Source organism: Pseudomonas sp. SWRI99, from assembly GCF_014270125.1.
Lineage (GTDB): Bacteria > Pseudomonadota > Gammaproteobacteria > Pseudomonadales > Pseudomonadaceae > Aquipseudomonas > Aquipseudomonas hamedanensis.
Genome location: NZ_JABWQR010000012.1, coordinates 1 through 57,671 on the forward strand (window position 1 = coordinate 1; position 57,671 = coordinate 57,671).

The following is a 57,671-nucleotide window of genomic DNA, read 5'->3' on the forward strand; positions in this document are numbered from 1 at the left end:
CAACGCAGAACCTTACTGACCAACCGCCACACTCGCCGGCGCCCGCGGCGGCGTGACAATGCTGCCCAGATCAATATGTTTCCACTCGGGCCTGGCGCCCAGCCGCGCATTGAACCGGTAGTTGAAGGTGAATTCATCCGCCGTCGGCACGCTCAGCGATTTGCCATACACCGCCTCGATATTCGCCAGGTCGTAGCCCATCAACTGCAGCAGCGTCGGGAAAATGTTGTAGTGGCTGGAACGGTTCTTGTTCGCCGCCAGATGCGCCGACCAGTCCGGCGCCTGTAACCCGCGGCCCTGAATCACCACCAGCGGCACCAGCCCTTCCTCCTCCACCGGATCACCTCCGCAATGGGTGTTGAGGCCAGGGTTGCCGCGCTCATGCAAATCCTGGCCATGGTCGGAGGTGTAGATCAGCAGCGCATTGTCCAGCGTGCCCTCGGCAAACACCCGGGCGAAGAACTCGCCGACATTCCACAGCAGCGTGTTTTTGTAGGCGTTGCGATACAGCACCCAGTCGTCCGGCTGACCGTTGAAACCGGTGCGTTCGCCGGTGTCGGCGACTTCGCTGAACTGCCCGCGTGGCAGCGTCGGCCGATAGGCCATGAAGGCGTCCGGGTATTTGTCATGCACCGGAAAATGCGCACCGACCTTGTTGATCACCACCAGCTCGGGACGGTCGTCCTTGAGCAACGCGATCAGCTTGGCAGCAGCCGCCATGTCGCGGTCGCGCACGCGGGTCTGGTCGAATTGCACGAACTCGTCGATGTCGTTTTTCTCGCTCTGGGTCATCAGGTTCTGCAGGTTGCCCCCGGTGCGCTGGGCGTCGATGTACACCGTGCGCAAACCGGCCTTTTTCGCGTACTGCCAGATCGACGGCAGCGTGCTGTTGATGCGCATGTAGTCGGCACGGGTACCGCCGTAGCGCAAGGTGACATTGGTGTCGGCGCTGCAATTGGCAATGGACGCCGCGTATCCATAGTTGAAGATTTCGACGCCGGCCGGCGCTTGCTTGAGGTTGCTGTGCACGCCGAACGGCGCGTTGATGTCCAGGTAATTGCCAGAGACGCTTTCGTCGATGATCAGCACGATGTCGTGGCCGACGGCTGGCGCGGTCCGCGCGAGCGTCACCGGTTCCCGGGGGCCGACCGTGTTGTGCAGCGCCTCGTAGGCGAACAGGTTCAGATAGGCCAGCGGCGTGTACATGACCGGCAGCCCGCGCGCGCCTTCGCCCGCGCGTAGAAACAGCAACCCGCTGAGCGCCAACACAGCGACAACGGGCGCCGCGACCCGCAATACGTTGGGTAGGGCCAGCGCTCGCCGCGGCTTGAGCCCGATGCCAAACAGCAACAGCAAGCCATTGAGTACGGCATGCAAGATCGCGCCCCGGTACTGGTACGCCGCTTCCTGGATAAAACCACCGGAATAGACCAGCGAGACAAAATCGCTGTACCTCAGGTAATCCGCGGTGACCCGGGTATAAACATCAAAGAAAACCGCCGAAGCAAACAGCGTTAATGCGAATGCATGTCGAACGAGCGCCTGTCGTATATAGGCAGTCAGGTAGAGCGCGACGATAAGCGCCAAAAACATCGCGCCAAAAAAAAGTACATTAAAACTCCACCCGATAGCATTTAACCGATCCATGTAATAGTCGGAATAAAGCAACAGATAGATAACTAAAAGCAGTTCCTTGGCATATCTGAACATGTCGATACCGGCGGTGCGAAAAGGCGGGAAGTCAAAGGTTTGTCAGTCAGAAGCTGACACTAGCACCCGGCCATTAAATCGCAAGAATTGACTGATAGCCGGATAAACCGTCAAAAAAACCATGACTCAAAAATGACACACCAGCCGCGCTGAAAGCCTTCAATTACGCGGCTTTCGACCGTTTGTCGCTTAGATGAAATCTGAACAAATCTGCAAAAAAACAACAAACTCAATCGCAGCAATGACTTGATAGCCAATCGCCAAAAAACGCTTAAGTGTTATACCGGTGCAACATGTCATTTTGCTGACATGCTTTTCAAACCCTGCGCTATACCCCTTTAACAATCTCATTCCGTAGTTAACTTTTCTGGCTTTATTGAGGTGCGCAGATGGACGTGAGCGTATTTGGCACAGGCTATGTCGGACTTATACAAGCCGCCGCACTTGCCGATGTCGGCCATCGGGTTTTATGCATTGATATTGATCCGAACAAAATCAAACAACTGCAACAAGCGGTGCCGCCTATCAGTGAGCCGGGGCTGTCGGCAACGCTTGAAGAAAACATCAAGGCCGGACGTCTGTTGTTCAGTACCCAGGCCAGCGATGCAGTCGCCCACGCCGAGCTGATTTTCATCGCCGTCGGTACCCCGGCGGACGAAGATGGATCTGCCGACCTCAGCCATGTGCTCAACGTGGCCCGGCAGATTGCCGGCCTGATGGAGGCCGATCGCACGCTGATCATCAAATCCACCGTGCCGGTGGGTACTGCCGACCAAGTCCTGGCCGCAGCCAACAGCGAATTGCTGCAACGCGGCAAAACCGGACTGCAGGTGCGCGTCGTCTCGAACCCGGAATTTCTCAAGGAAGGCAGCGCCCTTGCCGACTGCATGCGCCCGGACCGGATCATAATCGGTACCCGTGACGATGAAGCTCGCGAGCAGATGAGCGAGCTGTACGCGCCGTTCTGCCGCAACCGCGAAAAACTGATGTTCATGGACAACCGCAGCGCCGAGCTGACCAAGTACGCCGCCAACGCGATGCTCGCCACCCGCATCAGCTTCATGAACGAGCTGGCCAACCTCACCGAACTGCTGGGCGCCGACATCGAAGCGGTGCGCAAAGGCATCGGCTCCGACCCGCGCATCGGCTATCACTTCATCTATCCGGGCTGCGGCTTCGGTGGCTCGTGCTTTCCCAAGGATCTGCGCGCGCTGCTGCACACCGCCGAACACAACGGCATGCCGCTGAAACTGCTGCGCAGCGTCACCGACGTCAATGACAGTCAGCGGCACATTCTCTTCAGCAAGCTGCAAGCGCAGTTCCCGCAAGGCCTGGCCGGCAAATCTATCGCGGTCTGGGGCCTGGCCTTCAAACCCAACACCGATGACATGCGCGAAGCCCCCAGTCGGTATCTGATGGATGCGTTGTGGGCCGAAGGTGCCAGCGTGCAGGCCTACGATCCGGAAGCGATGTCCGAATGCCGGCGCCTCTATGGCTATCGCAACGACTTGCATCTGTGCGCGACCCGCGATGACACCCTCGAAGACGCCGACGCGCTGGTGATCTGCACCGAATGGAAAAATTTTCGCGTGGTGGATTTCGCACTGCTCGCCGAGAAGCTCCGTTCCAAGGTGATCATCGACGGTCGCAACCTCTACAACCCGGAACAAGTGGCGGCCGCCGGTCTGCACTACAGCGGCATCGGCCTGCGTCACATCGCTCCAGAAGGAGTGCGGCCATGAAGATTCTGGTGACCGGTGCAGCCGGTTTCATTGGCGCCCATTGCGTCCTGCGTTTGCTGCGCGACGGGCATTCGGTGGTCGGCCTGGATAATTTCAACCACTACTACGACCCGCAGCTCAAGCATGACCGCGTGCAATGGGTGCGCGAACAGGTGGGTGACTTTCAGCTCGCCACGGTTGATCTGGCCCACGCTACAGCCATCGACGCACTGTTTGCCCGCGAACAACCACAAGTGGTGATCCATCTGGCCGCGCAGGCCGGGGTGCGTTATTCGCTGGACAATCCACGGGCGTATCTGGACAGCAACCTCAACGGTTTTCTGAACATCCTTGAGAGCTGCCGGCATCACCCGGTCGAACACCTGATCTACGCCTCGTCGAGTTCGGTGTACGGCGCCAACCAACACACGCCCTATTCGGTAAAGGATGGCGTCAACCATCCGCTGTCGCTGTACGCCGCGACCAAGAAAGCCAATGAGCTGATGGCGCACAGCTACAGCTATCTTTTCGGCATTCCCTGCACCGGCCTGCGCTTCTTCACCGTGTATGGGCCATGGGGCCGGCCCGACATGTCGCCAATCCAGTTCGCCCGGGCGATCAGCGAAGGCGAGCCGCTGAAGCTGTTCAATTACGGCGAGCATCAGCGCGATTTCACCTACATCGACGACATCATCGAAAGCATCGCGCGCCTCATCGATCAGCCACCGCAAGCCAATCCGCAATGGGATCGCGAGCAGCCCGACCCGGCCAGCAGCATGGCGCCGTGGCGGCTGTTCAACATTGGCGGGCAGCAGCCAGTCGCGCTGAAAACCTACCTCGCGCTGATGGAAAAACATCTCGCTCAGAAAGCTATTGTCGAGCTGCTGCCACTGCAACCGGGCGACGTGCTCAACACTTGCGCCGAGGCCAGCGACCTGGCCCAGGCCACCGGATTCCAGCCCCGGATTGAACTGGATGAAGGGCTGGGTCGTTTCATCGCCTGGTTCCGCGACTACTACCCCACTGCCCGCGCGCCGCTTGCGGCTGAATGAATGCGGAGGACGCCATGACTGGACATGAGAAAGGTGTACCGATCCAAGAGATGCGCCGCGACAAGCGAGTCGACCCAGAACATCGCATGCGCCTCGACGCAGCGATTCATCGCCAGGGTCGCGGCTGGTTAAGCGGCCGCGATGGCGGCCGCCCATGGCAACTGTCGCGGACCAATCGGGTGGTGGCCTGCCTCGGCGCGCTGGTGATTCTGCTGCTGTCCTCGCCGCTACTGCTGGGCCTGGCATTGATCATCAAGCACACCAGCCCGGGGCCGGTGCTGTTTGTGCAGAAACGCACCGGCTATCGCGGCCGCAAGTTCGGCATGTTCAAGTTCCGCACCATGGTCTGCAACGCCGAAGAACTCAAGGAATCGCTGCGCCACCTGAATAAACACGGGGCGGACGCCATCGATTTCAAGATCGACAAGGACCCGCGCATCACCGGCATCGGCCATTTCTTAAGGCGCACCAGCCTCGATGAGCTGCCCAACCTGATCAACGTGGTGACCGGTGACATGCGTCTGGTCGGCCCTCGCCCGACCTCGTTCAACGCCTACCGCTACAAGGACAATCATCTCGCGCGTCTGGCGATCTACCCCGGCATGACCGGCCTGTGGCAGATCTCCGGGCGCAGCAACATCGACTTCGACCAGCGCGTTGAGTTGGACCTCAGCTACATCGCCGAGCAGAGCCTTCTGCTTGATCTGAAGATTCTGTTGAAAACCCCCTTCAAAGTATTCAGCGGCCACGGAGCAAGCTAATGGACGGTTCAACCAATAACAGCCTGAGCATCGCCAGCCCCAGCGAATCGAACCTGACCTCGACCGTGCTGGACCTCGATCTGCGGATCCTGTTCCTGACCGCAGCCAATCCCGGCGCGGGCACCACCACCAGCGCCCTGGCCCTGGCCAGTCAACTGGCACAAATGAGCAGCGGCCAGGTGCTGCTGGTCGACGCCAGCCAGTCGGCCAACAACCTCACCCAGCAGATGAACCTTGGCAAGGAGCGCGGCCTGCGCGACCTGTTGTTCAACCCGGACAACCCGCCGCTGTTGCAGGACTGCGTGGTGCAGGTGTCGAGCCTGCCCTTCCACGTGCTGCCCAACGGCCGGCCGATCCGCACTCTGGAGCACCTGACGGCCGAACGCCTGAGCCCGTTGCTCGACCAATTGGGTAGCCGTTACCGCTTCGTGGTGATCGATGGCGACGCGGTGTACTCCGCCGCCGACACGCTGGTCATCAGCACTCAGGTCGACGGCGTGGTGTTTGTCGTGCGCGCCGAAGATACCCGTTGGGAAGTCGCCCAGGCCGCCGTGCAACGCCTGACTCAGGCCGGCGCAAAAGTGGTCGGCAGCGTGTTCAACCGGCGCAAGTACTACATGCCCAAATGGCTTTACAAAAACCTGTAAGCAAACGCAAAGGATGACGCCATGAACGCCAGAATGCTTGTCCTGCTGTTGCTGCCGCTTGCAGGCTGCTCCAGCACTTCCGAGACCCGCAACATGCCGGTGAATATCCTCACCGCCGCACCGGCCAACGCCCAGGCGACTGACATGCCGAAGGTCGAACAGACCCTGCGCCCGAAAGACGTGCTGGATGTGATTTTCCATATCAGCACCAGCGGCTCGGACGCTTACCGCGTGCAGTCGGGCGACCAGATCGGCCTGAATTTCACCGCCGCCAGCCAGCTCAACGGCACGCAACTGGTGCTGCCCGACGGCACCATCGAACTGCCGGGTGCCAACACCTCAGTGAAAATCGCCGGCCTGACCAGCGAAGAGGCCCGCCAGGAAATCCAGCGCGCCTATCAGCGCAAGCAGCTGTTCCAGCCCAATCGCAATCAGCTCTCGGTGCAGATCCTCAGCCCGCTGAGCAACGAGCAGAACCTCAAAAGCGCGTTGAACCACCCGGCCACCGGCATGAGCCGCGAAATCACTGTGGGAACCGACGGCTACGCGAGTTTTCCGGAAGTCGGCGCCGTGCCGCTGCAAGGCATGACCGTCAATCAACTGGAAACCTTCCTCAATCAGCGATACGCGCAACTGCCGGGACGGATGACCGTGGACGTGCTGCTCAAGTCCACCGCCGGCAACGAGATCTACGTGCTCGGTGAAGTCGCTCAACCAGGCTCGTACCCGATCCGCCGGCCAGTGTCGGTGCTTGAGGCGCTCACGCTGGCGCGCGGCACCAACGTCAAGGCGCGCCTCGATTCGGTGGTGATCATGCGGCGCAACGGCAATCAGGTGCAGGCAATGAACTACGACGTCGAAAAAGCCTTGTCCGGCGAGGCGCCACAGATCGCCTATCTGCAGCCGGACGACATGCTCTACGTACCAAAAACCAAACTCGCCAGCGCCGGCGAACTCGCCCGGCAACTGGCCGATGTGGTGCTGTTCCAGGGCGTCGGTTTCAGCTTCGGCTACCGCGTCGACAACAAAGGCAGTGACAACTGACTCTCAGGTGAACGACATGAACCCAAAAGAAAATTACCTGCACGAGTTCTTCAGGATTTTCTTCGCCAACAAGCAAACGGTGAAGCGCATCTTCCTGACCTTTGCAGTGATCGCCCTGCTCCTGCCGTTGCTGCTCAAACAGAGCTTCGATATCACTGCGCAGGTGATCGTGCAGTCGAAAAAGCTCTCTCAGGGCGATGCGACGACCTCGCTGACCCAGGACAACGCCACGTTCATTCCGCCATCGCTGGCGGACATGGAAACCGAAAGCAATATCCTCCGTTCGCCGGCGCTGATTCGCCAGACCGTCAGCGAACTGCGTGACAACGGTCAGTACAACCCGCCACCGGGCTTACTCAGCAAGCTGGCCGGCGAACCGTTCAAGCGTTACGTCAGCACGCCACTGCGCGAATATGTGATCAATCCGCTGCGTGATGCACTGGGCATGGAAACCGATCCGGTGCGCGACACGGCACTGGACGGCTTGACCCAGGACGCCATCGACAATCTGAAGATCGAAACCCTGCCAGGTTCCAATGTCATCTCGATCGTCTACAGCTTCCCCGATCCTGTTCAAGGCACGGCGTTCGTCGCCGCATTGCTGCAAAACTATCTGGTCGATCGTCAGGCGTTGCAATCGATCGAGCTGCCGCACTCGTTCTACGAGACCAAGAAGCATCAATACCAGGTGCGACTCGATGGTCTGGAAGGCGCGCGGCTGAGCCTGTTGGAAAGGGTCGGTTCGTCCGATCCGAAAGAGGAAATCACCTTTCGCCTCAATGCGATCAACACCGAAGAGCAGGCACTCAATCTGTATCGTGATCGCTTGCTGCAAAGCCAGCGCTGGCTCGATTACCTGAAATCCAGCCTGGCCGCCGCCAACACCAACAAACTCAATGACTACACCTTTCCGTTTACCTTCACGACTACGGTGGACAACATCGCGTTCGAGGACCGCGAGATCCGCCAGATGGGCGAGCAACTGACCACGCAGGTCAGCCGCTACATGAACGACCTGGCGGTATTTCAGCCCGGCAGCGAACCGATGTTGCTGGCCCGCGAGCAAATCGCGCGCACACGCCAGCAGTTCCTCAAGGTGGTCAATAACCGCATCCAGGAACGCACGATCGACCTGTCGGTGGTCAGCCAGGTCATCGAGCAGAAAACCGCGCGCATTGCCGAGTTCAAGAATCGCATCCATCAATTGCAGCAAACCCAGAGCAAGCTGCGCCAGATGGACACCGAAATCGGCGCGTTGCACGCAGCGTTTTCGACCTATGCACAACGCTTCGCTGAAAGCAGCACGACGCGCGCGCTGGATAATGACTTGTCCAATGCTCGTGTACTGAGTCCACCGTTTGAACCGACCGCCGCGGCTTTTCCCAAACCGCTGCTGATCATTCCGTTCGGGCTGTTCACTGGACTGTTGCTGGCAATTGCCTTCGTTTATGTGCGTGAGTTCTTCGATCACCGCTTCAAGCATCCGGCGCAAATCAGCCATGAACTGGGCCTGCCGGTACTGTTGGTGCTCAACGAAGAAACGCCGCAGATTGGCAATCCGCATAAACACTGGACCATGCCACGCCTGGTTCACTGGGTGCGCAATTGAACGCCGCGTCCACCCCGTGCGCCGCGCTGCCGATCATTCATTTGCTCAGCAGCGGCGGCTTCTACGGGGCCGAGCGGATGTTGCTGGATCATTGCCTGGCGACGTCGGGGCAGCACCAAGTGCTGTTTCTCGACGCCCCGGCAGAATTGATCGAGCGCTTTCGCAACGCCGGGGTGGACGCTCGCGGCTGTGCCGGGCTTGGTCGACTGCTGCGGCATTTGCATCGGCGCCGTGGTGATCGGCCGTTGCTCAACACACACAACTTCAAAGGGCTGTTGTTTGGCTGGATCGGCGCAACGCTGTTGCGCCTGCCGCTGGTAATCACCCAGCACGGTTTCACTCCGCGCAGTCGCAAGCAGAAGTTTTACACCTGGTTGAGCCTGCAACTGTGCCGCACGGCGTCAGTCAAGCGAGTGGTCTGCGTGGCGCAGAGCATTGCCACGCTGCACCTTGAGGCCAGCGTGCGGGCGGAGAAGTTGCAGGTCATTCCCAACGGTTTGCCAACAGCGCCGGCCCTCCAGCCGGCGGCAGACCGGCAACGCTGGCTGGCCGGTTACGTCGGTCGGTTGAGCAGCGAAAAAGGCCCGGATCTGTTTCTCGATGCGCTGATTGCCCTGTGTCACCAGCACCCGCAACTGGACGCGGTGATGCTCGGTGACGGCCCGGAACGTGAGGCGTTGCAGGCGCGCATCGACGCTGCCGGCTTACAGGAGCGGATTCGCTTGCCCGGCTATCAGACCGCGATGCAAGGCTGGTGGCAGCAACTTGATGCGCTGGTGATCAGCTCGCGCACCGAGGGCACACCGATGATTTTGCTCGAAGCGATGCAGGCCGGCGTGCCGGTGGTGGCGTTCGCGGTCGGCGGCATTCCCGACGTCTTGCAGGACCGCCACAACGGCCTGCTCGCGGCGCCGAACGACACCACCGCCCTCGCCCGCCAGCTCGACACCTTGCTGGCCGAACCGAAGCTGGCTGCGCAGTTGCGCGACAACGCCAGACGCACACAACAGGAGCGCTACGACCTCAAGGCTTTGGCCGAACGCTGGTCGCAGCTGTACATCCACACGGCACGGGAGGCACGCGCATGATTTTCCCGCTCTCGATCGTCAGTCTGCTGGCACTGGTCTGTCTGGCTTTGCTGGTCAGTCCTTATCCGTTCCTGGCCCCGGGGGCGGTGCTGGGGCTGCTGGGTTTCACGGTGCTGTATCGCAAACCGTCGTGGGGCCTGTTGGGCATCGCCGCGCTGGTGCCGTTTGAAGGTTTCTTCAAGGACACTGCGTTTTCCGGGAGCAAATTGATCGGTGTTTCGCTGGCCCTGATTCTGGCGTTGCAACTGGCACTGCATCAGCTTCCATCGCAGCGTCTGCGCAGCAACCTGTGGCGCTACCTGATCGGCTTCATGGCCCTGTACCTGCTGAGCCTGCTCGCCAGCGACAACCTGGGCATGTCGCAAACGCATCTGCGTGAGCTGAGCGTGGGCCTGATTTTGTTCGTGATCACCTTGCTGGTCGGTCGTGAATTGAATCTGGATCTGTTCGCCCGACTGGTCACTCTCAGCGTCAGCGCGACCTGCGCGATGGCGATGTTTTCCAGCCGATTCCAGGACAAGGGCCGCGCCGCCGGCCTGCTCGAAGACCCCAACGCCTTTGCCCTGCTGATCGCCTTCGCCGTGCCGCTGGGCCTGCTGCTGGTGATTCGCAGCCCGAACCTGCTGCACCGTTTGTTTTGGGCGGCCTGCTGCCTGTTGTTGCTCGGCGGCATGACCAAAACCGAGTCGCGCTCGGGGCTGGTGGTACTGGCCTTGAGTCTGGCCATCGGTGTCTGGCATTACCGTCAGCAGCTCACCCACATCCGCCCCCGGCATTTCGGCTTCGCCATGCTCGGTGCGGCGATCATCCTTCCCCTGGCGATCTACGCAATGCCGGCCGGTTATCTGGCCCGCATTCAGTCGCTGAGTATCTTGAGCGCCGGCGCCAAGGCCCAGGACGAATCCCTCGGCCGTCGCGCCTCGTACATTGTCGTCGGCAGCCAGATCATCCGCGAGCATCCGCTGCTCGGCTCCGGCCCCGGCACCTTCCCTTTGCACTACGCAACCACCGGTTATGCCAAGGCGTTTTCGGCCAATCGCAAGATCGGCGATCTGTATCGTCGGGCGCATAACACCTATCTGGAGATTTTCAGCGAGCTGGGTATTCCCGCCGGGCTGCTGTTTGTTGGCCTGCTTGGACAGGGTTTCTTCAACCTGATCCGCGCACGAAGCGCGTGGTTGCAGCGGCGCGAATGGCAGCAGGCGGATTTGATTACCCATCTGGGAATGAGTTTTCTCTCATTGACGCTGTTCCTGATGTTCCTCAGCGCGCCGAACCTGAAGTACCTGTGGATCATGCTTGCGCTGACCTGGGTGCTGCGCCTGAAAGCCGAGCAGGCAGCGCTGACGGAGGCCAGGGCATGAGCCAGATCAGCATTGTCATTCCGATGTACAACGAGGCGCGGCACATCGGCCGCACCCTGCTGGCCGCTCGCAAAGCCGCGAACGCCGCCGACATGGACTGCGAATTGATTGTCGTCGACAACGGGTCCACGGACGACGGACCACAGATCGCCCGCGCATTCGGCGCTCGGGTGCTGGTGCTGCCCGGCCTGCTGATCGGCGCTTTGCGCAATCGCGGCGCAGCGATTGCCAGCCACGAATGGCTGGCCTTCATCGATGCCGATATCGAAATGCCCGAGGACTGGCTGCTCGCTTTGTTCGCGCTTGAGAGGGAGGCTCAGGGCGATGTGTTCGGCCTCGACCTGCACACCCCGGCCGCCGCCCCGTGGTACGCCAGCGCCTGGCAGCGACGCAACCTGCGGCCATCGCGCAACGTCAGCCGTAGCGTGCAATGGCTGCCCAGCGCCAACCTGTTGATGCGCAGGCGCTGGTTCGACGAGGTCGGTGGTTTCAACGAAACCCTGCGCACCGGTGAGGACAAGGAATACACCCTGCGTCTGCACAAACACGGCGCGCGCCTGCTGTCGGTCAACCGAAGCATCGCCCTGCACTGGGGTTATGAAATGACTTGGCGCGAATGGGTCGGCAAGGAACTGTGGCGTCAGGGCAGTCACCTGCAATTGCTGCGCACCCACGGCATGAGCCTGCGTCTGCTGCGTTTTCCGCTGCTGTCAGTGCTGGTGTGGTTGCTCGATGCGCTGGCCATCCTTGCGTTGCTCACGGGCTACGCCCATCAGGCATTGATGCTGCTGATGCTGGGCCTGCTGCCGAGTCTGTTGCTCAGCGTGCGGCAAAGCATTCGCCAGCATAACGTCAGCCTGACGCTGCAACTGTGGGGCCTGCACTGGGTGCGTCTGCACCTGGCCAGCGCGGCATTGATGCTCGGTCTGTGTCATTGGAACGCCAGGAGGCCTGCCCGTGGCTGAACTCATTTTTTGCCTGTGCCTGTTGCTGCCGATGTATGCCTACATCGGCTATCCGCTGCTGCTGACCTTGCTGGCGCCGCTGTTCCCGGCCTGGCGACATGACCCGGCGCCGCCGCTGAATGTCAGCATCGTCATCGCCGCGCACAACGAGGCGCGGCACATCGAGCACAAGTTGCGCACGCTGCTTGCCCAGGATTATCAAGCGGCCGCACTGCAAATCATTCTTGCCAGTGACGGTTCGACCGATGACACCGTGGCCTGCGCGCACAAGATCGTTGACCCGCGCATTACCGTGCTCGACCTGCCGCGCCAGGGCAAAGCCGCCACGCTGAATGCCGGCGTCGCTGTGAGCACCGGGGACATTCTGGTCTTCACCGATGCCGACAACCAATGGTCGCGCGACACCCTCGGCCACTTGCTCGCGCCGTTGAGCGATCCGCAGGTCGGGGCCTGCGCCGGGCACATGGTGATCCCGGTCACCGGTGGCGGCCTGAGCATCGGCGACAGCCTCTATCGGCATTACGAAGGCTGGTTGCGCCGGGTCGAGAATCGCACCGGCTGCATGGTCTCCGCCGATGGCGCCCTGCTCGCCTTGCGCCGTGAGTTGTTCCAGAACGTGCCGGCCGAGGTCAACGACGATTTCTTTATCAGTACCTGCGCGCCGGTGGCGCACAAACGCATCGTCTACGTGCCCCAGGCCCAGGTGATCGACCAGGGCGTCGACGAAGCGGACAAGCAGTGGCGCCGCCGCCAGCGGGTCACGGTCGGTGGCCTGCAGAGCCTGGCGCAACGCAGTGAACTGCTCAATCCATTCAAGCACGGCCTGTATTCGATCGCGTTGATCAGCCACAAGCTGATCCGTCGACTGGCGCCGGTACTCCTGCTGCCGCTGCTGTTGAGCAATTTCTGGCTGTGGAACGAGCACGGTTTTTTTCGCTTGAGCCTTATCGGGCAATTGACCGGTTACTCGATTGCCATCGCCGGCCTGCTGGATTCGCAACATCGTTTGCCCAAACCGTTTCGCCTCGCGGCATTCCTGCTGGTGACACTGGCCGGCATGAGCGCGGGCCTGTGGCAGTTCCTTCGCGGGCAGCGGTACGCACAATGGAATCCCGACCAGAATCGTTGAGAGGACGCATGCCATGGCGATCAAACAGCTGATAAAACGCACCAGCGGTTGGCTCTATCTCAACTCATCCGTGGGGCGCAACCAGTTGCACGGCGCAGGCGTGATCCTGATGCTGCACCGCGTGCTGGCCAATGACCGCGCCGCCAACCTGCCGCACCGCAATGAGCTGTGCGTCGGCCCGCAGGCGTTCGAACACCTGCTGATGTGGCTGCGCAAGCATTTCGATTGCGTGCCACTGATGGAACTGCTCCAGCCCAACGCCCTGCGCACCGAACGCCCGCAAGTGGCGCTGACCTTTGATGACGGCTGGCGGGACAACGCGGTGCACGCCTATCCGCTGCTGCAAAAACACCAAGTGCCGGCGAGCGTTTTTCTCTCTACAGATTTTATTGGCAGCCGGCAGCGGTTCTGGTGGGAAAGCGTTGGCGAAACGCTGTGGGGCAGTCATGGCGACAAGGCCCGGATGCACCTGATCGAATACCTGCGTATCACGGGTCACCCGCTGCCGGTGCTGCTCGACGATATCGACGTCGACCGGCGCAGCCTGGCGTTGCTGCATTATCTGCAAGGGTTAAAAAGCCTCGATCCGCAGGAACTTGAACGTCTGACCGATGAGTGTCCGCCGGAATCCTTGCCGCAAGCGCTGGACTGGCATCAGGTACGCGCCATGGAAGCCTCCGGTCTGGTGCGTTTCGGCCCACACGGCGCCAGTCATTCGATCCTCACCGGACTGGACGACCTGCGTCTGCACGAAGAAATCAGCCGTAGCCGCGATGCCTTGCACAACGGCTGCAATCGTCCCTTGCCGGTGTATTGCTACCCCAACGGTGATAACGATCAGCGGGTGCGCGAGCAGGTCGCCAACCACGATTATCCGTTTGCCCTTGGCACGACCACCGGACTTTATCGCGGCGCCGGCGACCCTCTGAACCTGCCGCGCTTCGGCGTCAGCCAACGCACCGCGCGCAATCCGGAGCTGCTGTCGTTACGGATCTTTCGCGGGGCACGGCCATGAGTCGCGGCAGCTACCTCAGGCATCTGGCGCTGAGCATGGGCACCAAACTGGCGATGATCGCCTTGCGCCTGCTGCGCAATGTGTTGCTGGCGCGGATTCTCGGCCCGAGCGAACGCGGGTTGTTCGCCCTGCTCAGCACCCTGCCGGATCTGATCAGTGCGGCCACCAGCGGCGGCTTGAACTCGGCGGTCGGTTATCAAGCGGCCAATCAGCGGCCGATGGGTTTGTTGCTCGCTCAGGTGTTGGTGTTTGGCTGTCTGCTGGCCGGGCTGCTGACATTGCTGGTGGTCGCGCTGGCGCGAGAATTTGGCAGTGAACTCGATGTCACGATGCAGCTCGGTCTGCTGGCGTGGCTGTTGCTGCTGGCAGTACCGCTGACGGTTCTCAAAAGCGGCCTGCTGACCTTGCACAACGCGTCGGGCGGCGTGGTCGCGTTCAATGTCTTGCGTCTGATCGAATCGCTGGCGCCGCTGCTGCTGTTTGTTGCTCTGTTCTGGATGTGGAAAGAGGCGGCACTCGAAGCCGCACTGATCAGTTGGCTGGCCGGTATCAGCCTGGTGGTGCTGGTGGGCTGGATGTGGCTCAAACGCGCACAACCGCTGCAACTGCAATGGGACCGTGCGAGCCAGAACGAGCTGCTGCGATTCAGTGCGCGCAGCCATCCGGACCTGCTGTTTCAACAGGTCATTCTGCGCTCCGACTATTTGTTTATCGGCGCCCTGCTGGGCAGCACCGCGCTCGGCCATTACGCCATGGCCAGCGCCGCCGCCGAACTGTTGCTGATCGTTCCGGAAGCGGTCACCACACCGCTGATGAAGCGCCTGCTGCAACAGGACAAAGGCATGGACAAGGTCACTCCGCTGGCGCTGCGCCTGACCGCCACAGTGATGCTCGGCGCCTGCGTCACCATGGCGCTGATCGGCGAATGGCTGATTGTCACTCTGTTCGGCGTCGCCTACCAACCGGCTTATCCGGCGCTGCTGGCATTGCTGCCGGGGCTGCTGGGCCTGTGCTACGCAAGCATTCTGCGCCTGGACCTGATCGGCAAGAATCGCCCGGCGACCGTCTCGCTGATGATGGGCGTGGGCGCGTTGCTCAATCTGGGGCTGAACCTGCTGCTCATCCCGAGCCACGGCATCGTCGGCGCAGCGGCGGCGTCTTCGATTGCTTATCTGGCAGTGACCCTGGCGATGCTGGTGCTTTATTGCAGACTGAGCGGCGTGCCGTTCTGGCACACGCTGTTCATCCTGCCCGGTGACATCGCTCCGATGTGGCTGATGCTGCACCGCAGGAAAGCCGCATGAAGCGCCTGGCCTTGCTGCTCGGACTGGGCATGACGCTGCACGCCTTCGCGGCGCCCATGCAGTGGGGCGAGATCCGCGACGGCAGCCTGTATCTGCGAGCCGATCGCCCGGATACAGTCACCGTGCGCTGGGTTCCGGCGTGGCAGGCTGACGCCAATGAAGAGCATATCTATCTGCTCGACGGTCAGGGCCGTTTGCAGGGCGAACGGTCGATCAAAGCCAGTGAAACCCGCGGTTCGCAGCGCTGGCCCTTGGTGCCGGGGGCTGCCAGCTATCGCCTGGAGATTCCCGGCTACAGTTTCCGCAGTTACCGCGTCGAGCATGACGATAAGACCGTGGCGCTGTTCAGTCCGGCCAAAGTGCATTTCAGTGTCGAAACCCGCAATGGCGATGAGCTGTTTTTCAAGGTGGCACCGGGCGAACACGCGGTGCTGAACGGCAAATACCATGGCGGCGTCAACGCACTGCAAGCACAGCGCGTGGACGATGGACAACAGCTGTCGCTGGCCCTCAAGCCCCACCGTGCCTATTGGCAATTCGATCAAGTGGCCTTGCCGGTCAGCGACCGCGAACAGACGTGGCGGTTGCGCCTGCAGGGCAGCGGCAGAGCGGCATTCTGGCTCGACGGCACGGCCAATCTGTTTGCGCAGAATCAGCAGCATTTGCAGCCGTTGCGCGAAGACCCGGGCCAGACCCGACTGGCCCTGCACGATAAAGTCCTCGGTCGCACGCCGGATCTGGGCATTGCCTTGCCCAATCTCATGCCGCCCGCGACCAGTCATGCTGCATTGGATGCCTTGAAACCCAGTGCGGCGAGTTATTACAGCTACGTTGACGTCACTTCGAAAAATGCCCGTTTCGAAGACCCGGTTCGCAAGCTCTATCAGACTCGCTTCGGCATCCGCCAGGACATCACCCTGCTCGCCGGCACCGGGCGTCGGGCCGATTTGCGCGCCGATGTGCAAAGCAGCAACGGCCTTGAAGCCTGGCTCGCCAGCACTCGGGCATTGGGCGGCCAAGGCACGCATTACATCGGCTTTGCCGACGAGCCGAACCTCAACTATTCCAGCTTCGAAGACTATCGAACGATTTTTCTCAGCATGGCCCGCCAGGTGCGCAGCGATCCGGCCAATGCCAGGGCCGGCGTGCGCATCGCCATGCCCGCCAGCTCACGCTTGGTCAACGGGCCGTTCACCCGCAACGCGGCGGGCAAACGCGGGATCGACTGGGCCCGGCAACTGCTCAACGAATCCGCCGATCAGGTCGACGCATTGGCCTGGCACGAATGGATGGTGCGCGACTTGCTCGCGACCCGGGTCTACCGCGACAGCGTGCGCCGTGCCGCCGAGCTGGTCGGTCTCGACAGTCAGGGTCAACCGCGCAAGGCCTTGCTGCTGGACCAGACCAACCTGTCCAGCGGCTCCAGCCTTAGCCCCTACGATCAGGAAACCCATTACGCCGCGCTGTGGTGGGCCTCGGTCGTCATCAATGCTTCTCAGGACGGCTTGTTGACCATGCTCAATTGGTTTCAGGCAGCCGATGAGCCGCCGTATGCCAAGGGCATGGTGCGGATTCTGGACAACGGCCGCGTCGAGCTGAAACCGGTGGGCCTTGCCCAGCAATTCATCGCTCGGCACTGGCTGCCGCACGTGCTGCAACTGGATAACGACGCTTTCGAAGTGGATGTGCTGGCGATGGCCAGCGGCGAGCAGCGCACGTTGCTCGGGGTGAACAAAGGCACACGCCTGCAACGCGTTGATCTGAGCGGCGCCCAGTGCCCTCTTAACCAAGGCGCCCTGCGTTTCTTCGGCGCCGACAATCGCAGCCGCGACGTACCGTTTGCCTGCGAAAACGGCCGCGTGCGTTTCCAATTGCCAGGGCAAACCCTGTTTGCCCTGGACTGGAGCGCTTCATGAACCGGCCTGCGCTGTTCTGCCCCGCGAACCGGTTGCTGTGCGTGGCACCCTCATCAGGAGAAAGAACCATGGAAGTTTTGCAAAAACTGCGCGGACATATCCGTCGAAAAGGTCTGCGAGCGACCTTGGCGAAGATCCGCAGAATGTACCTTTTTGCCCATCAGGAACTGCTGTGGATGCAGCGCGATCTGGTCAGCCCGGTGCCGCCGCACAGCCTCAAACCCTACCCGCCACTGCGTGTGATGAAGATCACTGCAGACAACGCCAGCGCCTTTACTCGTTACTTCGGCGACCGCGTCGGCGTCATGGCCGAGCTGGCCGATGACGGGCACACCGGGCATATGCATGTCGACGAGCACGGTGATGCCGTGGCGTTTATCTGGGGCACGCCGCACGACTATTTTGATCGGCATTACTACGGCTGTCGGTTCCCGGTAAAACCCGGCGAGTTTTTCGAGTTCGGTGGCGAACTGGCCCGCGCCTACTGGGGCACAGAGTTGTCGGTGGACCTGCAATTGCAATTGTGGAAAGCCATGGCCGCTCAGGGTTGCAGCACAGTGGTCGACGTCTGTGACTCGAGCAACATCCCGGCGCTCAAGCTGCACCTGCGCATGGGCTATACCGAACAACAGCGGATCATGAATATCTACACGCTGTTCGGCCGCTGGCGCTTCTATCGCGAAACCCGCTACAGCGGTTCACGCCTCGGAGCGCTGCGCAAACCCTCCCGTCCACCTGTCACAGCCACGGCGACCTGAACCTATGGCGATGCGATTCGAATGGCGCACGTCCCTGTGCACCGCCGACTTTCCGGCAACCGCGTACGAAGCGTTGCGCCTGCGCGTGACCGACCACACGCCGTTCAACAACCTTGGCTGGATGTGCGCGGCCGAGCAGGCCTTGGGCGAGGATCAGCGCCTGCAGATTCTGCTCGGTTGGGATGCAGAGGCATTACGCCTGTGCCTGCCACTGGTGTCCAGCCGCGAACGCTTCGCTGGCCTGCCATTTCGCGTCTTGCATCACTTGGGTTATCCGCTGGCCGATCGCTTGGCCCTGCTGTCGCTGCTCGGCGGCGAGGACATGCGCGCTGCGCTGGTGCTGATCCGCCAGCGCCTGCCCCATGCGCTGCTGCAACTCAATGAACTGTCGGAACCTGCCGGTGAAGAAAGTGCCCTCACCGAATGGATAGCGCGTAGCTCCACTGCTGAACGACGCCTGAGTTGCCGGGTGCCGGTGCATCTGATCAGCGAAACCGACCATCAGGAAGTTTGCGGCGATCCGCGCTACAAACTGCGTCGGGCGCGCAAACGGATTGCGGCGTGCGGCGCCCAAATACGGCGAATCACCCCCGATGCGCTGTCGATGCCTACGGTTCTACAAGCGCTGCAGGAAGTCGAGTCGGTCAGTTGGAAAGGTGACGAGGGCGTCGGGATTTTCGCCACCGAACGCAGCCGTCAGTGGATGGCTAGCGCTTTCACCGCCCTCGCCGCTCAAGGCCTGGTGCGGGTCGTGACGCTGGAGCTGGACGATCGCTGCATCAGCTATCGGCTGGGCCTGCTCGAGCAGGGTCGACTCTACGACTACAACCTTGCGTTCCTGCCGCAGCATGCCGATCTGGGCAGCGGTCGGGTGCTGCTGGAGGAGTGGATTCGCTGGGGCCTGGACGAGCAATGGCGCTGGATCGATGCGTCGCGGGTCAGCCTGGATAACTCCAGCCATCAACTGCACGAGCGCATGACCGGCCAGATCGAACAATGGCGCTGGAGCTTCTACTCATGGCGCCCCACTGGCTTGCTGCTGGGCCTTGGGCTACGTCTTTGGCACTACGTCAAACCGGCCCTGCAAAAAAGGCGCGCACAGCGTGCCGGCAACCCGGCGGCGGCACATACATCCGTAACTCAACCGGCAACATCCTCCACCACACCTGGGCTAGGGCCTCGGAGAGCATCATGAACGTCATCGAAGAACTGCTTCTGCGCATCAAACAAAAAGGTCTGCGCCGCACCCTTGGCGCGCTGTGGAAACGCTACGTATTCGCTCACCGTGAATTGCTCTGGATGGAGCGCGATCTGGTCACGCCGATTGCCCCCAACAAACTGCGCCCCTGTGAAGGTTTGCGCAGAGTCGACATCACCGAGGAAAACGCCAAGGCATTCAGCAAGCACTTTGGCGACCGCGTGCAGACCATGGCCGAGCTCGCCGCTGAAGGGCATACCGGGCACATGTACCTGGACCAGGACGATCACACCGTCGGGTTCGTCTGGGCCAGCACTCGCGACTATTTCGACCGCCACTTTTACCGCTGCACGTTCCCGGTCAAGCCCGGTGAATACTTCCAGTTCGGTGCCGAAATTGCCCGGCCCTATTTCGGCAGCACCTTGACCGTCGACGCACAGACCGCACTTTGGCAAGTCATGGACGCCCGGGGGTTCAAAAAAGTGGTGGATATCTGCGACAACGCCAATGTGCAGGCCTTGAAGATGCACATGCGCCTGGGCTATCAAGAGCAAGGGCGGATTACCCACGTTTACGACCTGTTCGGCCACTGGCGCTTCTTCCGCGAAACACGCTACAGCGACTCAAGGCTGGAGGCGCTGCGCAAACCGGAAAGACCGGTAGCGACGGCGGCGGCGCAGGCTTGATTCAGACTGGATACTTGAGGCGGTTTTGATACCGCCATCGCGAGCAGGCTCGCTCCCACACTGGATAGTCGCCTTACACCTATCCATTGTAGGAGTGAGCCTGCTCGCGATGAGGCCAGTAGCTGCACCGCAACTCTCACAATCGATTGGCTTCTTGCCTACAGCCACTGACGACACTTCCAACATCCAGTAAAGACTTGGCCGACTGTTTATCCGTGGCTACCTGCTTATAGTCGACCAGCTACGCAACCGCGGAAACGACAAATCCTCACAAAGCGCAGACATCCGACGCGCACAAAAAATGGCAAAGGAGGTTTAACCATGAGCCAGACTTTGACGAATTTCGACATGGTCGCGCTGCTGGACAGTGACGAAGCCATCAGCGAATACCTGTCTCAGGTGCTAGCAGACGGAGACAGCGAAGAGTTCCTTCGCGCGATCGGCTACGTGCTCAGATCGGAAAGTCCTTCTCGCCCACTTCGCCTCCATTTCAAAGTGGTGTCTTGCGAGGCGTATCGCAACTCAAGCTGTCGACCCATATCTGCACTGATTGATGATCAATGACGCGCCCGGCGTCCACGTCAGCCAAGGCTTCATGCGTCAAACGGCTGCGCTCTTCCTCTTGATCAATCCAGGCGCTCGATGCCTGCTTCACAATACAGCTGTGCGAGCGTTCCAGACGTTCGGCTATCAGATCGACCTTCTCGGCCAGTTGCACCGGTACATGGGCGGTCACGGATCGGGGTTTCGTTGCCGTGGCCATGTCAGTTGACTCCTCGATATTGCGGATAGCGGGTGATTGAGCAGCATGAGTCTAGAACAGACGCGGGGTGGCGGTTGTTGCAATGTTGTAAGTCCGCCACACGGCGCGAAACAGCGAGTCCTACAGAAAAAGGAAGGCACACGGGAAACCCGAACCGTTTTCCTACATCTCCCGTCGGTTGGCCGTCGGAAGCGCTCAGACTAGGATTTGTCGAACTACAGATATTCATGGAGCTCGACCAAGATGCAATTCATCCAGACAACGACGACAGCAATCCCTGTACCGAATAGACTGCCAGGCATTGATCCCGGAGGCACTATGGACAGCAAAATCTTCCCCGCTGATTCAGAGTTTGAAAGCGAAGAGCAGGCTGCCAGTCATGATCGCTGGCTGCGAGCCAAAGTGCAGGCGTCAAGAGATGACCCACGTCCGAGCTTCGCGCATGACGAAGTGATGGCGCAAATGCATGCGTTGATCGAGTCCATGCGAAAAAAGGCCGATGCAGATTAAATGGCGGCCCGAAGCCAGGCCGATCTATCGAACATCCTCAGATACATTGGCGAGAGAAACTTTGCAGCCGCAGTGAGTCTCTCGAAATCCATTGAAGAATCCACAACCTCACTCTCTGTTCATCCCCGCCTCTACCGTAAAGGTCGATCTCCCGGCACTCGGGAAATCGTTGTACATCCTAATTACGTGGTGATTTATGAGGTGACGGACCGAATCGAGATTCTGAGCGTTTTGCATACTCGACAGGAATATCCATAACGGCGTCGCTGGAAAAAACGGTGTGATGTTCGCTCGTTCGATAACACACCGCTTGCCTGAGAAGCCGCAGGATCAAAGATTCACATGGCTCTGATTAAGCTGTTCACGCAGAAACTCCACCAGCGCCTGCACCGGCCTTGAGGCCTGACGATGCTGCGGATAAACCGCCGACAGGGTCAGCGGTTCCGGGCGCAAATCATCCAGCACTGGCACCAGCCGTCCGTCTTTCAGCGCCGCGCCGAGGATGAACGTCGGCAGATAGGTAATCCCCATCCCCTGCACCGCCGCGTCCCGCAGCAGTTCGCCATTGTTCACGCGCATGCGTCCGGTGACGTTGACCAGCACCGGTTTGCCCGGCCCTTCGTTAAAGCGCCATTGCACCGAGCGCCCATGGCCGTAAGGCAGGCAGTCGTGGCTGTGCAAGTCTTCAGGCTTGAGCGGTGTACCGCGTTCGGCGAGGTACGCCGGGCTGGCGCAATAGACCCGCTCGATGCTGGCGAGGCGCCGAGCGATCAGCGTCGAGTCTTCCAGCACACCGATGCGCAGGGCCAGGTCGTAGCCCTCGCCAAGCAGGTCGACCGGTCGGTCGCTCAGGTCCACCTCGACGGTGACCTCGCGGTAACGCTGCAAGAACAACGGCAACAGGCAACCCAGGTGCGCGACGGCAAACGACAGCGGCGCGCTCAGGCGAATTGTCCCGCGTGGCTCGGCGGTTTCGCCGGCGATGCCCTGCTCGACCTGTTCCACCTCGCCAAGCAAACGCAGCGCCGACTCGTAATAGCTCTGCCCCAGCGGCGTGACGTCGAGGCGACGTGTCGAGCGGTTCAATAAACGCACACCGAGGCGTTCTTCCAGTTGCATCAAGCGACGGCTGACGAATTGCTTGGACAGACCCAACTGGTCGGCTGCGGAGGTAAAGCTGCCGGAGTCCATGACCTGGCAAAAAATACGCATGTCTTCGAACGGGTTCATTGTCGCTCTCTGGTGGACAGTTAAACGCTTTATAGCCGCTTTTTCGCTTTCCAGCAGCCCATTAATCTGTGCTCACGGTTTGAAAACAACCCTGAACAGGTAGGCGCTGCCGAAGGCTGCCATCTGATCGTCGGGACGCGGAGCGTCCCCGGCTGCATTCCCACGCAGAGCGTGGGAACGATCAGATCGCAGCCTTCGGCAGCTCCTGCATCACATCTAAAAATGGAATTGAACATGAACATCAAGAAAACCCTCGCCGCGTCCCTCCTCGCTCTGTCCGTCAGCAGCGCCTTTGCCGCCGGCAGCCCTGGCGTGGAACACAACACTCAAGCGTTCCTTGATGCCCTCGCCGCCGGCGGTGGCCGCCCGCTGGAGCAACTGAGCCCGAAAGACGCCCGTGCAGTGCTGACCGGTGCGCAGGCTTCGGTGAAGGTTGATCTCTCCGGCGTGGAAGTCAGCGACAAGGCGATCCAGGTTGATGGCCAGACGATCAATCTGAAAGTGGTGCGCCCGGCCAAGGTCAAAGGCGAATTGCCGGTGTTCATGTTTTTCCATGGCGGCGGCTGGGTGCTGGGGGATTTCCCGACGCACCAGCGTTTGATTCGTGATCTGGTGGTCGGCTCGGGCGCTGTTGCGGTGTATGTCGATTACACGCCGTCGCCGGAAGCGCAGTACCCGACCGCGATCAACCAGGCTTACGCCGCGACAAAATGGGTGGCCGAGCACGGCAAGGAGATCGGTGTCGACGGTAAGCGTCTGGCGGTAGCCGGCAACAGCGTCGGCGGCAACATGGCGGCGGTCGTGGCGTTGATGGCCAAGGAGCAGAAAGCTCCGGCGCTGCGTTTCCAGCTGTTGATGTGGCCGGTGACCAACGCGCAATTCGATGACGGCTCGTACCAGCAATTTGCCGAGGGTCACTTCCTCACCAAGGGCATGATGCAATGGTTCTGGGACAACTACACCACCCACCCGGCCGAGCGTGCACAGATCCATGCCTCGCCACTCAACGCCACTACCGAACAGCTCAAGGGCCTGCCCGCCGCGCTGGTGCAGACCGCCGAGTTCGACGTGCTGCGCGACGAGGGCGAAGGCTACGCGCGGCATCTGGATGCCGCTGGCGTACCGGTGACCTCGGTGCGCTACAACGGGATGATTCATGACTTTGGCCTGCTCAATCCGCTGAGCCAGATTCCCGAAGTGAAAGCGGCGGTGCGTCAGGCGGCGGCGGAACTGAAGACTCATCTGAACTGAGGCGACGCCCTGTGGCGAGGGAGCTTGCTCCCGCTTGAGGGCGCAGCACTCACAAAATCTTCGCGGCATGGATGACTTTGGGGCTGCTGCGCAACCCGGCGGGAGCAAGCTCCCTCGCCACAAATGCCATTCGCCAATACTTATGTAACGCCGGAGATTGTCATGTCCTTCTTCCTCACCCACCTGCTGTCCTGGAGCGCCGTGTTGCTCCTGCTTGACGCCGCACTCTGGCACTTCTCGCCCTTCACCCACCGTGCCCCCAGAGTCGGCGTGCGTCTGGCACTGTTTCTGGCATTCAGCGCGCTGGTGATCAACGCCGGTGTCAGCCCGTTGCAGGCACCGCTGTTCGCCGATGATCGCGTGGCACAACTGGGCGCGACGGCGTTGGGGATTCTCTGGTGGCTGTACGCCGCAAGGGTGCTGACCGAAGTGATCGGCCTTGCGCTGATGCGCCGCATCGGTCACAGCGGTCGCTTGCTGCAGGATGTCATCGGCGCGCTGGTGTTTCTGGTCGCGATTGTCGCGGCGGCCGGCTACGTGCTGGAACTGCCGGTCAAAGGGCTGCTGGCAACGTCCGGGGTGGTCGCGATCGTTGTCGGTCTGGCGCTGCAAAGCACCTTGGCCGATGTGTTTTCCGGCATCGTCCTCAACACCACCAAGCCCTATCAGGTCGATGATCTGGTGATGATCGATGGCGTCGAAGGCAAGGTCTTCGATATCGATTGGCGCGCCACCCACCTGCTGACCAGCGCCGGGACCATGGCCGTGGTACCGAACTCGGTGGCGGCCAAGGCGAAGATCGTCAACCTCAGCCGGCCGAGCAACATGCACGGTGTGTCGATCAGCATCCAGGTGCCGAACCATATCCGTCCGCGTCGGGTGCTCGATGCCCTTGATCGGACCTTGCAGGGCAGCAGTTCGTTGTTGCTCAGCCCCGCGCCGAAAGCGGTGCTCAAAGAAGCCGGCGAAACCATGTCCGAGTACGTTGCCAGCGGTTTTATCGCCGAGCTGGGCAAGAAAAGCGAAGTGCGCAATCAGCTGTTCGACCTCGCCCACCGTCATCTCGAAGCGGCGGGGATTTCGCGGCATCCCGACGGCGTCATCGAACCGTCGAGCCGCGCCCGCGCGTTGCTGGATGAAGTGAAGATTTTCCGTTCGTTGAGCAGCGAAGAACGCGATCGCCTCGCCGAATCGATGGTTGCGCAGCAGTACACGGCGGGCCAGGTGGTGCTGGGTCTGGACGAGGTGCCGGATAGCCTGTTCGTGATTGCCACGGGTGTGGTCAGCGCGACGGTGCCGGACGGTAACGACCAGACCGAGGCCGGGCGCATGGGCCCGAGCGAAGTCATGGGTGAGCAAAGCATTCTTGCCGATACACCGTCGCAGGCGACGTTCACGGCGCTGACGTCGAGCATCATCTATCGCCTCGACAAACAGTTGACCCGTGAGTGCATGGACAAGCGCAGCGAAGTCGGCCGGGCCTTGAACAAGTTGCAGGCGGTGCGTCAGCAGAACAGTCGCCTCGCGTTGATGGCCAAACCGGTGGCGGTGAAGAAAGGCGGTTTTTTGGGGTGGCTGCAAAAACGCTAACCCACCCCTTTGCAAACGCCAAAACCTGTGGCGAGGGAGCTTGCTCCCGCCGGGTTGCGCAGCAGCCCCAACATCGTCCATGCCGCGAAGATTTTGTGAGTGCTGCGCACTCAAGCGGGAGCAAGCTCCCTCGCCACAGGGGATCGTTGGCTGCCCCTCGTTCAGTTGCACTGAGAATGCCCGCAAACGAGCGGGCACTTTCAGTTCAACTTATTACTTGGCGGTGAACTTGGTATAGCTGTTGATCAGGTTGCGATAGTTAGGCAGACGCTCGGACAGCAGATGCGCCAGACCTTCCATGTCGTTGCGCCAGTCGACCTGCAGCTCGCACGCCACGGCGAACCAGTTCATCAAATGTGCACCGGCAGCCGACATCCGCGCCCACGCCGCTTGCTGCACGGTGGTGTTGAAGGTGCCCGACGAGTCAGTCACCACAAACACTTCGAAGCCTTCAGCAATCGCCGACAGGGTCGGGAATGCCACGCAGACATCAGTCACTACGCCAGCGATGATCAGTTGCTTGCGGCCGGTGGCCTTGATCGCTTTGACGAAGTCTTCGTTGTCCCAGGCATTGATCTGGCCTGGACGCTGAATGAACGGTGCGTCCGGGAATTGCTCGAGCAACTCAGGCACGATCGGGCCGTTGGGACCGGCATCGAAGCTGGTGGTCAGAATGGTTGGCAGCTTGAAGAACTTGGCGATGTCGCCCAGTGCCAGCACGTTATTCTTGAACTCGTTCGGCGAGAAATCCTGGACCAGCGAGATCAGACCGGTCTGGTGATCGACCAGCAGTACGACGGCATCATCTTTGTTCAAACGCTTGTAAGGAACGCTCATGGCAAAACTCCTGGAGGGATGGTTGTTGCGGGAAGCGCCGACCCCGCTGGCCGACGCTTTTTTCAAACTCAGAATGCGAAGCAGGAACAGCCGAACGCGCCCCAGAAACCAGCGAAGTCGCTGACCGGCGCGTTCGACATCCGCGCCTTTTCATGGCTGTGGGTGTGCACGGCGCACGGCCCGCTGCACTGATGAACCTGCGCCTGCAGCGGCGAGTTCGGGCGCCAGTGGCCCGGGACCTTGACCACCGGCGACCAATCCGGCAGCACCGGAATCGAGCGCGGGCCAAGGTCTTCGAAGTCACCCGCGGCGTAAACGATCTTGCCGCCCACCACAGTCATGACCGATTCGATCCACTTGATCGCTTCTTCCTCAACGCTGAAGAAGTCCGCGCTCAGCGCCGCCATATCTGCCAGTTGGCCGACGCGGATCTGGCCCTTCTTGCCCTGCTCCGAGGAGAACCAGGCGCTGCCGTGGGTGAACAACTCCAGCGCGGTGGCGCGTGGCAAACCTTCTTCGTACAGGGCCAGACCGCCGACGGTGCGGCCGCTGACCATCCAGTACAGCGAAGTCCACGGGTTGTAGCTGGAGACGCGGGTCGCGTCGGTGCCGGCGCCGACCGGCACGCCTTCGGCAAGCATGCGCTTGATCGGCGGCGTGGCTTCGGCGGCTTGCTTGCCGTAACGATCGACGAAGTATTCGCCCTGGAACGCCATGCGGTCCTGAATCGCGATGCCGCCGCCCAGCGCTTTCACCCGCTCGATGTTTTGCGGGGTGATGGTTTCGGCGTGGTCGAAGAACCATGGCAAGCCGTTGAACGGAATGTCACGGTTGACCTTCTCGAACACGTCGAGCATGCGGCTGATCGATTCGTTGTACGTGGCGTGCAGACGGAACGGCCAGCGTTGCTCGACCAGGTGACGCACCACCGGCTCCAGCTCTTGCTCCATGGTCTGCGGCAGGTCCGGGCGCGGTTCGAGGAAGTCTTCGAAGTCGGCGGCGGAGAACACCAGCATCTCGCCCGCGCCGTTGTGGCGCAGGAAGTCGTCGCCCTGGTGCAACTTGACGCTGCCGGTCCAGTTCTGGAAATCGGTCAGCTCTTCTTTTGGCTTCTGGGTGAACAGGTTGTAGGCGATGCGTACGGTCAACTGGTCGTCTTTGGCCAGTTGCTCGATCACTTGGTAATCGTCCGGGTAGTTCTGGAAACCACCGCCGGCATCGATCGCACTGGTCAGGCCGAGGCGATTGAGTTCGCGCATGAACTGGCGGGTCGAGTTGACCTGGTATTCCAGCGGCAGCTTCGGCCCCTTGGCCAGGGTCGAGTAGAGAATCATCGCGTTCGGCCGCGCAACCAGCATGCCGGTCGGGTTGCCGTTACTGTCGCGAACGATCTCACCGCCCGGCGGGTTCGGCGTGTCGCGGGTGTAGCCGGCCACGCGCAAAGCAGCGCGGTTGAGCAAGGCGCGGTCATACAGGTGCAGGATGAACACCGGGGTGTCCGGCGCGGCCTGGTTGATTTCTTCAAGGGTCGGCATGCGTTTCTCGGCGAACTGGAATTCGTTCCAGCCACCGACCACGCGCACCCACTGCGGCGTCGGTGTGCGATCGGCCTGATCCTTGAGCATGCGCAGTGCATCGGCCAGCGACGGCACGCCTTCCCAGCGCAGTTCGAGGTTGTAGTTCAAGCCGCCACGAATCAGGTGCAAGTGCGAGTCGTTGAGGCCGGGAATGACGCAGCGGCCTTTCATGTCGACCACCTGCGTGGCGCTGCCTTTGAGGGCCATGGCCTCGGCATCGTTACCGACGGCGACGAAGCGCCCGTCCTTGATCGCCACGGCGCTGGCCAGTGGTTTTTCGCGATCTACGGTATGAAATTGGCCATTGAATAAAATCAGATCGGCGCTCATCGCAGTTCCTCAAGCAAAAGTAAAAGTCAGCAAACCTCACGCTCAACGCGGCGAGGTTTCTTGGGAATCGAGGTGTTCATGGGCCTGGCTGGCTTCCAGCCATGGGGTGAACAAACGCGTGACTGGCGGCATCACCACGTAGACCACCGAAAGCACGATGGTCAGGGTGATCAGGAACGTCGCGACCACGTAGTTGGACAGCAGCGGATGCAGCGCCAGCAACGGTCCCCAGATCAGCGGCACCAGCAAGGTATGCGGCAGAATCACCAGCAGGGTGACGACAGCCTGCTTCCAGCGCGGCGGTGGCGAGCCGGCTTCGGCCAGCGGGGTGAACCAGAATTCATTGACCGGCGCGACTTCGGTCTGATCACCGTCAGCCAGCATCGGCGCGGCTTCGGCGACCAGTGCCTGACGCTCAGACGATTGCAGCCAGCCTTGCATCGCTTCGGTGGAGCTGAAGCGCAGCACGCAGGTGTAAAAATCCAGACGCCCGCGCTTGCCGCGCACCACGTCCACGCCCAGATGCCCTTCGCGCTGGCCGGCCACGCGCACGATATTGCGCAACCACGCTTCATAGGCCGACTCGAAACCGGCCTTGACCGAGTGTTTGATGATCAACGTGACAGTCTCATCGGCCCCCGGTGCTTGTTGATTCAGGACTTCAGGCATAACGCAGCACTCCGGGCAAACGAACAGGAATCGCCAGCCGTCCGGGCCCGGCGATCAACACAGTGGTGAAGAGGATCAACAGCAGCCAGCCGAACTGCCCTTCGGCCACACTCCATTGCGGATGCACAACCAACAACGCAACCAGCAGCACAAAGAGAATAGGCAAGCAGGCCAGACGCGCCAGAACCCCGGCAACGATCAGCAGCGGACAGAGGACTTCGGCGAAGATCGCCAGAATCAGGGTGAGGTGCGCACCGAGGTGAAACGGGTCTTCGATCAGTTGCAGTTGCGCCGCGAAGTCCAGCAGCTTGGGCAAGCCGTGCACCCACAACAGAAACAACCCGCCGCTGACCCGCAGGAACAGCAACCCGACGTCGCGCGCCTGTTCATCCCTCGAAGCAATCATGACCCGACCCTTTGAATGTCATTGAGGGGATCATGCCAAGGCCGCGGCGCGAGAAATTGGATGGGTGTGCTTAGTTCTGCGGTGGACCGGGATTGATCGTTCCCACGCTCTGCGTGGGAATGCAGCCCGGGACGCTCCGCGTCCCTTCCAGAGCCGAACGCGGAGCGTCCGTTGAGGCATTCCCACGCATAGCATGGGAACGATCAGTAACTCGGTGCGGGACTTAGATCGTGGGGATATCCATCGGCGCGGCCATGAACTGGCTGATCCGCGAGCGCAGCCATTTTTCTGCCGGATCGTTGTCATGCACCCCGCTCCAGGCCATCGACAATTGCGCGGCATCGATCGGAAACGGTGGGTCTTCGGCGCGCAAGGCGCAGCCTTCAACCAGGGCGCAAGCGGCGTAATCCGGAACGGTGGCAATCATCTCGGTGCCAGCGAGCAAGGCGCGCAAGCCGCTGAACTGCGGCACGCCCAGCACGACGCGGCGGCAGCGGCCGATCTTCGCCAGGTCCATGTCGATATTGCCGCTCAGGTCGCCGGAGAACGACACCATCGCATGCGGACGCTCGCAATATTCGTCCAGCGTCAGCGGCCCCGGACGGTCGTCGCCGCGCAACACCTTGCAGGGAATATCGCGCAGCTTTTTGCGCTTGGCATTGGCCGGCAGATCCGTGGTGTAGCTGACGCCCACGGAAATTTCCCCCGAGGCCAACAGCGCCGGCATCAACAGATAGTTGGCGCGGCGCACCACCACGACAATTCCCGGCGCCTCTTGCTGGAGCTGGCGCAGCAATGGCGGAAACAGGCCGAACTCGGCGTCATCCGACAAACCGATGCGGAACACGTCGCAACTGCTCGCCGGTTCGAATTCCTTGGCCCGGCTGACCGCACCGGAAATCACGTCCATCGCCGGTTGCAGCTCCTTGAGAATCGCCAGCGCCCGCGCGGTCGGTTCCATGCCGCGACCGTTGCGCAGCAGCAACGGATCATCGAACAGATCGCGTAACCGCCCCAGCGCCGCGCTCACCGCAGGCTGGCCCATGAACAGTTTTTCAGCGACGCGAGTCAGGTTCTTTTCGAACATCAGCGCTTCGAAAATCACCAGCAGGTTCATGTCGACGCGGCGCAGATCGTTACGGTTCATGGGCGAGGTTTCCTTATCGGTGTCAGCGGTTTCAGGCAGGCGGGACGCTGTGCACTTTACTCGATCAACGGCACCTTGGCCGCGCGTTTGTAAGGGCCATATTCCACCGGCACCCATTGGAAGTGCTTGCCTTCGGCGGCGATATGACCAATCCCCGGAAACGGCAAGTGCGCCGCCGTCACCCACGTCTTGCTCGTCGCGGCCGCGCTGAACACGGCCTGACGACTGTTGATCGCCTGCTGACTGTTGACGTCAAAACCGATCGACACCTCCGGATGGAGGAACTGCACGGCGAGGTTGTGCACCAGATCGCCCATGAACACGATGCTCTGCTGCTGCGAGGTAAAACGATAGGTCGTGCTGCCCGGCGTGTGTCCGGCCTCAAGCGTCGCCTCGACCAGCCCCGGCAGCGGCGACTGCCCCGCAGCGAACGTCTTGAAGCGCCCGGCGGCAACGTAGGGTGCCGTGGAGTCCTGGGCAATCTGGAAGAATGCTTCGGCACCCGCCGGCGCCTTGGCCAACGCCGCCGGATCAAGCCAGTAATCGGCCTCTGCCTGGGCGGCGTACACCGTGGCGTTGGCAAATAGCGGCTGCTTTTTCGCATCGACCAGGCCGCAAACGTGATCGAGGTGCAGGTGCGTCAGCAAAATCGCATCGACCTGCTCAGGCTTGTAACCGGCGGCCTGCATGTTGGCCGAAAGCTGCCCCGCCGTGGCGCCAATGCACTGCCCCGCACCGGTGTCGACCAAAACCAGTTGCTTGCCGGTATTGACCAGAAAGGCATTGAACGCAGTCTGCACGCCCGGGGTTTCAATCGAACGGCGCGCGAGCAACGCGCGAATCCGGCTTTGGCTCATGCCCTGCAACAGCTTTGGTGACAAGTCGTTATAGCCGTCGAACAACGCGGTGACTTCGTAATCGCCCACGGCCAGGCGGAAATAGCCCGGTGCCTGGGTGCCGACCTGCGGCGCCTGTGCCATGGCGCTGGATGTGGCCAGAACGACCGCCAGGGCCGTCGCTGCGTTAAACATGCCTTTCATTGGATCTCCCCTTGATCTGGCCGACAGCGGCCACCCTTGCTGTGATCGTGCCGCAACTCGGCGGGCGCAGACTTGCAGGGATGTGCTCAGTTCAGGCCTCGGCGATGGAATTAACAACGATTAACTCGTCAGCCTTACGCCCTCACCCAACAATGAAGCCCTCTGCGCAGCGTTGCTTTTTTGACCTGAGGGAATGCGCTGACCGTGCCTTCCCCACCGACACGGACCTTGGCCATGGCTTATTTGCAGCAAACCGTCGCCCTCGCCCCTGCCTGCGAACCGCATAAAAGTGCGAGTGGCGGACTCAGTCCGCAGCGCGAACGCCACGTCAAACAACTGATCCTCGATCGCCTGGGCGAGAGCCTGGAAGTGGCGGAGCTGGCCCGCGCCTGCTCACTGTCACGCAGCCATTTCTCCCGCGCGTTCAAGTGCAGCACCGGCCTCTCGCCACAGGACTGGATTCGCACCCAGCGCCTGGCGCGGGCCAAGCTGTTGATCCAGCACACCGACCTGAGCCTGACCCAGATCAGCCTGGAGTGCGGCTTCTGCGATCAGGCGCATTTCTGCCATATGTTCACCCGCAGCGAAGGCATCAATCCGTTTGCCTGGCGCTGTCGGGTCATGGGCAAGCTGAAAAGCAGCGCTGCGCTGCCTGCGGTGTTTTGACTGCTGCCGTTACGCCACCCGTTGCACTGATGCTCAAACCTGAGGATTATGCCCGGACACCCCGGATCAGATGGCCTGCGCTTGCGCCAGGCACTGGTTCGACCTGTCCGCCGCATCACCGCAGGAGCGCGCTGTTGAGTTTTCCCCCGAATCAGGCCATCGCTTTTGGCCCCTATCGGATACATCCCGGGCAACGATTGCTGCTTGAAGGCCAACAGCCTTTGCGCCTGGGACGGCGGGCGATGGACATCCTCCTGATTTTGCTGGCGCATGCCGGTGAAGTGGTCAGCAAGCAGCAATTGATGACCGGGGTCTGGCCGGACAGTGTGGTCGAAGACATCAACCTGCGCGTGCACATGGCGGCGCTGCGCAAGGCCCTCGGCGACGGGCAGAACGGGCAGCGCTACATCGTCACCGTGGCGCAGCGCGGCTACAGCTTTGTCGCCCCGATTGTGCTCGACAACATCGAGCAAAAGCCTGCGGTTGCCGTCGCCAGACACAACCTGCCGCTGCGGCGTACGCGGATGATCGGCCGCCAAGCCGTGGTCGATCACTTGATTGCGCAGTTGCCGCGCCAACGTTGCATCACCCTGGTCGGCCCCGGCGGGATCGGCAAAACCACGGTGGCCCTGCGTGTGGCGGAACAATTGCTCGGGCATTATCGCGACGGCATCCGCCTGGTGGATTTGGCGCCCATCGCCGATTCAGGGCTGATCGGCTCGCATCTGGCGACGCTGCTCGATCTGTCCGCACCGGACGGCGATGCGCAAGCTTGTCTGGTCGATGGCCTGCGGGAACGGCAAATGTTGCTGGTAATCGACAACTGCGAGCACCTGATCGATGCGGTCGCGTCGCTCAGCGAGGAGATTCTGCGCGGCGCGCCCAAGGTGCATATCCTCGCGACCAGCCGCGAGAGTCTGCGCGCTGAGGGCGAGTTCGTGCAGCGCCTGGAATCGCTTGATTGCCCATCCTTGTTGACCCCGATGGATCCGGCCCGGGCGCTGGGTTTTGCTGCGCTGCAATTGTTTGTCGAGCGAGCGACGGCAGCCCGGGAAAGCTTTCAACTGAGCCACGCCGAACTGCCGCAAGCGATCGAGATCTGCCAGCGCCTGGACGGTATTCCGCTGGCCCTGGAACTTGCCGCCGCGCAGGTCAGCGAACTGGGCATGGACGGCCTGCTCAAGCAGTTGCGCGAAGGTTTGCCGCCGCTGTCGGCCGGACAACACAGTAGCGCCGAACGCCATTTGACCTTGCGCGCCACGATGGACTGGAGTTTCAACCTGCTCAACCCCTGCGAGCAAACCTGTCTGCGCCGGCTGGGGATTTTCCGCGGCAGCTTCACCCTCGCCTCTGCAGCCGCGGTGGTGATTGGCCAACAGATCGATCCCGGCGCCGTGTTCAGCGCTGTCACGCAGTTGGTGGCGAAATCTCTGCTTGCCGTAGAAGTGGGCGACGAAGATGTTTTCTATCGCTTGCTCGACACCACGCGCCATTACGCCCTGGAAAAACTCGAACAGGCCGACGAGCTCAGCGCAACCCGCCAGCGTCACGCCGAACGCTGCCTGACCTTGATGCAGCAGGCACAAGCGGATTGGGACAACACCCCGACCGTGTTGTGGATGGAGCGCTATGCCCGGGGCCTGGAGGATTTACGCGCGGCGCTGGATTGGAGCCTCAACGGACCGGGGCCGGATGAGCTGGGCATTCAACTGGCAGCCGCTTCGGCACCGTTGTGGCAGGAGTTGTCATTGCTGCGCGATTACAGCCGTTATGTCCGCCGGGCGCTGAGTCTGCTCGAGGAAACAGCAGAGCCCTGCCCTCGCCTGCAAATCGGGTTGAAACTGGCGCTCGGCAGCGCCAGCTACCACACTTGGGGCGGCACACCACAAACCATCGAGGCCTTCGTCGACGCCTGCCAGTTGGCCGAGACACACGGCGATCTCGCTGGGCAGCTGCGTGCAGTGTCAGGGCACATGGCGGTCAATCTGAGTTGCGGGCACTACCGCGCGGCATTGGCGCAAAGCGAGCAATTCGACCGCATTGGCGTGCACGGCGAACCACTGCTTTCACTGAGCACACATCGCTTGCGCGTGCTGGCCCTGCATTATGCCGGCGACCAGCCCCAGGCTCGTGTGCATGCCGAGCAAGTGCTGCAGCGCATGGCGCACAGCGGCCACCTCAATCGCTTCACCCATGGCTTTGGCGTGCAGTACGACCAGAGCGTCGCCTCGTTGACGGTGCTCGCGCGGGTGTTGTGGCTGCAAGGTTTGCCCGAGCAAGCGTGGCGCACCGCACGGCAGGCGCTGGATATTGCCGTGCAAATCAACCATGGCACCTCGATTTGCTACACCCTGGCGCTGGCCAGCTGTCTGATTGCGCATTACAACGGTGACCGGCAGAACGCCCGGGCCCTGTTGCAGTTGTTGCTGGAACAGTCGCAGAAGCATTCGGTGCTGTTGTTCAACAATTGGGGCCGGCATTACGCGCAGGTGATCGACCCTGATAACGCCACGCCTGTGTCAGCGCAAAGCAGCGGTTTGATCCGGGAAGTCATGGTTACGCTGGATGAGCGTTTTGTCGATGACGCACTGGTGGAACGGGCGCGCAACGGCGATGCGGGATGGAGCTCGGCAGAGATATTGCGGGCTCGGGCGGTTGCATTATTGAAGGGTTTCGAAAGGCCCCTTTGCGAGCAGGCTCGCTCCCACAAGGGTCTTATGTCGGGCGCAGATTCCGTCTGTGTGAGCGAGCCTGCTCGCGAAGAGTCCCTGACAGACACCGCCCAAACCCGGGAAGCCGAACAAACACTGCAACACGCTCTGAGCGTTGCCAAAATCCAGGGCGCACTGGCGTGGGAGTTACGCAGTGCCACAGACCTCGCTCACTTATGGCAACGCCAGTCCCGCCATCGCGAGGCACTCGATTTATTGACCCCGATTTATCAGCGCTTCACCGAAGGCTATGCCACTGCGGACTTACGCAAGGTGCGCCTGCTACTCGACAGCCTCCACGACGAGTGCCCGGCCTGAAGCGCTGCGCGTACGGCTGAGATAGCGCGCATGGCGCTGCTCCAGATCGAGCTTCTCGTCGCTGCACTCAAACTGATCACGAGCGTAGCGGCGCACGGTATTGAGCATCCAATAGCGCACCGTTGCACGGATGGGTTGCTGAATAAGCAACGATTTGCGCGCCAGGCCTTCGATTATCGCGGTCAGCCTGGAGCCGGCCAGGTCCGCGCAACTGATCACACTCAGTGCGGCCTCCAACGTAAACCCCGTGCTGAACACTGAGAGACGCAGCAGCACGCGCTGTTCCAGTGCCGTCAGATACCGATAGCTCCAATCGATGGCGGCAGCCATCGATTGATGGCGCGGCACCGCAGTGCGCCGGCCTTGGCCAAGCAACTGCAGACCGTTTTCAACCTGTGCCTGTAACCCGATCAAGCCCAGCGCGTCGATCTGCGACGCCGCAAGTTCGATCGCCAGCGGCAGGCCGTCCAGTTGACGGCAGATTTCGTGTACGCCGGGCAAATCCTGTTTACGCAAACTGAAGCCATGTTGCCGCGCCCGCGCACGGCTGACGAACAACTGCACCGCCGGATAGCCCATGGCTTCTTCAACGGTTTCCAGTGTCGAGCGCTTGGGAATCGCCAGCAGCGACACGCAATGAACAGTCTCTGATTCAACGCCCAAGGCTTCCCGGCTGGTGGTCAGGATGGCCAGACGAGGCGCGGCTTGCAGAAGGGTTTCGACCAGCGCCGCACAGCCACCGCGAACGTGGTCGCAGTTATCCAGTACCAGCAAGGCGTGGCGACCGTTCAGAGTGCAAAGGTCAGTCGCGAGACTGTGCAGCAGGTGGTCGAGCAGCGACGCGTTCTCCTCGAGATCGGCAAGGTCGACCCACCAGACGCCATCGCGAAAGTACTGCAGCAGCAATTCCGCTACGCGCAATGCCACGGTAGTTTTTCCGACACCCGGCGCACCGGTAATCGTCATCAACCGGCACACAGGCATCTGACGAACCAGACTACCGATCAGTGCATCGCGCCCGCTGACTGGCGTCAGTCGTGCCGGTAGATTGTGTTGATGCGTTAGCGCGGCGACAGGTGCCAGCGGCGCTTCAGCTTCGTCCGACGTCACCGGGGCGATAAAGCTGTAACCGCATTGCGGGACGTTGGCGATGTAACGCTGACCATTACCGCCGTCGTCCAGTGCACGCCGCAGCGCTGCGATGTGCACCCGCAGGTTGATCTCCTCGACCACGGAGGTTGGCCACACCCGCGCGATCAATTGCTCTTTGCTGACCACCTGCCCCGCACGCTCGACCAGCACCTGCAAAATATCCAGCGCACGCCCGCCCATGCGCAATGGCCGGTCGCCCTGAAGAATCAGGCGCTGGCGCACATGAAAGGCATACGGGCCAAAACGCAGCACCGGCGCCGGAGTCAAATCGTTGTGATTATTCATGGCAGTCATCTTGGCATGCTCCGATGACGCTACAACCACCACGCCGGGCGCAGCACGGACATCCCACTGCGCCAGACGGACACAACCGCTCTAGCTGAACTGTTCCCGGTACTGTGCCGGGGTCAGACCCAGCTTTTCGGCAAACAGTGAGCGCATGTGTCGAACACTGCCGAAACCACTTTTATAGGCCACGGTTTTCAGCGGCAGGTCACTGGTTTCCAGCAGGTTGCGCGCGCAGTCGACCCGCGCGTTCTGCAGAAACGCCATCGGTGTCAAGTTGATGTCGCGGATAAACAGGCGGGCAAAGTGCCGTGCGCTCATGTTCGCCAGCCCTGCCATGCGCTCGACCGTGAAGGCTTCGTCCAGATGCTCCAGGACGTAGTTCTGCACTCGCGTGATCGCGGTTTCCTGCGGTGAAACGGCGGCCATCAAGGGGCTGAACTGTGCCTGCCCGCCTTGGCGTTTCATCACCACCAACAAGACTTTGGCCACGTCCTGGGCGATTTTCTTGCCATGATCGCGGGCGACCACGGCCAGCGCCAGATCAATCCCGGCAGTGACGCCGCCCGAGGTAATCAGGTTGCGGTCCTCGACATAGATCTGATCGGTGGCCACCGTGGCCAGCGGAAAAGCCTTGATCAATCGCTCAGTGTAATTCCAGTGGGTAGTCACGCGATAACCGTCGATCAATCCGGCATGACCGAGGATAAAGGCACCGGTACAGATTGAACCAAATCGTTCGGCGCGCGGCACGGCGCCTTTCAGCCAGGCGAACAACGGCGGAAATCTTTCGTTGTAGGCACCGGGCCCGCCCGGAACGAGCAGCAGGTCATAACGGGCCGCGGCGTCGTCAATGTGCAGGTCCGCTTGCACCTGCACCCCGTTGGACGCTCGTAACGGCCCGCGCTCGGTGCCGAGGGTGGTCAGTTGATAATGCCATTCTGGCTTGAGGTAACGATTGGCAACCGAAAACACTTCCAGCGGCCCGGCCATGTCGAGCATGAGGAAATCAGGGAACAGCACCATTGCCACAGTTTTCATGGGAGGCATCACATTCGAAGGTCAATACGCAGGCTGCAAACGCGCCATTATGGCCAACGGTGGCGTGATCAGTGCAAAAGAATGCGTGAACCATAGCGCAAAACTGTCAACCTGATCAGGACAGTCTTTCAATTTTCACCTACTTATTGCGCATTTCAATAAACAGTAACCTTCTCCTCACTCGGACGAATTCACGTCCCGCCAGGAGATTTCATCATGCTGACTCTTCGCAAAGCCTCCGACCGTGGTCTCGCCAATCATGGCTGGTTGAAATCGTTTCATACCTTTTCCTTCGCCAGTTATCGCAACCCGCGTGAGCAGGGTTTCTCCGACCTGCTGGTGATCAATGATGACCGCGTCGCCGCCGGCAAAGGTTTTGGGCAACACCCGCACCGGGACATGGAAATTTTTTCTTACGTGCTGGAAGGCGCACTGGAACACAAGGACACCCTCGGCACCGGCTCGGTGATCCGCCCCGGCGATGTGCAGTTGATGAGCGCCGGCAGCGGCGTGGCGCACAGCGAGTTCAACCACTCGGCCACCAAGCCGGTGCACTTTCTGCAAATCTGGATCGTGCCGGAGGTCGCCGGCGCCAAACCGCGCTACCAGCAGGAGCATTTCAGCGCGCAGAAAAAACGTGGTCGCCTGCAGTTGATCATTTCACCGGACGGCAGCCATGGTTCCTTGAAAGTTCGTCAGGACGCACGGGTCTATGCCGGGCTGTTCGACGGCAAGGAAAGTACCACGCTGGAGCTGCCAGCCAACCGTTACGCCTACGTCCATGTGGCGCGCGGGAGCGTAGAGTTGAATGGCCAGTTATTGCAGGAAGGCGACGGTGTGCGGGTTCGTGAGGAACAATTGCTCACTTTGAGCAACGGTGTCGATGCCGAAGTGCTGGTGTTTGACCTGCGCCCTCAGGAGTTGCCGGAAATGCCATGAGGCAACGCTCTGTCGCCAGCAAAAACGGCCTTCCTTTGAAGGCCGTTTTTTATTGCGGTTGCACCGTCGGCGGCCGCTCGACTGGTTTGGGTGTCGCGACCTCTTTGCCAATCTGAATCGCTGCCAGCGTTGTCTGTATGGTCGTCAAAACGGCCGCCTGGTTAGCGAAATGCGCGCCAACCAGCAAGGAGGCTACGCCGAGAAAGTGAACAGTGGTGGCGGCCCAGTAATTAGCCTTTACGGTCGACGCTTGTCTAATCGCTTCCCGTGAGTCATCGGCAATTTTCTGCACCCCCGCCCACATCAAATCGTAGCGCTTGTCTCGTTCCTGTTGAGTCTTTTCTCGTTCGAGGTAGGCCTTGTCCCGCTCCGCCTGAGCAGCCAGGAATGCGCGAATATCGGCGCGCATTTCTGCCACACGACCATCCATCCTCGTCTCGATGGTTTCTATCTTCGCATCGAATTCTTCACGACTTATAGCGCCCATGGTTTGCTTATCCCGACCTGTGCCCGATATGCCCCTGACTGCATATTGATTGACTTCCCTGATTTCCAATTCGACACCTTTCGCGGCTACCGAGACCTTCCCTGGCTCATCATTTCAGTGCGGGTTCGAGGCCCTCACCGAACTGCAGTCACAATAGAATCCAACGTCACGGCCGACAAGCCGGCACATTCTGCCTCGTACGTAGGCCGTTTCGTCAGACGTTGTAGCCCCGAAAAAACGCTGAATCGACTATTGGTTTTCCAGCGCAAACGCCTCGACGATCTGTTCGATCACCGCGCGAACCCGTGCCGTATGGCGCAGATCCGCATGGGTGACCAGCCACACTTCATACGGCAACGGTCGGGTACGCTCCGGCCAGAGCCTGACCAGACCGTCGCGCTCGCCCATGTACAGCGGAATTTCACCGATCCCCAAACCGGCTGCAATCGAGCGGCGAACCAGCAGACTGGAACTGAGACTGGCGACGATACGCCCACGGTTAAAGGGTTCGGACACCAGCGTGAAGTCTTTTTTGCTCTGCAGATACGGTTGATAGACCACCAGATCATGGCCCTCGAACGCCGTGCCCGGTTGCGGTTCGCCGTGGCGGTCGACATAGTCCTGCGCAGCGAAAAGTCCTACAGGCCAACGCGCAATCCGTCGGGCGATAAGATCCGGGTTATCCGGTCGCGTGTTGCGCACGGCAATGTCCGCTTCGCGCTTGGCCAGGCTGAGAATCTGCGTGGAGGCATCCAACTGCACCTGCACATCCGGGTGCAGCTCGTGCAGACGGGCGATCGCCGGGATCAGGAAGTCAATCGCCAGCGAGTCGGTACTACTCACCCGCACGTTACCGGTCAGGCGGTCGTCCAGGCCGTGGATCTGGCGTTCCAGTTCAAGCGCCGAATGCTCCATTTTCTGCACGCTTTTGAGCGCCGCCTCACCCAGGGCGGTCAATGCGTAGCCGTCCGACGTGCGCAGAAACAACGTCGCGCTCAGGGACTTCTCCAGCGCGGTGATACGCCGGCCCACCGTCGCCTGATCCACGCCCAGAACCCGCGCCGCTCCGCGCAATGTCGATTCTCGGCAAACCGCGAGAAACACCCGCGCGTCATCCCAATTCATAGCGCCTCCAGATGATGCACTTTTGCATCGACGCGCCGCTTAATCGCTGCGCGAACGCAGCAACGATAGCCGATATGCTGGACGCCATAAACCTTCCACGAGATCGCTAGCATGCGTACATCATCAACCTCCGACATCTGGCTGCCGATCTTTGCCGGACTTTGCGCCAGCCTCGTCAGCATCGGTCTGGCGCGCTTCGCCTATACGCCCTTGATTCCTGCGCTGATTCAAGCGCAGTGGTTTTCTGCCGGCGACGTCGTCTATCTCGGTGCGGCGAATCTGGTTGGCTATCTGATTGGCGCCCTGCTCGGCCGGCCGCTGGCCCAGCGCTGGGGGAACCGCAATGCCTTGCGCCTGATGATGCTGGCCGTTACGGCGGCGTTTTTCGCCTGTGCCTGGCCGTTGTCGGTGAGCTGGTTTTTCGGCTGGCGCTTGCTCTCGGGCGTTGCCGGCGGCGCAATCATGGTGCTGGTTGCCGCGACCGTGCTGCCCCATGTGCCGGCGTCACGCAAAGGTCTGGCCAGTGGTGCGATATTTCTCGGCATCGGCCTGGGTATTGCCGGTTCGGGAACCATCGTGCCACCGTTGCTGAGCCTGGGTCTGCAGGCGACCTGGCTGGGCCTGGGTGCTTTGGCGCTGCTACTGACCGCATTGAGCTGGTTCGGATGGCCTGCCGACAGCGCACACCCGATGGCGGCGAGCGCCGACTCGACCACTGAGCCGACACCGCCAGGGGTTTATCTGCTGTTTGGCCAATACGCGTTCATGGCCGCCGGTCTGGTGCCCGCCATGGTGTTCCTCGTCGATTACGTCGCCCGCGGGTTGGGTGCGGGTGCTCATGTCGGCGCCATGGTCTGGGCGATGTACGGTCTGGGCGCCATCGTCGGGCCGGTGAGTTACGGATCTCTCGCCGATCAGCTTGGCGCACGCATCGGTATCCGCGTGGTGCTGGTGGTGCAGGCGATTACCCTCGGTCTGTTGTCGATCGCCGATTCCTTTCTGGCGCTGGCGTTGCTCGCCGTGATCCTCGGATCGTTCCCGCCGGGAATCGTGCCCCTGGCCCTGGCCCGGGTGCACGAGCTGGTGCCGACCCACCACCGCCAGCAGATTGCCTGGAGCCGCGCCACGGTATCGTTCGCGACATTCCAGGCGCTCGCCGGGTTCGCCTATTCGGCGCTGTTCAATGCCACCGGCGGCCATCACGCATTGCTGTTCGTGATCGCCGGCGGCGCCATCGTCGTCGCCCTGCTGCTGGAGCAAGCCCTGCGCTGGCTGCCCTCGTCCATCGAAACGCGCTGCGGTGCGAACTGAACGGAATCATTGCGTGTTGCTTGCGCTCCCATCTACACGACCTTTATCAGAGGAATCGACATGTCCCTGCCCAATGAAATGACCCGTATCGAAATCACCCAACCCGGCGGTCCCGAAGTTCTGCAAGCCAGGCGCGTGACGCTGCCTGCCGCTGCTCAAGGGCAGGTGCTGATTCGCGTACACGCCGCCGGCATCAACCGTCCGGATGCCTTGCAGCGCGCCGGCCTCTACCCGATGAAGCCTGGCATGGACCCGATTCCAGGCCTGGAGGTGGCTGGCGAGGTGGTTGCGCTGGGTGCCGATGTCAGTGGTTTTGCCGTCGGTGACCGGGTTTGCGCACTGACCAATGGCGGCGGCTATGCCGAATATTGCGCAGTGCCGGCGGGCCAGACGTTAGCGATCCCCGATGGGATGGACTGGGTACAGGCGGCGGCCATTCCGGAAACCTTCTTTACCGTCTGGGCCAATCTGTTCGGCCTCGGCGGTGCCAGCCGTGGCCAGCGCGCGCTGATTCATGGCGGCACCAGCGGCATCGGCACGACCGCACTGATGCTCTGCCGCGAATTCGGCATTGAGGCCTTCGCCACTGCCGGCAGCCCTGACAAATGTGCAGCGATCAGCCAGCTCGGAGGGCAACCAATCAATTATCGCGAAGAAGATTTTGCCGCCGTGATCGCTGCAAAAACGGCGGATCAAGGTGTGCATGTGATTCTCGACATCATGGGTGGCTCGTACCTCAACGGCAACGTCAGCGCGCTGGCGATGGACGGACGCCTGGTGATGCTCGGGTTCCTCGGCGGCGCTCGGGCCAAGGACGTTGATTTGCTGGCGATCCTTGGCAAACGCGCCGTGGTCACCGGTTCGCTGCTGCGCGCCCGCACCGCAGCTGAAAAAGCCGCGATCGCCGACCAACTGCGCGAGCAGGTCTGGCCAGTGCTCGCCGCCGGGCGCTGCCTGCCGATCATCGACAAGGTTTACCCTCTCGTTGACGCGGCTCAAGCCCATGCACGCATGGAGGCCGGCGACCATATCGGCAAGATCGTGCTGCACGTGGCGTGATTGATTGCAGCATCTTGTAATCGTTGCGTGTGTACGGTGGTCGAAAATAATCACGCGCAGACCAAGGCATCTGGTAAAAAGCGTTCTTTGTCTGCGCCGTGGTGAAACGTTTAATGTTCCTGTCCTTCATGACTCATTTGAGACGTCGCCGCCTGGCGTTCGCCTTCATGGCCGCGCTGGTGATTGGCGTGCCGACGAGTTGTGCCGTACTGGAACATACCGAACGCAAGCTGCTGTTTCGCATTGAGCCCGGTACCGCCGGCTGGTATCGCGGCTTGCCCGGCAGCGTTCAGGAACTCGATCTGCAACCCAAGAGTTTCAAGGCCGGCCAGAACATTCATGCCTGGTGGTGGCCGGCAGAACGCGCGAACGCCCCGGCGATCCTCTATCTGCACGGCGTACGCTGGAACCTCACCGGGCAATTGTTCCGTATCGAACAACTGCGTGCAGCGGGCTATTCGGTACTGGCCATCGACTATCGCGGCTTCGGCCAGAGCAAAGGCGATCTGCCGTCGGAAAGCAGCGTCTACGAAGATGCTCGCGTGGCCTGGGAACGCTTCAAACTGCTACAGCCGGACCCGAACAAACGCCTGATTTACGGCCATTCCCTGGGCGGCGCGGTGGCGATTGATCTGGCGGCAGAGTTGGGGCAGAACGCCGTCCGCAGCCATACGCCTTTGCCGGTGCGCGGACTGGTCATCGAGTCGACCTTCACTTCCCTGGCCGATGTCGCCGCCGCCGTCGCCAACACCTCACTTCCCGTGCGCTGGCTGCTGTCGCAGAAATTCGATTCCATCGACAAGATCGCCGACATTCATATGCCATTGCTGGTGGTGCATGGCATGGCCGATACGTTTGTGCCTTCGCGCTTCAGCGAACAATTGTTCAACGCCGCGCAACACCCCAAACGCCTATTGCTGGTGCCGGGCGCCACGCACAACAACAGCATGGCGCTCGGCGGGCAGAATTACCGCAAGGCGCTTGACGCCCTGATGCAGAGCCAGCCGGTACCTCGCATCGCAGGGCCTGCGAGGCTGAAAAGCTCAAACGAGTCGTGACCGGGCATCGGCGTACTCGCACCCCGCTTCTGGTTCACGAAAAAGACTGAATGTGCCAACCCGCGTTAACGCTGGGCCAACTCATGGCGTACGCATTGCTCGTAATAGGTCTGCTTCACCGCTGCCGGTTTGAGTTTCGAGCTGCTGTTGTACGTCTGTTCAGTGATGCCCATCGCCGTCATGCGCATCCAGGGTTGCTGAAACTTGCGCACCTGCAACTGCTTGCGCGCACCGTACAGCGAGACTCCGGACAGCTTCGATCGCTGCGCACCGGCGGCGATATCCGAACCCCATGTGCAGGCAAATCGATGACTCTTGCTCAATTCTCTTGCCTGCACTCCCGAGGCAAGAATAGCCAGGGAAAGCGTCGCAACGGTGATGACAATCGTCCGCATATAGCCAACCTAACCTTCTGAAAAAAGGCGATTTTGCCGAGGAAGCGAAACGGCGGGGGCCAGCAGTTTGCCTCCTGTGGAAACCGGCCAAAGCGGTGCTAATCAACATGGGAGCGAGCCTGCTCGCGAAAACGCTGGGTCAGGCGACAGATTGTTGGATGTGTCGCCGCCTTCGCGAGCAGGCTCGCTCCCACAGGGTTTCGGGCATGGGGGCAGGATTTTCGGCGTGGCGCATAGCCAATGTGGGAGCGAGCCTGCTCGCGAAAGCGCTGGGTCGGGCGACAGGGTTGTTGGCTGTGCTGCCGCCTTCGCGAGCAGGCTCGCTCCCACAGGGTTATGCAGTGGGTTCAGTCCAGCGGCACCCTCAAAGCCTGTGCAATCGCGTAGCCATACGCCGGGTCGGCCTTGTAGAAATGCTGCAACTGACGGTCGACAACGTCGCTTGAAACGCCTGCCATCGCACCGGCAATATTGCTGACCAACAAAGCCTTCTGCTCGTCGCTCATCAGGCGGAACAACGCGCCGGCATGGCTGTAGTCATCGGTGTCTTCGCGGTGGTCGTAGCGATCAGCGGCACCGCTCAAAGCCAGCGCAGGCTCGGCGTAATGCGGCGCTTGTTTGGGTGCCTCGATGTAGCTGTTCGGCTCGTAATTCGGCGCTGCGCCGCCATTGCTGCCGAAGGCCATCGAACCGTCACGCTGGTACGTGTTTACCGGGCTGCGCGGAGCGTTGACCGGCAACTGCTGGTGATTGGTACCGACACGATAGCGGTGGGCATCGGCGTAGGCGAATACACGCCCTTGCAGCATCCGGTCCGGCGAAAGGCCCACGCCGGGCACCATGTTGCTTGGGCCGAACGCGGCTTGCTCGACTTCTGCAAAGTAGTTCAGCGGATTGCGATTGAGCTCAAGCTCACCCACTTCCATCAGCGGAAACTCTTTCTGCGACCAGGTCTTGGTGACGTCGAACGGGTTCTCGTAATGCGCCGCTGCCTGGGCTTCGGTCATGATCTGAATGCAAACGCGCCATTTCGGGAAATCGCCACGCTCGATCGCCTCGAACAGGTCACGCTGGGCGTAATCCGGATCGGTGCCCGCCAGACGTGCAGCGTCTGCCGGCGCGAGGTTCTTGATGCCCTGTTTGGTCTTGTAGTGCCATTTCACCCAGTGGCGCTCGCCTTGGGCATTGATCAGGCTGTAGGTGTGACTGCCAAAGCCATGCATGTGGCGGTAGCCATCCGGAATGCCGCGATCCGAGAACAGAATCGTGACCTGGTGCAGTGCTTCGGGCGAATGCGACCAGAAATCCCACATCATTTGCGCACTTTTCAGGTTGCTTTGCGGCAGGCGCTTTTGCGTGTGGATAAAATCAGGAAACTTCAGCGGATCACGGATGAAGAACACCGGGGTGTTGTTGCCAACGATGTCCCAGTTGCCTTCTTCGGTGTAGAACTTCAGCGCAAAGCCCCGCGGGTCACGCTCAGTGTCCGCCGAGCCGCGCTCGCCGCCGACGGTGGAAAAGCGCAGAAAGGTCGGCGTTTGCTTGCCTACCGCCTCGAACAACTTGGCGCTGGTGTAGGCCGTGATGTCACGGGTCACGGTGAACGTGCCATAAGCGCCCGAGCCCTTGGCGTGGACACGACGCTCGGGAATGTTTTCACGGTTGAAGTGGGCAAGCTTCTCGATCAGATGGAAGTCGTCGAGCAGCAGCGGACCACGTGGGCCGGCGGAGCGAGAATTCTGGTTATCAGCGACAGGTGCGCCACTGGCGGTGGTAAGCGTTCGGTTCTGGTTCATGTTCAATACTCTTCTATCGCTTGCGCAGTCAGCCGCGGCCTTCGACCGCCGACGCACCGTTGGAAATGATCACTTCAACCCGACGATTCAATTGGCGCGACTGTGCCGTCGTGTCATCTGCCACCGGATAACGCTTGCCGTAGCCCTCGGTCGCCATGCGATTCATGCCGACGCCCAAGCGTTCCAAGGCGAAAGCCACACTTTCGGCGCGGCGCTCGGAGAGTGTCTGGTTGAAAACATCGCTGCCCACGCTGTCGGTGAAGCCTTCGATGCGCACCTTGCGCTCGGGGTTGTTGAGCAGAAAATCCGCCAGGCGCTGAAGGTTGCGCTGGTTGCCTGGTTTAAGGCTGGCCTTGCCGGTGTCAAACAGCACATCGCCAAAGGTGATCACCTCGCCGCGCGACGTCTGTTTGGCGTTCATCGCTTGCAGGGCCTTGAGCTGCTGGGTACGGACGTCCAGGCGCACCTGGGTACGCTGCACATCAATCGTGCTCAGGCCCGCTTCGGCCTTGCGCCCGAGAATGGTCTGCTCGGCCAGGGCGATTTTCTGTCTGGCCAGATAAGCGAGCTGGTCGATCTCGGGTGCACGACGGTCCTGAATCGATTTCTGCTCGGCCTTGCCCAGGGCGGTCAAGGCATCCTGGGTTTCCAGCGCGGCCAGAGTGCTCGACTCGGGTTTGCTCTGGAGGTCCGAGAAGCGCTGGCGTGCCTCGACCAATTGCGGGTTTTCGGGAGTTGCCGCACAGCCGGTCAATACCAGGGCGAATACGCAAGCGGCAGGAAACAGAATACGCATGGAACAGTCCTCAGTTGGAAAGCGTGGTGGCGGGTGTCAGGCCAGCATTGGGAGCCTGGAGCATTTCCTGCTTGAGCACCTGGATGCCGGCCTGGGCAGCCTGCAATTCCTTCTGCAATTTCGCCGTGCGCGCCATGCGCTCGGCCAGCGCCGCATCCACTTCGATCTGCTCGGCCAGTCCTCTGGCCTGCCCGTAGTTCTTTTCGCCGAGCGCGCGTTCCATTTGCATGGTTTTGTCCTGCGCGGTCCGCATGGGCACCGGTGCGTACTGCGTTGCCCCTGCCGAAACCGCCCGGTTCAGGGCGTTTCTAGCCAGGGAAACCTGCTCGTCCGGTGCGGGTGCGCTGGCGCAGGCGCTCATCAATACAGTGCCTGCGAGCAGGGAGGACCAGCGCAGGGTTCGCCGACACAGGTGTTGGATACTCATCGAATTCTCCAGACTTCTGACCAGATATGTGCAAAAGAGGCAGTCATGAGTCCGTTGCAGGCATCGTCGGGGAAGACGACAGCGTGTTAGCCAAGACGGACACCGACCGCCGTGCTTGACGCGGTAAATGTCGTCTCAGTTTCAGCTTGAGCGGCACCTGAACACTATGAGACTTGTCTTGATTTTCAGGGCGCGGGGCCAACGTTCAGTCCGTTGGCACGCAGGTGATTCAGGCGTCTGTTTGAGGCTCTCGCTCGGCCTGCTCCAGCAGGGCAACCAGCTCTGCTTCGACTGTCAGGATGGCGCTTTCCAGCGCTACCCGCCGCGCCTGAATGTCCGTGTCCGGCAACCCCTGCGAGCAAGCGTCCTCCAGCGCGTCGCACTGTTCCACCACCGTCCGGGCATTGACCATTTTGGCGCCGCCCTTGATTCTATGGGCCATCTCTGCCAGCAACGACAGGTCAGCGCTGAGGGCCAGCGCACGCAGGCTGTGAAGATCATCCTGATTGCTTTGAATCAGATCCTTGAGCAATTGCACCATCAGTTGCGGGTCATCGCCCGTCAGGTAGCGCAGCCGTTCGAGCCCCAAGGCTGCATCCTCCCGCTCGGTAATGGCTGCCGGCAGCCTGTCGGCGTAGCCCAGCAGACGCTGGTTCAGCCCGGCCAGGCTGATCGGTTTGAACAGGCAATCGTCCATACCGGCCGCCTTGCAGCGCTCACGCTCTTCCGGCTGGGCGTTGGCGGTAAACCCGAAGATCAGGCAGGCCGGCAACTGACGTTGCTGTTCCTGTTGGCGGATGGCCTGGCTCAGCTCGTAGCCGCTCATCAGCGGCATGTTGCAGTCGGTGATCACGACATCGAATCGATTGGTTTGCCACAGGCGCAACCCGCTGGCGCCCTCCTCAGCCTCGCGAACCTTATGCCCGAGGAACGTCAGTTGCTTACTCAGCAACAACAGGTTTGCCGGGTAATCGTCCACCACCAGAACCCGCAGTGAACGTGACGCAGAAGCCGGCAACTCTTCATCGTTGCGGACCGGCCTGACGATGTCGTCCAGTCGCGTCAGGCTGAGCAGGACGGTGACCGTCGTGCCCTGCCCCTGAGTACTGTGCAGTTCGAGCTGTCCGCCCATCATTTCGCACAAGGTGCGGCTGATCACCAGCCCCAGTCCGGTGCCCTGGCGAGCGGACTGGCCGCTATCGGCCTGAGCAAACGGCTTGAACAACCGCGGCAGGTCCTCGGCGCAGATGCCGATCCCGGTGTCCTCGACCCGCAAGCGGATTTTCAACTCGCGGGGCGTGTCGGACGGCTCACCCTGCAGGCTGATCAGCACGTGCCCTTGCTCGGTGAACTTGATGGCGTTGCTCACCAGGTTCGACAGGACCTGTTTGAACCGCAGAGGATCGATCAGCACATCGCCGGTAATGCCAGGATCGATCTGCATCTTGATCCGCACGCTTTTTTGCCTGGCGACGCCATCGAATACACGGACGACGGATTCGACCAGCTCGCGCACATCGGCGCGCTCCGGACTCAGGCTCATTTTTCCAGCCTCGATACGGGCGATATCGAGAATGTCGCCAATCAGGTCGAGCATGCTGTTGGCCGAGCTGAACGCCACCTCCAGGGCGAAACGATCGAGTTGCCCCTGATCGGCCTTTTCCAGGGCCATTTCCAGCATGCCGATCACCGCGTTCATCGGTGTGCGGATTTCGTGGCTCATGGTTGCCAGGAAGGTCGTCTTGGCCTTGCTCGCCGCTTCTGCCTGCTCCTTGGCATTACGCAATTGCTCAAGCAAGTGCTTGCGCTCGCTGATGTCGATCCAGCCACCGATGATACCTTTGACGTCCTGCCTGGCGTCGCGATAAGGCAGGATCCAGTGGTGCAGGCTGTGCAATTGGCCGCTGGCGCCGATGTGCAACTGGCTGTCCTGAATCAGGGCTTCGCCGGTCGTCATGACCCTCAGGCACTGGAACTGGTAGGTGGCGATTTCTTGCGGATCAGGCAGCAGACTCGCCGTGACCGGCTGGCCCAGTACCGCCTCGCGGCTGACGCCAAACGCCTCCAGGTAGCTGTTATTGCAGATCAGCAGTGCGCCCTGGCGATCTCTGACATAAATCGGATGGGGCGTGCCATCGATCAGCGTATGCATGAATGCCAACTGGTCTTCCAGCGCCTGCTCGGTACGCAGGCGCCGACGAATTTCCCGACGCTGGTAAGTGATCCAGAACACAAAGGCCAGTGACAGCACCGCGGCGCCAATCAGCGTCTGGATGATCAGCGCCCGGTAGTTCTGCCAGTAGCCGTCGCTGATGACCGCGTTGGTACGCCAGCGGTTGGCCAGGCTCATCATTTCATCCGGCGGAATACTCAGCAGCGCTTTGTCCAGGATCGAGCGCAACTCCAACGCCCCGCGGTCGGTGGCAAATGCCGTGGTGGCGGGTATCTCGCCGACGGTTGAGACCGTCCGCAACTGGTCTCGGAAAAAACGGCTGGTGAAATAATTCGCGCTGATCAGCGAATTGACCGCCGCATCAGCGCGTCCCTGGGCCACCAATTCCATGGCATTGAGCGCATTGTCGGCCCTGACCAAAGTGATCGCCGGAACGTGCGCCTTGAAATATTCAGACAGCGGCGTCTCGTCGATCAACGCCAGACGCTTGCCCGACAGTTCTTCGAGGGCGTTGGGGCTTCCCGCACGCAAACTGCTGACCAGCACAAACGAGCTGGACAGGTAGGGCCGGGTGAAGGCCAGCACCCGCTCGCGGGAATCGCTGCGGCTCAACGCACCGATCATGTCGGCGCGCCCCTGTCGTATGTCCTCGACCATCTCTTGCACCGAGTCGACGGCTTGCGTTTCGAACTTCAACCCCGTGAGCAAGCTGACTTGCTTCAGCACGTCGGCGGTGACCCCGCGAAAGCGCTTTTGCGAATCGAAAAAAGTCAGTGGCGCGTAGCTTTCATTGATCACCACCCGCACCACCGGATGCTCTGCGATCCAGCGTTGTTCGGCGGGCGTCAACTGCAGTCGGGTCTGCCGGAACAGTTCATTGACGCCACCGCCACTCCAACGCTGAAGAATGCTCAACCGTTCGCTCTCCGGAATACTCTCTATGCCGGAATCGATCACGCGCTGTAGCGTCTGATTGTCCTTGAGCATGGCGAGAGAAAAATGCTGCAACGCCATCCCGGAGAAGCGTGAGAGCTGAAGGGTATTAAGGAAGTTCTTCCCGACCAGATAGTCCGCACTGATGATGTCCCCCAAGAAGGCGTCCGCTTGACCGAATGCCACCGCAGCAATGGCACTCTGGATCGACGAGTAAAGGCAAATATCGGCCTGGGGATACAAGGCTCGGACGTCCTCTAGCGGCAGGTACTCGGCGTGCATTGCCAGGCGCTTGCCAGACAATGCCTCTTGCTCGGGGCCTGCCTCATTGATTCGCGTCACGATCACCGGCTGATCGTCCGTGTAGGGCACGCTCATGCTGATTCCGGCGATGGCTGCTTCATAGCGGCCGGAACTGCCCAGCAAATCTATCTGCCCCTCAAGCAGTGCCTGGATCGCCGCTTGCCGATTGGCATATTGATAAACCTCGACGTCGACGCCCAGCGCCTTGGCGAGGATGCCCATGTAGTCGGCCGTGATGCCCTCGTACTCGCCCCCGCTGCTGGTGATGTCGAAAGGCAAAAAGTCCGGGGCAGAAGTGCCTAACCTGAGCACCTTCGTGTCTCGCAGCCACTGCTGGTCTTCGCTGCGCAATGGCAGCGTCTGGTTGCCCAGACCGGCAAGACTGGAACGGCCAAGTAGCTTCAGCCGCTGTGGCTCAGGTTCTGCGGCCCAGACGGCCTGAAACAGAAACTGCGAACAGAACAACAGCAGACACACACACCAGCGACTCGACATAGGACCCCGCGGCAAAGACTGTGGTTGGACCATTCTTGAGGTCACTTGGGCGGAAAATACCAGGACAGGCCGTCCCGGCAGCATCATTCAGGGCGTCGTGATGAGCGCGTTGCGCTTGGCGAGATCGGCCAGTTCAACCACGCTGCGAACTCTCAGCTTGGCGAGGATATTGGTTTTATGGGTGCTGATGGTCTTGCTGCTGAGCATCATGGTTTCGCCGATAGTCTTGTTACTCAGCCCTTGAGCCAACTGCTGCAACACCGCCAGTTCCCGATCGGTAAGGCTGGCGACCCGGTCCGCTTCGGAGGCCTCGATGTCCGATTTGCGCACCGAATCGGCGCTGACGCTGGGAAAGTAGTTATAGCCCCTCATGACTGCCCGCACCGCGCTCAACAGATCATCAAGCTCCTCGGATTTGTACACGTAACCGGCAGCACCGGCGTGCATGCAGCGCTGGGAATAGAGATCCGGTTTCTGCGAGGTCAGCATGACGATTTTCAGGGAAGGCAGGTCGTTTCGCAGGCGCGTGATGACTTTGACCCCGTCCAGCCGCGGCATGCCGATGTCGAGAATCAGCAGATCGGGCTTCAGTTCCAGGGCCATTTGTATGGCATCCGCACCGTTTCCGGCCTCTGCGATCACCTTATGGCCGTCTCTGGTGAGCAAGGTCTTTACCGCCCAACGGACGATGGGATGATCATCGGCAATTAATACCCGATACATAAACGCTCCTGCTCCTGCTTCTTGTTGATCCTGAGCAGCGTCCAAAAACCGCAGCCTCGAACGCGATTATAGAGCGAGGCTGCGCCCCCATCGCCCAGGCCGAAAGGGATGTTTGCCGGGACGCCGCGAACGCATCATAGCTGACTGCGCCAACGGCGGCGGCCCCGTTCTTTTCAATGAGCCCTGCCTTGCCCTGCGATCCGTTGCGCCGCCGTCATGGCTGCGAACCGCGCAGCCAGCCGGCCAGCACACCCGCTCCGGCGTATTGACGGAAGATCGCCTGGTAGCCATCGAAGCGATTGGTGATTTCGCTCACCTGATTACCGTAGTGATCGTTCTCGGCGATCAATACATCCAGCAAGGTGCGCTTGCCCAAGTGATACCACTGCTCATAGAACGCCAGGCGAATCCGTTCCGACTCGACGGTGAGGTCACGATAGAGTTCGGCACGCTCAAGCAATGTGCGCGCGTCGTGGTCGGCGGTACGCACGCGGTATTCCAGGTCCAGACGTTGTTGTTCGGTCTCCTGCCGACTGGCCTCGGCGCGTTGCAACGCCGCGCGCTCCGACGCCCGTGCCGAACCGCCACGGAAAGCGCCCCAAGTGACCGCCAGCGAGGTCTGCCATGGTTGTTCCCGCCCCAGCGCGTCATCGGCGGTGGTTTTGCTGATCACCCAGTTCAGCTGTGGCAGCGAAGAGGAACGTACCACCTGTGCCTGCAGTTCCGCCGACTCGGTGCGTGCCTTGGCCTGATGGATCGTGGGGTGATCCTCGGTCCGCGCCAGCAGGTTATCGAGGTTGGCCAGGCGGATATTCCATTCTCTGGTTCGCGGAATCAGCAGCGGCCGTTCTCCCACCAGTTTGCGCAGGTTGATTTCCGCATCCCGTGCGCGGGTCTGGGCCGTATCGCGTGCCGCCTGGGCCTGGAGCAAACGCGCCTTGGCCTGGGTCAATTCACTGGCCCGGCCTTTGTCCACCGCGACAATGCCGGCGAGCATCCTGACCAGCTCGTCCATGCGATCGACGAACTGCTGGCTGATATCAATGATGATGCGCTGCTTACCCAACTCGACCATCGTGGTGGTGACGTCATACGCCGACGCTTCCAGTTCCGCTTCAATACCCGAACTCGCGGCCTTGGACAGGTGCCGGCGGCTCTCGATGGTTTTACTGATCCGGCCCCAGTCATAGATCGGCGTGGTCACATTCATGTTGATGCCGCTGCTGCTCGGCGACTCACCGTCAGCACCGGAACCGAACCTGGCCGCCTTCGACTGGGTTCCCAGATCGACTTGGGGCCAACGCTGCCCCTTGGCTTCGTCGACGTCGGCTTCGGCTGCCTCATGCTCCGCCAGCGCCCGTTGCACCTGGGGGCTGCGTTCGGCAGCGGCTTGTACCGCGCGGTAGAACATGTCGCGCAGTTCTTTTTCCGAGGGACCGGCGGCGGCCGCTGTCCTCGCGGCCAGACGCGGTGGCAACGCCGCAGTGGCCAGGGCTGACACACCCGGCACCGCGTCCGTTGCGGTGCTGGCTCCGGTCGCGGTAAACGTCAGCGTGTCGGCATGCACCGGCATCGACCAGGCCTGAGCGAGCAGCCACACGACCACCAGCCACAGCGTGGGCAGACGAAAAAAACGCGCAAAAGGTCCTGCTGCGGCGCGGCGTGAGCGCGCGCAGTACGGTTGAATCTGAGTCATGGTTATCGCTCCCGGAAGGCTTCGCGTGCCTTGAGCACGGGCTTGAGCAAGTAATCGAGAATGGTTTTTTCGCCGGTGCGGATTTCCACCGAGGCGACCATCCCGGGGATGATCGGCAAGGCTTTGCCGCCGGCATTCAGTTCGCTGCTGTCGGTCAGTACCAGCACCCGGTAATAGGTATCGTCGGGACGCCCGGCGGCGGCCTTTTGATCATCCTTCAGGGTGTCGGGACTGATGTGCTCGACTGTGCCTTTCAAGCCGCCATAAATGGCGTAGTCATAGGCTGTGATCTTCACCGTTGCCGGCAGACCGGGGTGCAGAAACGCAACATCCGAAGGCCTGATCTTGCCTTCCACCAGCAGTTGTTCTTCCAGCGGCACGATTTCCAGAATGTGCTCGCCGGGCTGGATCACCCCGCCGATGGTATTGACCCGCACATTCTTCACCGTGCCGCGTACCGGTGCGGTGATGGTGGTGCGTTCGACGATGTCCGCCCGCCCGACCAGGTTCTCGCTGGTCTGCGACAGCTCAAGCTCAAGCTTGGCCAACTCGGAGTTGGCATCGGCCTGGAATTTGTTGGTGCGCTCGACCATCTGCGACTTGATCTCGTTGGCCTGGCGCTGAATGCGCAGCAGCTCCACTTCGGACATCAAGCCTTTGGCGGCCAACGGCTGGGCCAGGCGCACTTCGCGACTGGACAAGGCATAGCTGCGCTGCAACGCGTTGATGCTTTCATCCAGCGCCCGTTTACGGGCGTTGTAGGCGCGGGTTTCCTGGGCGACGACGGTCGGGTCCTGCCTGACCATTTCGTCGAATTCGAGCGGTTGCTGGTACGCCTCGGAGCGCAGCCGTGCAATCGAAGCCTTGAGGCCGATCACCTTCGACAGTGCCTCGCGGTAGCTGGACTGCGCACGGGTCGGGTCGATCTTGAGCAAGACCTCGCCTTTCTCGACGATGGCACCTTCGCGCACGTTCATTTCGGCGAGAATGCCGCCCTCCAGGCTCTGAATCACTTGCTCGCGGCTCAGGGAAATAATCTTCGCCTCGCCCTGGGTGATTTCTTCCACCCGGGCGAAGGACGCCCAGACCAGGCCACCGACCAACACCGCGGCAATCAAATACAGCACCAGTTTGGAACCCGGCGTCGTCTGGGTCAGCAACGACTCTTGCACATCATTCATGAAGGCGGCATCGCCCGGCTTGAGGTCCGGAGCGCCTTTACCGCGCAGCAATTGACCGATCATTGTGCTGCCTCCCCTTGTACGGCAACCGGGCGCGGCGGCCCCACTCGAACCTTCTGTGTCCGTGCCGTCGGCTGGGCCGGCGCGGCGCTGTTGGCCGATTTGCCCGCGAGGCTGGCGAGAATCTTGTCCTTCGGTCCATCGGCGACCACCTTGCCGTCATCCACCACGACGATGCGCTCGACCAGGGCCAGCAACGACGGACGATGCGTCACCACCACCACGGCCTGGCCCTCAGTGGCGTGCTTGAGGTGTTCGAGAAATTGCGCTTCGCTTTGCGTGTCCATGGCACTGGTCGGCTCATCGAGCAGCAGCAGTTTTGGCCGTGCCAGCAGGCTGCGCGCCAGCGACACCAGTTGCCGCTGTCCGCCGGACAGGCCCTCACCCATCTCGCCGATCGGCAGGTTGATGCCTTGGGGGTGACGGGCCGCCACCCGGTCCAGGCCGGTCAGGCGCAAGACGCGCAAAAACTCTTCGGCGGTCGATTCGGGGCGGCCGATCATCACGTTCTCGCGCAGCGAACCGTAAAACAGGCGCGCATCCTGACCGACGTATCCCACGGCTTTGCGCCAGTCGGCCGGGTCGATTTGATTGACGTCCAAACCATCGGTGAACATTTGCCCCTCGACCGGCGAATACAGACGCGCCATCACCCGCAACAGGGTCGACTTGCCACTGCCGATACGGCCGAGAATCGCCACACGCTCACCGGCCTGGATCGACAGGTTGATGCCTTGCAGCACTGGCGGGTTGGGTTGCATCGGCGGTGCCGGATAGGCGAAGGCCACATTCTTGAGCGCGATCTGCCCCGACAGTGTTGGCTTGGCGAGATATTCGCGATCCGAATCGCGATCCACCGGCATGGCCATAAGCTTGTTGAGCGACTGCAAGGCCGCCTTGGCCTGCTGGAAACGCACCGCCAGGCCGATCACCTGACCCAATGGCGCGGTAGCACGCCCGGCGAGCATGACCGTGGCGATCAGCGCGCCCATGGTCAGGTCCCCGGCATCGATCAGGTACACGCCGATGATGATCAACGCCACGGTCTGCAATTGCTGCAGGAACGCCACCACACCGGTCGCCAGGCTGGAGAGCTGGCGCGACTTCAACGACGTTGCCGCCGACAGCGCACTGAAGGTTTCCCAGCGCCGCTGCATGTACGCTTCGCCGCCGACGGCCTTGAGCGTTTCCAGGCCCTCAACCGACTCGACGAGAACACCCTGCTTGAGCGACGACTCGCGCAGGTTTTCTTTCATGGTGCGCGCCAACGGCCATTGAATGATTACGCTGACCAACAGGATCAGCGGAATCAACAGCAACGGCACCCAACCCAGCGGCCCGCCGATGGCAAAGATCACGCCGACGAACATCAGCACGAACGGCAAATCGGAGATCGCTGCCAGAGTGGCCGACGTCGCGAAGTCGCGCACCGATTCGAACTCGCGCAACTGGTTGGCGAACGAGCCCGACGACGCCGGTTTGTGTTCCATCTGGATCGACAGCGCCTGGCGGAACAACATCGTGCCCAGCACCAGATCGGCTTTCTTACCCGCGACATCGAGCAAATGTGCGCGCACATACCGCGCCACCGCCTCGAACACCATGGCCACGGCGACGCCGATGCCCAGCGACCACAGGGTGACGAACGCCTGATTGGGGACCACGCGGTCGTAAACGTTCATGGTGAAAAAGATGCTGGACAGCGCCAACACGTTGATCAGCACCGCGCCGATGGCCGCACTGCGGTAGTAACGGCGATAGCGCCACAAGGTGCTGAGCAACCAGTGCCCGGCGGCCTGCGGGGCCTGCTCGCCAGCGCGGGTGTCGACCTTGGCGCGCGGCTTCACCAGCACGGCGAAACCGCTGTACATCTGGTCCATCTCCAGCTGGCTGACCTCGACCGCTTCACCGCTGATTTCTGGCAGTACCACTTGATAGAGGAAGCTGCGCTTGTCGTCGGCCTGCGGGTCACGGCGACGACCGAGCAGGATGCAGCCACCCTGCTCATGGCGCAGCAACACCATCGGCATCAGTTGGCTGGGCAGCGACTGGGCGTTGCGCTCGATCAATCCGGCAGACAGACCGGCATTGGACAGCGCCGCCAACGCCAGCGACGGCGACAGCAGGCCACCCTTGGGCAGACCAGCCGTTAATGCCTCCGGGCTTTTGCCAAAGCCATAGTGATCGCAGATCCACGACACGCTTTGCAGCAGCGTGTCCTGGATACGGGTTGGCGGCGCAGGCACAGCCTGATCCGCCATGCTTGAATGAACAGGCATGTCAGTAGCCATCAAAAGAGTCCTGGGTCGAGGTCGAGCGAATCGACAGACTTGAGGGTTTCAAGGCGCCCCATTCAGCGATGTGAACGTCCAGCCGATGCGGCGGGTGGCCTTGAAGCGATTAAGACAATTCTGACTCCCGGACCCTGTTGGCAAAACAAGACTTGTCCCAAAAACCGGCGGCCACGCATTGCACGGACCGGCGGCTTGACCCGCTTGCCAACATCCCCGTTGCCTGACACACCGCCATCGCGAGCAGGCTCACTCCTACACTGGGTTCTGCGCCGAACCACCAACCTCAATCCAGCCAAAACTCCCCTGTGGGAGCGGGCTTGCTCGCGAAGAGGCCAGCACAATCAACATCCCCGCAGCCTGATCAATCGCCAGTCGGCTCACTGATAGGCATCCCTTCCTATGCCTCAACATTATTGATAAACACAAAAAAACCGCCGCCTCCAAAAATCAGAGGCGGCGGTTTGGTTTGACGCGGTCGGTCCGAATCAGCCTTGCGCAGAACCTTCGACGCGCACCACTACGCGGCGATTCGGGGCGTTGCAGCGCACTTGCTCGCTTTTGCTACCCCGGCACACGTCGATCACCGGTTCCTGGCTGCCGGCGCTGCTGGCACTGACCGCGGAGGCCGGCAGGCCGCCGTCGAGCAGGATCCGGCGTACGGTTTGCGCGCGCTTGAGGCCCAGCACCTGATTGCTCGCTTCGCTGCCGAGCGAATCGGTGTGACCGATCACCTGGATGCGCCTGGACGCAGCGGCGTCGCCACGCAACTGGCTGGCCAGTTCACGGATGGTCGCTCGTCCCTGGGCGGTGATGTCCTGATAACCCGACTTGCCGAAGGCGAACAGCACGTCACCGGACAAGGTATGGTCCTGCTGCGCGACGCCCTGCTGATAGCGGCAGGCTTCGATCGTCGATGCCCGCGACAAGGCG

The 57,671-nt window shown here is 61.2% G+C and carries 48 protein-coding genes and 2 pseudogenes (1 of these 50 running past the window's edge); 27 read left to right on the top strand and 23 right to left on the bottom strand.

From position 1 onward, the window contains the following. Positions 1-12: 12 nt before the first annotated feature. Positions 13-1,710 (bottom strand): sulfatase-like hydrolase/transferase, encoded by a 1,698-nt coding sequence (locus HU743_RS11665; protein WP_186648748.1) that lies wholly within the window; start codon positions 1,708-1,710, stop codon positions 13-15. A gap of 389 nt (positions 1,711-2,099) precedes the next feature. Here HU743_RS11665 and HU743_RS11670 point away from each other — a divergent pair, with 389 nt between their 5' ends. The 17 genes and pseudogenes from HU743_RS11670 to HU743_RS27180 all read left to right on the top strand — a co-directional run. After that, complete coding sequence (locus HU743_RS11670) at positions 2,100-3,452, top strand: UDP-glucose/GDP-mannose dehydrogenase family protein (protein ID WP_186648750.1); 1,353 nt, start codon at positions 2,100-2,102, stop codon at positions 3,450-3,452. Further along, complete coding sequence (locus tag HU743_RS11675; protein ID WP_186551979.1) at positions 3,449-4,483, top strand: NAD-dependent epimerase; 1,035 nt, start codon at positions 3,449-3,451, stop codon at positions 4,481-4,483. The genes HU743_RS11670 and HU743_RS11675 overlap by 4 nt, the downstream gene beginning before the upstream one ends. A gap of 14 nt (positions 4,484-4,497) precedes the next feature. Beyond that, the gene (locus HU743_RS11680) at positions 4,498-5,244 is read left to right on the top strand and encodes a sugar transferase (protein WP_186551980.1); all 747 of its coding nucleotides are present in this window, start codon (positions 4,498-4,500) and stop codon (positions 5,242-5,244) included. Continuing rightward, entirely contained in the window at positions 5,244-5,891 is a 648-nt protein-coding gene (locus HU743_RS11685; RefSeq protein ID WP_186551981.1) for a CpsD/CapB family tyrosine-protein kinase, read from the top strand. The genes HU743_RS11680 and HU743_RS11685 overlap by 1 nt, the downstream gene beginning before the upstream one ends. Before the next feature lie 21 nt (positions 5,892-5,912). After that, positions 5,913-6,935, top strand: coding sequence for a polysaccharide biosynthesis/export family protein (locus HU743_RS11690; RefSeq protein ID WP_186648752.1), 1,023 nt, complete (start codon positions 5,913-5,915; stop codon positions 6,933-6,935). A 16-nt stretch (positions 6,936-6,951) separates the two neighbouring features. Beyond that, positions 6,952-8,544, top strand: a complete 1,593-nt coding sequence (locus HU743_RS11695; RefSeq protein WP_186648753.1) for a lipopolysaccharide biosynthesis protein — start codon at positions 6,952-6,954, stop codon at positions 8,542-8,544. Next, a complete protein-coding gene (locus HU743_RS11700; protein ID WP_186648754.1) occupies positions 8,541-9,632 on the top strand; it encodes a glycosyltransferase family 4 protein in 1,092 nt (363 codons plus the stop codon). The genes HU743_RS11695 and HU743_RS11700 overlap by 4 nt, the downstream gene beginning before the upstream one ends. Next, complete coding sequence (locus HU743_RS11705) at positions 9,629-10,996, top strand: O-antigen ligase family protein (protein ID WP_186648755.1); 1,368 nt, start codon at positions 9,629-9,631, stop codon at positions 10,994-10,996. Before HU743_RS11700 ends, HU743_RS11705 begins: the two co-directional genes overlap by 4 nt. Continuing rightward, positions 10,993-11,961, top strand: a complete 969-nt coding sequence (locus HU743_RS11710) for a glycosyltransferase (RefSeq protein WP_186623185.1) — start codon at positions 10,993-10,995, stop codon at positions 11,959-11,961. Before HU743_RS11705 ends, HU743_RS11710 begins: the two co-directional genes overlap by 4 nt. After that, complete coding sequence (locus HU743_RS11715; protein ID WP_186648756.1) at positions 11,954-13,090, top strand: glycosyltransferase; 1,137 nt, start codon at positions 11,954-11,956, stop codon at positions 13,088-13,090. Before HU743_RS11710 ends, HU743_RS11715 begins: the two co-directional genes overlap by 8 nt. Before the next feature lie 13 nt (positions 13,091-13,103). After that, positions 13,104-14,105, top strand: a complete 1,002-nt coding sequence (locus HU743_RS11720) for a polysaccharide deacetylase family protein (protein ID WP_186648757.1) — start codon at positions 13,104-13,106, stop codon at positions 14,103-14,105. Then, positions 14,102-15,409 carry an oligosaccharide flippase family protein gene (locus tag HU743_RS11725; RefSeq protein WP_186551989.1) on the top strand — a complete coding sequence of 436 codons (1,308 nt, stop codon included), beginning with the start codon at positions 14,102-14,104 and terminating at the stop codon, positions 15,407-15,409. The genes HU743_RS11720 and HU743_RS11725 overlap by 4 nt, the downstream gene beginning before the upstream one ends. Then, the gene (locus tag HU743_RS11730) at positions 15,406-17,325 is read left to right on the top strand and encodes a hypothetical protein (protein ID WP_186648758.1); all 1,920 of its coding nucleotides are present in this window, start codon (positions 15,406-15,408) and stop codon (positions 17,323-17,325) included. The genes HU743_RS11725 and HU743_RS11730 overlap by 4 nt, the downstream gene beginning before the upstream one ends. Before the next feature lie 68 nt (positions 17,326-17,393). Continuing rightward, a complete protein-coding gene (locus HU743_RS11735; protein WP_186648759.1) occupies positions 17,394-18,083 on the top strand; it encodes a GNAT family protein in 690 nt (229 codons plus the stop codon). A gap of 4 nt (positions 18,084-18,087) precedes the next feature. Then, positions 18,088-19,278, top strand: coding sequence for a GNAT family N-acetyltransferase (locus HU743_RS11740; RefSeq protein ID WP_186648760.1), 1,191 nt, complete (start codon positions 18,088-18,090; stop codon positions 19,276-19,278). After that, positions 19,275-19,967, top strand: a complete 693-nt coding sequence (locus HU743_RS11745; protein ID WP_186648761.1) for an N-acetyltransferase — start codon at positions 19,275-19,277, stop codon at positions 19,965-19,967. Before HU743_RS11740 ends, HU743_RS11745 begins: the two co-directional genes overlap by 4 nt. Before the next feature lie 321 nt (positions 19,968-20,288). After that, positions 20,289-20,426 (top strand): annotated as a pseudogene (locus tag HU743_RS27180) (transcriptional regulator); the annotation flags it as partial. A 31-nt stretch (positions 20,427-20,457) separates the two neighbouring features. On the opposite strand, the gene HU743_RS11750 reads toward HU743_RS27180, so the two are convergent. Further along, on the bottom strand, positions 20,458-20,730 hold the full coding sequence (locus HU743_RS11750) for a ribbon-helix-helix protein, CopG family (protein WP_186623204.1): 273 nt from the start codon (positions 20,728-20,730) through the stop codon (positions 20,458-20,460). A 318-nt stretch (positions 20,731-21,048) separates the two neighbouring features. Here HU743_RS11750 and HU743_RS11755 point away from each other — a divergent pair, with 318 nt between their 5' ends. Together HU743_RS11755 and HU743_RS11760 are read left to right on the top strand one after the other, a co-directional pair. Further along, positions 21,049-21,240, top strand: coding sequence for an antitoxin (locus HU743_RS11755; RefSeq protein ID WP_186552583.1), 192 nt, complete (start codon positions 21,049-21,051; stop codon positions 21,238-21,240). Next, a pseudogene (locus tag HU743_RS11760) lies at positions 21,230-21,498 on the top strand (type II toxin-antitoxin system RelE/ParE family toxin). The gene HU743_RS11755 and the pseudogene HU743_RS11760 overlap by 11 nt, the downstream one beginning before the upstream one ends. 72 nt (positions 21,499-21,570) lie before the next feature. Here HU743_RS11760 and HU743_RS11765 read toward each other — a convergent pair. Further along, positions 21,571-22,470 carry a LysR family transcriptional regulator gene (locus HU743_RS11765; RefSeq protein WP_186648765.1) on the bottom strand — a complete coding sequence of 300 codons (900 nt, stop codon included), beginning with the start codon at positions 22,468-22,470 and terminating at the stop codon, positions 21,571-21,573. A 234-nt stretch (positions 22,471-22,704) separates the two neighbouring features. Between HU743_RS11765 and HU743_RS11770 the strand changes: the two genes are divergently transcribed. Both HU743_RS11770 and HU743_RS11775 read left to right on the top strand, forming a co-directional pair. Further along, positions 22,705-23,721: an alpha/beta hydrolase gene (locus HU743_RS11770; RefSeq protein WP_186648767.1), complete on the top strand. Its 1,017-nt coding sequence runs from the start codon at positions 22,705-22,707 to the stop codon at positions 23,719-23,721. A gap of 162 nt (positions 23,722-23,883) precedes the next feature. Next, positions 23,884-25,311: a mechanosensitive ion channel family protein gene (locus HU743_RS11775; RefSeq protein ID WP_186648768.1), complete on the top strand. Its 1,428-nt coding sequence runs from the start codon at positions 23,884-23,886 to the stop codon at positions 25,309-25,311. Between the two features lie 213 nt (positions 25,312-25,524). Here HU743_RS11775 and ycaC read toward each other — a convergent pair whose 3' ends face one another. From ycaC to HU743_RS11805, 6 genes are all read right to left on the bottom strand, one after another. After that, complete coding sequence (gene ycaC, locus HU743_RS11780; RefSeq protein ID WP_186648770.1) at positions 25,525-26,148, bottom strand: isochorismate family cysteine hydrolase YcaC; 624 nt, start codon at positions 26,146-26,148, stop codon at positions 25,525-25,527. Positions 26,149-26,216: 68 nt separating this feature from the next. Then, complete coding sequence (locus tag HU743_RS11785) at positions 26,217-28,055, bottom strand: amidohydrolase (protein WP_186552587.1); 1,839 nt, start codon at positions 28,053-28,055, stop codon at positions 26,217-26,219. Positions 28,056-28,097: 42 nt separating this feature from the next. Then, complete coding sequence (locus HU743_RS11790; protein WP_186636229.1) at positions 28,098-28,724, bottom strand: antibiotic biosynthesis monooxygenase; 627 nt, start codon at positions 28,722-28,724, stop codon at positions 28,098-28,100. After that, positions 28,717-29,130, bottom strand: coding sequence for a DoxX family protein (locus HU743_RS11795; protein WP_186648772.1), 414 nt, complete (start codon positions 29,128-29,130; stop codon positions 28,717-28,719). The genes HU743_RS11790 and HU743_RS11795 overlap by 8 nt, the downstream gene beginning before the upstream one ends. A gap of 223 nt (positions 29,131-29,353) precedes the next feature. Then, a complete protein-coding gene (locus HU743_RS11800; RefSeq protein WP_186648773.1) occupies positions 29,354-30,277 on the bottom strand; it encodes a LysR family transcriptional regulator in 924 nt (307 codons plus the stop codon). 56 nt (positions 30,278-30,333) lie between these two features. Beyond that, positions 30,334-31,308 carry an MBL fold metallo-hydrolase gene (locus tag HU743_RS11805; protein ID WP_238351733.1) on the bottom strand — a complete coding sequence of 325 codons (975 nt, stop codon included), beginning with the start codon at positions 31,306-31,308 and terminating at the stop codon, positions 30,334-30,336. A gap of 243 nt (positions 31,309-31,551) precedes the next feature. Here HU743_RS11805 and HU743_RS11810 point away from each other — a divergent pair, with 243 nt between their 5' ends. Next, the gene (locus HU743_RS11810; protein WP_186648775.1) at positions 31,552-31,983 is read left to right on the top strand and encodes an AraC family transcriptional regulator; all 432 of its coding nucleotides are present in this window, start codon (positions 31,552-31,554) and stop codon (positions 31,981-31,983) included. Between the two features lie 134 nt (positions 31,984-32,117). Then, positions 32,118-35,012, top strand: a complete 2,895-nt coding sequence (locus HU743_RS11815) for a winged helix-turn-helix domain-containing protein (protein ID WP_186648776.1) — start codon at positions 32,118-32,120, stop codon at positions 35,010-35,012. Here HU743_RS11815 and HU743_RS11820 read toward each other — a convergent pair. Together HU743_RS11820 and HU743_RS11825 are read right to left on the bottom strand one after the other, a co-directional pair. Next, positions 34,977-36,449 carry a winged helix-turn-helix domain-containing protein gene (locus HU743_RS11820; RefSeq protein WP_186648777.1) on the bottom strand — a complete coding sequence of 491 codons (1,473 nt, stop codon included), beginning with the start codon at positions 36,447-36,449 and terminating at the stop codon, positions 34,977-34,979. The two genes, HU743_RS11815 and HU743_RS11820, sit on opposite strands and share 36 nt — an antisense overlap. 90 nt (positions 36,450-36,539) lie before the next feature. Continuing rightward, entirely contained in the window at positions 36,540-37,490 is a 951-nt protein-coding gene (locus tag HU743_RS11825; protein ID WP_186648778.1) for a GlxA family transcriptional regulator, read from the bottom strand. A 216-nt stretch (positions 37,491-37,706) separates the two neighbouring features. Here HU743_RS11825 and HU743_RS11830 point away from each other — a divergent pair, with 216 nt between their 5' ends. Then, positions 37,707-38,429, top strand: coding sequence for a pirin family protein (locus tag HU743_RS11830; RefSeq protein WP_186648779.1), 723 nt, complete (start codon positions 37,707-37,709; stop codon positions 38,427-38,429). A 49-nt stretch (positions 38,430-38,478) separates the two neighbouring features. Here the strand turns inward: HU743_RS11830 and HU743_RS11835 are convergent, their stop codons facing one another. Next, on the bottom strand, positions 38,479-38,985 hold the full coding sequence (locus tag HU743_RS11835; RefSeq protein WP_238351732.1) for a hypothetical protein: 507 nt from the start codon (positions 38,983-38,985) through the stop codon (positions 38,479-38,481). Between the two features lie 180 nt (positions 38,986-39,165). After that, positions 39,166-40,041 (bottom strand): LysR family transcriptional regulator, encoded by an 876-nt coding sequence (locus HU743_RS11840; RefSeq protein WP_186648780.1) that lies wholly within the window; start codon positions 40,039-40,041, stop codon positions 39,166-39,168. A gap of 111 nt (positions 40,042-40,152) precedes the next feature. Here HU743_RS11840 and HU743_RS11845 point away from each other — a divergent pair, with 111 nt between their 5' ends. The 3 genes from HU743_RS11845 (at position 40,153) to HU743_RS11855 (ending at position 43,469) form a co-directional block, all read left to right on the top strand. Continuing rightward, the gene (locus tag HU743_RS11845; protein WP_186648781.1) at positions 40,153-41,352 is read left to right on the top strand and encodes a YbfB/YjiJ family MFS transporter; all 1,200 of its coding nucleotides are present in this window, start codon (positions 40,153-40,155) and stop codon (positions 41,350-41,352) included. Positions 41,353-41,412: 60 nt separating this feature from the next. Beyond that, positions 41,413-42,411: an NAD(P)H-quinone oxidoreductase gene (locus HU743_RS11850; protein WP_186648783.1), complete on the top strand. Its 999-nt coding sequence runs from the start codon at positions 41,413-41,415 to the stop codon at positions 42,409-42,411. Between the two features lie 113 nt (positions 42,412-42,524). Next, positions 42,525-43,469: an alpha/beta fold hydrolase gene (locus HU743_RS11855; RefSeq protein ID WP_186648785.1), complete on the top strand. Its 945-nt coding sequence runs from the start codon at positions 42,525-42,527 to the stop codon at positions 43,467-43,469. A gap of 65 nt (positions 43,470-43,534) precedes the next feature. On the opposite strand, the gene HU743_RS11860 is transcribed toward HU743_RS11855, so the two are convergent. The 10 genes from HU743_RS11860 to HU743_RS11905 all read right to left on the bottom strand — a co-directional run. Next, positions 43,535-43,864 (bottom strand): hypothetical protein, encoded by a 330-nt coding sequence (locus HU743_RS11860; protein ID WP_186552268.1) that lies wholly within the window; start codon positions 43,862-43,864, stop codon positions 43,535-43,537. Positions 43,865-44,211: 347 nt separating this feature from the next. After that, complete coding sequence (locus tag HU743_RS11865) at positions 44,212-45,660, bottom strand: catalase (protein WP_186648787.1); 1,449 nt, start codon at positions 45,658-45,660, stop codon at positions 44,212-44,214. Between the two features lie 28 nt (positions 45,661-45,688). After that, positions 45,689-46,456: an OmpA family protein gene (locus HU743_RS11870; RefSeq protein ID WP_186648789.1), complete on the bottom strand. Its 768-nt coding sequence runs from the start codon at positions 46,454-46,456 to the stop codon at positions 45,689-45,691. Between the two features lie 10 nt (positions 46,457-46,466). Next, a complete protein-coding gene (locus HU743_RS11875; protein ID WP_186648791.1) occupies positions 46,467-46,883 on the bottom strand; it encodes a DUF4398 domain-containing protein in 417 nt (138 codons plus the stop codon). A 229-nt stretch (positions 46,884-47,112) separates the two neighbouring features. Next, positions 47,113-50,787 (bottom strand): transporter substrate-binding domain-containing protein, encoded by a 3,675-nt coding sequence (locus HU743_RS11880; protein WP_186648793.1) that lies wholly within the window; start codon positions 50,785-50,787, stop codon positions 47,113-47,115. Positions 50,788-50,874: 87 nt separating this feature from the next. Next, a complete protein-coding gene (locus tag HU743_RS11885) occupies positions 50,875-51,510 on the bottom strand; it encodes a response regulator transcription factor (RefSeq protein ID WP_186648920.1) in 636 nt (211 codons plus the stop codon). Between the two features lie 214 nt (positions 51,511-51,724). Then, positions 51,725-53,206 (bottom strand): TolC family protein, encoded by a 1,482-nt coding sequence (locus tag HU743_RS11890; protein WP_186648795.1) that lies wholly within the window; start codon positions 53,204-53,206, stop codon positions 51,725-51,727. A 2-nt stretch (positions 53,207-53,208) separates the two neighbouring features. Further along, entirely contained in the window at positions 53,209-54,450 is a 1,242-nt protein-coding gene (locus HU743_RS11895; RefSeq protein ID WP_186648797.1) for an HlyD family type I secretion periplasmic adaptor subunit, read from the bottom strand. Continuing rightward, on the bottom strand, positions 54,447-56,738 hold the full coding sequence (locus tag HU743_RS11900; protein ID WP_186648799.1) for a type I secretion system permease/ATPase: 2,292 nt from the start codon (positions 56,736-56,738) through the stop codon (positions 54,447-54,449). Before HU743_RS11900 ends, HU743_RS11895 begins: the two co-directional genes overlap by 4 nt. 488 nt (positions 56,739-57,226) lie before the next feature. Then, positions 57,227-57,671, bottom strand: the 3' portion of a protein-coding gene (locus HU743_RS11905; protein ID WP_186648801.1) for an OmpA family protein. 467 nt of this gene lie beyond the right edge of the window; the window shows 445 of its 912 coding nt (coding positions 468-912); the start codon falls outside the window, past its right edge; the stop codon is at positions 57,227-57,229.

Excerpts from the sequence above, each read along its gene's own strand:
- HU743_RS11665 (WP_186648748.1), bottom strand. The coding sequence starts at position 1,710 with ATGTTCAGATATGCCAAGGAACTGCTTTTAGTTATCTATCTGTTGCTT.
- HU743_RS11670 (WP_186648750.1), top strand. The coding sequence starts at position 2,100 with ATGGACGTGAGCGTATTTGGCACAGGCTATGTCGGACTTATACAAGCC.
- HU743_RS11675 (WP_186551979.1), top strand. The coding sequence starts at position 3,449 with ATGAAGATTCTGGTGACCGGTGCAGCCGGTTTCATTGGCGCCCATTGC.
- HU743_RS11680 (WP_186551980.1), top strand. The coding sequence starts at position 4,498 with ATGACTGGACATGAGAAAGGTGTACCGATCCAAGAGATGCGCCGCGAC.
- HU743_RS11685 (WP_186551981.1), top strand. The coding sequence starts at position 5,244 with ATGGACGGTTCAACCAATAACAGCCTGAGCATCGCCAGCCCCAGCGAA.
- HU743_RS11690 (WP_186648752.1), top strand. The coding sequence starts at position 5,913 with ATGAACGCCAGAATGCTTGTCCTGCTGTTGCTGCCGCTTGCAGGCTGC.
- HU743_RS11695 (WP_186648753.1), top strand. The coding sequence starts at position 6,952 with ATGAACCCAAAAGAAAATTACCTGCACGAGTTCTTCAGGATTTTCTTC.
- HU743_RS11705 (WP_186648755.1), top strand. The coding sequence starts at position 9,629 with ATGATTTTCCCGCTCTCGATCGTCAGTCTGCTGGCACTGGTCTGTCTG.
- HU743_RS11710 (WP_186623185.1), top strand. The coding sequence starts at position 10,993 with ATGAGCCAGATCAGCATTGTCATTCCGATGTACAACGAGGCGCGGCAC.
- HU743_RS11720 (WP_186648757.1), top strand. The coding sequence starts at position 13,104 with ATGGCGATCAAACAGCTGATAAAACGCACCAGCGGTTGGCTCTATCTC.
- HU743_RS11725 (WP_186551989.1), top strand. The coding sequence starts at position 14,102 with ATGAGTCGCGGCAGCTACCTCAGGCATCTGGCGCTGAGCATGGGCACC.
- HU743_RS11730 (WP_186648758.1), top strand. The coding sequence starts at position 15,406 with ATGAAGCGCCTGGCCTTGCTGCTCGGACTGGGCATGACGCTGCACGCC.
- HU743_RS11735 (WP_186648759.1), top strand. The coding sequence starts at position 17,394 with ATGGAAGTTTTGCAAAAACTGCGCGGACATATCCGTCGAAAAGGTCTG.
- HU743_RS11740 (WP_186648760.1), top strand. The coding sequence starts at position 18,088 with ATGGCGATGCGATTCGAATGGCGCACGTCCCTGTGCACCGCCGACTTT.
- HU743_RS11745 (WP_186648761.1), top strand. The coding sequence starts at position 19,275 with ATGAACGTCATCGAAGAACTGCTTCTGCGCATCAAACAAAAAGGTCTG.
- HU743_RS11750 (WP_186623204.1), bottom strand. The coding sequence starts at position 20,730 with ATGGCCACGGCAACGAAACCCCGATCCGTGACCGCCCATGTACCGGTG.
- HU743_RS11755 (WP_186552583.1), top strand. The coding sequence starts at position 21,049 with ATGGACAGCAAAATCTTCCCCGCTGATTCAGAGTTTGAAAGCGAAGAG.
- HU743_RS11765 (WP_186648765.1), bottom strand. The coding sequence starts at position 22,470 with ATGAACCCGTTCGAAGACATGCGTATTTTTTGCCAGGTCATGGACTCC.
- HU743_RS11770 (WP_186648767.1), top strand. The coding sequence starts at position 22,705 with ATGAACATCAAGAAAACCCTCGCCGCGTCCCTCCTCGCTCTGTCCGTC.
- HU743_RS11775 (WP_186648768.1), top strand. The coding sequence starts at position 23,884 with ATGTCCTTCTTCCTCACCCACCTGCTGTCCTGGAGCGCCGTGTTGCTC.
- ycaC (WP_186648770.1), bottom strand. The coding sequence starts at position 26,148 with ATGAGCGTTCCTTACAAGCGTTTGAACAAAGATGATGCCGTCGTACTG.
- HU743_RS11785 (WP_186552587.1), bottom strand. The coding sequence starts at position 28,055 with ATGAGCGCCGATCTGATTTTATTCAATGGCCAATTTCATACCGTAGAT.
- HU743_RS11790 (WP_186636229.1), bottom strand. The coding sequence starts at position 28,724 with ATGCCTGAAGTCCTGAATCAACAAGCACCGGGGGCCGATGAGACTGTC.
- HU743_RS11795 (WP_186648772.1), bottom strand. The coding sequence starts at position 29,130 with ATGATTGCTTCGAGGGATGAACAGGCGCGCGACGTCGGGTTGCTGTTC.
- HU743_RS11800 (WP_186648773.1), bottom strand. The coding sequence starts at position 30,277 with ATGAACCGTAACGATCTGCGCCGCGTCGACATGAACCTGCTGGTGATT.
- HU743_RS11805 (WP_238351733.1), bottom strand. The coding sequence starts at position 31,308 with ATGTTTAACGCAGCGACGGCCCTGGCGGTCGTTCTGGCCACATCCAGC.
- HU743_RS11810 (WP_186648775.1), top strand. The coding sequence starts at position 31,552 with ATGGCTTATTTGCAGCAAACCGTCGCCCTCGCCCCTGCCTGCGAACCG.
- HU743_RS11820 (WP_186648777.1), bottom strand. The coding sequence starts at position 36,449 with ATGAATAATCACAACGATTTGACTCCGGCGCCGGTGCTGCGTTTTGGC.
- HU743_RS11825 (WP_186648778.1), bottom strand. The coding sequence starts at position 37,490 with ATGAAAACTGTGGCAATGGTGCTGTTCCCTGATTTCCTCATGCTCGAC.
- HU743_RS11830 (WP_186648779.1), top strand. The coding sequence starts at position 37,707 with ATGCTGACTCTTCGCAAAGCCTCCGACCGTGGTCTCGCCAATCATGGC.
- HU743_RS11840 (WP_186648780.1), bottom strand. The coding sequence starts at position 40,041 with ATGAATTGGGATGACGCGCGGGTGTTTCTCGCGGTTTGCCGAGAATCG.
- HU743_RS11845 (WP_186648781.1), top strand. The coding sequence starts at position 40,153 with ATGCGTACATCATCAACCTCCGACATCTGGCTGCCGATCTTTGCCGGA.
- HU743_RS11850 (WP_186648783.1), top strand. The coding sequence starts at position 41,413 with ATGTCCCTGCCCAATGAAATGACCCGTATCGAAATCACCCAACCCGGC.
- HU743_RS11855 (WP_186648785.1), top strand. The coding sequence starts at position 42,525 with ATGTTCCTGTCCTTCATGACTCATTTGAGACGTCGCCGCCTGGCGTTC.
- HU743_RS11860 (WP_186552268.1), bottom strand. The coding sequence starts at position 43,864 with ATGCGGACGATTGTCATCACCGTTGCGACGCTTTCCCTGGCTATTCTT.
- HU743_RS11865 (WP_186648787.1), bottom strand. The coding sequence starts at position 45,660 with ATGAACCAGAACCGAACGCTTACCACCGCCAGTGGCGCACCTGTCGCT.
- HU743_RS11870 (WP_186648789.1), bottom strand. The coding sequence starts at position 46,456 with ATGCGTATTCTGTTTCCTGCCGCTTGCGTATTCGCCCTGGTATTGACC.
- HU743_RS11875 (WP_186648791.1), bottom strand. The coding sequence starts at position 46,883 with ATGAGTATCCAACACCTGTGTCGGCGAACCCTGCGCTGGTCCTCCCTG.
- HU743_RS11880 (WP_186648793.1), bottom strand. The coding sequence starts at position 50,787 with ATGTCGAGTCGCTGGTGTGTGTGTCTGCTGTTGTTCTGTTCGCAGTTT.
- HU743_RS11885 (WP_186648920.1), bottom strand. The coding sequence starts at position 51,510 with ATGTATCGGGTATTAATTGCCGATGATCATCCCATCGTCCGTTGGGCG.
- HU743_RS11890 (WP_186648795.1), bottom strand. The coding sequence starts at position 53,206 with ATGACTCAGATTCAACCGTACTGCGCGCGCTCACGCCGCGCCGCAGCA.
- HU743_RS11895 (WP_186648797.1), bottom strand. The coding sequence starts at position 54,450 with ATGATCGGTCAATTGCTGCGCGGTAAAGGCGCTCCGGACCTCAAGCCG.
- HU743_RS11900 (WP_186648799.1), bottom strand. The coding sequence starts at position 56,738 with ATGGCTACTGACATGCCTGTTCATTCAAGCATGGCGGATCAGGCTGTG.